The following is a 50,361-nucleotide window of genomic DNA, read 5'->3' as shown; positions in this document are numbered from 1 at the left end:
TGCTCACTGCACCCGGCAACAATTATTTTTGTTTAAATTTTCTGCTTTTACCTCTTGACACACTTTAGCAGGTTTGCTCAGTGCAGCAAGGTGGGCGGCAACCTGAACCAGCTTGCAAGGCACTTCAATTCCGGCGGTGCAGACACCGAGCAAATCCGGGCGAAAATCCTTGACAAACTTGCAGACCTGACTGCATCCGAAAAGGCAAAGTTCTACGAGCAGTACAAGGAAACCAAAGAAGAACTGCTCAAGCTGAAAACCGCAAAGCAGAATGTTGCGTCCTTTTTCCGGGAGGAAGATCAGGCGCAGCAGGAGAGATAAAGGAGTGTGCGTATGATCAATCTGAAAATCGACCCTGAGTTCCAGTCTCAGATTCCCCCTCTGACCGATGATGAATTTAAGCAGCTTGAAGAAAATATCTTGAAAGAAGGCAAGCTGATTTCTCCTTTGATTGTCTGGAACAACACCCTTGTTGATGGTCACAACCGTTATGCCATCCTCCAGAAGCATCCTGAGATTTATTTTTCCACCATGCCGCTCCGATTTGAGAACCGCGAAGAAGCCGTTGCGTGGATCTGCAAGAATCAGCTGGGGCGGCGCAATTTAACCCCGGAGCAAAAGAAGTTTCTGATGGGCAAACAGTATTCCTCTGAAAAGCGCACCGAAGCATTTCGCGGCAATCAGCATACCGCAAAGAAATCTGGCAGTGTTCAATCTGAACACAACCAGAAGCCCATGAAAACCTGTGAGCGCATTGCACAGGAAAATCACAGCAGCGCAAGTTCAGTCCGCCGTGCAGAATACTATGCCCACGGCGTTGACGTTGCGGATAAACTGTCTCCCGGTTTCCGTGATCGGTTCTTCCGCGAGGAACTGCACATTCCCGATTATCTTCTCGAAAATCTCGGCAAGGCCAAGCCCGAAGAACAGGCTGAAATTTTTGAGGAAATCAAAAATTATGTGCCGAAGCCGAAGAAGGTCAAGCCTAACAAAGTAACGGTGAAGCAGGCAGAGAAAGCCGCCAGCAACACCATTGATGAAAACTATGATGTTCCCCAAAAGTTTCTCGAACTGTACTACCGGCTCCACAATGCTGAATCTCTCATGCGAAAGAGTTGGGAGGTTACGTTCGACTTGAACCCGAAACTTCTTACGTATCCGGAACAGGTCAAAGTTCTTCGCTTTGCCTTGAAACCTCATCTTGAATTTTTGAAAACGCTGGACGAAGTTCTTGCAGAATCCAGCGGTGAATCCTCTAAAACGGCATAACGACAGGCACTTGTAAGCCATCAACGAGCCACCAGCCGCAAGAGCAGGGCGGAAAACTTCCGCGCCCTTGCGCCTGATAAAAATTGGAACTTTGATTTTCTCGCCCGACTTTGCCACGGTGGGATGATCAAGGGAGCGTGCGTTTGAACAAAAAGAAAAAGTCTACAAACACTTCCCCTTATCCCGATGAAGTCATTGACCGTCTGGCACGGGCATTCTACCCGGCCATCCTTGCCTGCTGGAACAGCGAGGAAGGCCAAAGAGAATTTGCCGCATGGCAGGCAGAGCAGGCTCATCACACCACCAGCAAAGAAAAACAGAGCGTTCCCGACGGGGAACGCCCTGCTGTACATATCGCTATCGCATGTGGTCTTTGGCAGGGTGCGTCCTATTCAGGGGCGCACCCTGTTTTTGAGCAAATCAATTTCTACATTCTTAGATAATCCATTTTAGTTATAGCAGTCTAAATTGTTACTTTTCAAAAGAACTTCTATCCATCTTTTTCATAAATGAACTGCATGCCCCTTTCCAACCATATTCATATCCAGCTTTGAAAACCTCGCGATTATATGCATCCCAGCCTCCGTAATTTTTGATTTGCTTCAATTGTGCGGCTCCACCGCCGATTCGTTTTCCGTTTTTTCCATATACTATCAAATTCTTTTGTGCCATAAAAAAGCTCCTTTCTGAGAGATATATTACGAACATCTTCATTTTACAGCATGTTGTAAAAATTTGCGAGGAATGAGTTTTGCAAAAAAATTACTCGGCCAACAAATCATAGTATTCTTGCAGGAATTCAGAGTATATCTCGCATACAGCATTCACACCGTCAGAAAGTGAATAAAAGAGATACGATTTCAACAGCAGCGTATAGAGCTTTTCTTCAAATAAAAACTTTGAAACATACGCTTTGGATAAACCCGTTTCACGAAAATACCCACGATTGATTTTTTCTCGAAGAAAAATGTATTGCTTTTTCAACCGAAATTGTGGAAAAGAATCCAGTGAGAATGTTGGTGAACAGGCACTAACGTCCGATAGATATTCTGAAACAATAGATGCAGCTTGCTTTCGTGCATAACAAACATGACTGAGATAGATTTCTCGAAAATAGACTTTCAGATCCATCAAGCACATGGAATTGCAACTTCGACCACCGTATGAAGAAAAAACATCAATAAATTTTTGTGTGTTTAAAAGCTTTCTTCCATAATTGTTGACGTGTTTTCCTTCTGTAATGATTGATTCAATAGTTTGAAGTTCTGTAGGTTGTATGAGTCGCTTGGACGAAATGTATTTTGATGGAATTTCGCCAAAAAAATCCGGTCGATTTTTCATTTCTTCCACCAGAAGCTGCTTGATATGGATTTCTTCTTCAAAACGGCTGCGATGCGTTAAAAAATCGCTAAAGCCACCAGAAACAAGCTCTGCCGTCAACTTAATTGGATTAATTTTCCATTTTTGATGTTGTTGTTCCAATTTCTTATCCATGACTTTATCTAAATCATCTGCTTTTATGCATAGCTGAGAAATAATGGCAAGTGCTTTTTCTTTTTTATTAACTACAATATGATATACTAGGAACTGTAATAATGCATTCGCAACATAATCAATATAGCTCCTTAATCGTTCAAATCCTGCTAACCCTACTCCCATAATCAACAATTTATCATCTTCCTCTTGATAGCATCGTAAAATACTCGAATTAATTCTCATAAGATTCAAAAGAAGAGAACGGCTGTCTTCAGTCAATCGAATCTGAAATCGTGTATCGAGAACCCATTGGTCCAGACTTAAAAGGTTCTCACGAATTTCTCGAAGTTCGCTATCGCCCGAAAAAACATTATTTAACGACGGACAAGCAAATTCTAAAAAAGATCTATCTGCATCGATTTTTGTCATATTGGATATAATTTGTCTTCCTGCCACCGGCGAAGTCCGGAGATGATGCATTAGTTTTAATTGTTGATCTACTGGCATATAATCAAATGGTAAGTTTTTATAAACCGATTTATTATCATGAAGTTTATTTAGCAATATAACCAATTGCTTTTTCAAGTTAGACAAATCATCCGCTTCTACATTAGGCTCGTAGCGTTTTATATATTGATATACAAGTTTATCCATAGTGCCTGATCAACTCCTTCGATTTGCATATACAATCATCGGTCAATCTATGATTTCGGATTTTATCTTCCACGGACACCTGCATGGAACTTGTCGGGGCAAAGCCCCTCCATCTGCTAACGCAGACCGTTCCGTCGCTTAAAAGCCCCACTGGGGCTTTCATTGCTTCGCAAACGCTAATTTTCCGAAGAAAACAAATAATCCGAACCCATCTCCTATCGGAAACAAGTTCGGATTATTTTTGTTTGGTCCGAGTGGCGAGAATCGAACTCACGGCCTCTTGAACCCCATTCAAGCGCGCTACCAAAACTGCGCTACACCCGGATATCTGCAAGCGGTTATCGCTCACAGCTCAATTAGTATACTTGATTCAGGGTGTTTTGTCAAGCTTTTTCTGCCAAGTTTTTTCAAATAAATTTTCAAAAATCCGGCTCGTTTTCCTGCAGCGGCTGATCCCTTGCGGGAAACATTTCAAATTCAACAGTGGCAAGTGCAATTGCAAACACACTCTCGGCACCGGCTGCCAGCAGCGCCTGTGTGCAGGCTGCTGCCGTGGCACCGGTGGTGATCACATCGTCTACCAAAAGCACCTTTCTGCCCTCCACAAGTTCCGTGTCCGTCACCCGGAAGGCACCCGCCACATTGGCAAGGCGCTGCTCAAAGGGCAGGCCCGCCTGATGCCGCTTTGCACGAGTGCGGCCCAGTGCTTTCGGGTACAGCGGTATCCCCAGTGCGCGGGCCAGCGGCACCGCCATGAGCTGCGGCACATTGTAGCCGCGCGCTCTGCCGGATGCCGGTACGGGAACGATGCAGTCGTACCCAAGGGACATGCCTTCCACAAGCTCCGGCACCGGTTCTGCACCGGCCATATGCATCTCGCTGCCAAAGGCCAGCTTTGCCAGCCAGAGGCCCAGCTCCACCGCCGCCCACGGTGCAGCATGGTATTTTGTATGCAGGATGCCGCGCCGCACACAGCCCTCATACCGGAACGGTGCTGCTGCACCGGTCAGTTCCCCTAAATAATGCTGAGAAGCGTCCAGCCGCATTCCCGGCTTTCTGCGCAGCTCTTCCAGCTCCGCGGCACAATCCGGGCAGACAGGCACACTGCCCAGCACCCGATCACAAAACGGGCAGCGGCGTGGGTACACCAACTGCCTTGCCCCGCGCAGAATGCGGCGCGGGACGCTGTAATAATCCATCAGTCCTTTTTGACGGCCACGATCACGCGCACGCGCTTGCCCGCAGCACAGCCAAAGTTATCGTACCAGCCGGTCAGGTAGTAGCCCTCCGAGTTGACCTCGGTCAGCTTGGTGGCATAGTACTGACCCTTGTACCACAGATACACCTGTGCGTCGTCCGCCATCTCAAAGCGGGTGCCGTTGCTCATGACCGACGCTGCACCCACCTGATCGATCTTCATGGGCATGAGCTGGACCATCGTCCGCACGCTGCCGGTCGTCTCTCTGCGGGCTGCAACACCACCTACCAGCACCGGATATTTGACGTTGGTGGTGAAAGCTACCTGCGAACCATTGACATAGCACACATAGGTAGCGCCGCCGCCAATATAGCGGAAGATGGACGCATACGGTTCGCCTACAAGGCTGCCCACCTGCCGCAGACCAAGGCTGAGCAGGCTATCCGTGTTGGCTGTGATCTTCTGCCACAGAGTGGAGAGGATGTCGCCGTTGATCACACCCCACAGCACTTCGCTGGTGGTGGGCACCAGAACATCCTTCAGGTCGTCCACGATCTTATCCTGCGTATCCGTGCTGTCGCTCTTGCCGGTGGAAATGATCTTGGCCAGCGTCTGCAGTTCCGAGTAGTTGACTGCCACATTCTTGATATCATCCAGCACGCCGTAGGTCCACAGGTCGCCGGTGACATCATTCAGGATCAGGCGGTCGATCTCGCCCTTCTCATTCAGCGTATAGTAGCGGACGTTCAGAAGATTCAGGTCTGTCCCCGCTAGGCGGCTGGGACGAACCGTCCCAGCCACACCCTCCGCAGTTGTATCCAGAATCTGTACATCGTCGGCAAGGGCATAGCTGCCCAGTGCCGTTGCATCTGCATTGACCTTGCCGGTAACGACCTTGTTCTCGATGCCGCTCACGGACTCGCCTTCCGGTGTTACGCGGATCTCTACCAGCCAGCCCTTGGGGTAGTTCAGGCTTTTGTCCACATTCACAGTGCGCTGAACACCATCGGTGCACATGACAGCCACACGCTGCAGCACATCCGCGCCGTTATCTTCCACAAGGCTGCGGGCTGCGCCCTGCACCACGCCGTAGAACACCTCGTCGGCCTCTGCGCCGGTAATAACATCCGCCGCCTCATTGTTCATGCCCAGCAGCAGAGTGACCACTTCGCCCACGCCGCCGCCGTTCAGGCTGGACACCTTGGAAGCCACCGCTGTGCTGCCCAGCTGATAGCTGGTGCCTGCCACGGTAACCGCCGTGGGTGCGCTGGCGCTGGGCGAAACGGCAGTGATGCGGCCTGCTGCTTTGCGGGTGTAGATCCATACAGTCTGCAGACTTTCGCTGTAATAATACACATCGTAACGGTTCAGTTCTGCAGAAGCCGAGACCTTATCGTTGCGGTAGATGCTCACCGGCGTAAAAGGCAGCTGGGTGCCTTCCGCTGCCACAAAGGGTCCCTTCAGGCTCTTGAGCATTACCGTGGAGGTGTCCACCTGACCGTTCGAAACCGTAAAGCCCAGGCTGGTACCATAGGCGCTGCCAGAGGCGGTGTTTGCCGTGAGGGTGTTATACAGCAGCAAAGCGCAGTCCTCATAGTTCATGGCCTCGCTCTGGCTGCGGTTCAGCTGGTTACGCAGGCCCAGTTCCTGCGCCTTGTTCAGCTGTGCCGTCGGGAACACGCCGTTGAGGTCGGTCATTTTATAGCCCAGCAGCTTGAGCGCTGCGGTGCAGGCTTCTTCCAGCGTGACCGTATTATCCGGGCGGAATGTACCATCAGTATAGCCGTTCATCCAGCCCTGCTGCACCGCAATGCGCACATAGGGTGCCCACTGAGAGCTGCCGGGCACATCCTTATACAGTGTGCCCAGATTGCCCTGCTGGCTGGCGCTTTCGCGGTAGGCCGAAAAGGAGACCAGCATCTTGGCAAATGCACCGCGGGTGACGGCAGCATCCAGACTGCCGGTCTGGCTGGTATCCATAGCGCCCAGCGTGATGGCCGTCTGAATGGCCGAGTTGTTCAGGCTGGCCGCCGATGCCGGAAGCACCAGCACGGATACAGCCAGGCATGCTGCAAGCAGACATGCGAAAAGACGTTTTTTCATAGGTATATTCCCCTTCCTTGGTGTTTGGCAGTCCGGCGCAACGCCGGCTGAGAAGAGTTCAGTCATAGCGCAATGCTTCAATGGGGTTGAGCCGCGCTGCGCGCTTTGCGGGCAGGTAGCCGAACAGCACGCCAATCCCCACCGAGATGCCAAAGGCCACTGCGATGGAATTGAAGGACGGGCTGACCGTGACCGTTGTGCCGCTGGTGAACATGGGCAGCACCTTGTTTGCTCCCATGGATACGATGTAGCCCAGTGCAATGCCCAGTGCGCCGCCGAGGGCCGAGGTGGTGGCTGCTTCCACCACAAACTGCGACAGAATGGTGCGTTCCTTGGCACCCAGTGCCTTGCGAATGCCGATCTCGCGGGTGCGCTCAGTCACCGACACCAGCATGATGTTCATGATGCCAATGCCGCCCACCAGCAGCGAAATGCTGGCAATGCCGGTCAGGATCACAATGACCATGTTGATCATGTTGTTCATTTCCTCCAGCCACTCGCTGGCGCTGTAGACATAGTAGCCGTTATCCGAGCCAAGCAGGCGCTGCAGTTCGCTTTCCACCGCAGACTTTGCTTCGTTGGCGCGGCCCTCATCCTCCATGACCGCGGCATAGTTGTTCACCGTGCTCTGGCTGGAAAGGCGCATGGCCGTGGTATAGGGCAGGTAAACGCAGTCGTCATCGCTGCCCTGCTGCATGTCCGGATCGCTGACTTTGGCCGCCAGCACGCCCACGATGCGGAACTTGTTGGCACCGATCTTGAGCGTCTGGCCAAGGCCGTTGCCGCCAAAGGCCACACGGTTGAGGTAATCGCCGATGACACACACATGCTTGTTATCCTTCATATCCATGTACTGCAGGCCGCGTCCCTGCGCGATCTGGTAATTTTTCATGGCGGAATAGTTCTCGTCCACGCCGCTGATGTTGGACCAGCGGTAGCTGGTAGTGCCGATCTTCAGCGTGCCGCTGCCGCTGAAATCGATCTGCGGCGAAATGGACTGGATCAGCTCCGGGTACTCCGTGGGCAGCTTGTACATTTCCTCCACCGAAACGGTGCGGGAGCCGTTGCCCCACACCTGCACCGAAAGGGTGTTGGTACCCAGTGCCGAAAAGCTGTCGCGCATGCTTTTGGTCATGCCGTTGCCCAAGCCCACGATGACGATGACTGCCATAACGCCGATGATGATGCCCAGCATGGTAAGGAAGGTGCGCAGTTTGTTGCTCCACACGTTCTGGATGGCCTGACGGAAGGTTTCAATAATCATGCTTTCTCCTCCTCATCCGGCGTTTCCGGCAGCAGCGTGGGCTGCACCACGGCTTCCGGTGCATGGGCATCGCCATCGTAGACCACCCGCCCGTCCTCCAGACGGATGATGCGGTCTGCCTGCACCGCAATGGAATTATCGTGGGTGATGAGCACCACGGTGTGGCCCTCATCGTGCATCTGCTGCAGCATTCCCAGCACTTCGCGGCCGGTGTGGCTGTCCAGTGCGCCGGTAGGCTCGTCGGCCAGAATGACCGCCGGGTTCCGCACCAGCGCCCGAGCGATGGAAACACGTTGCTGCTGGCCGCCGGAAAGCTGGTTGGGGCGGTTCCTGAGCTTATCGCCCAGACCCACCTGCTCCAGCACCTCTTTGGCCCGGGCGTGGCGCTCGGCGCGGCCGATGCCCGCATACACCAGCGGCACCTCCACGTTCTCCATCAGGTTGAGCCTTGGCAAAAGGTTGTACTGCTGGAAGATGAAACCCAGCATCTCGTTGCGGACGGATGCCAGCTCATTGCGGCTCATCCGGCCAACGTCTTTTCCGTTCAGGCGGTAGGTTCCGTGGGTGGGCACATCCAGACATCCGATGATGTTCATGCAGGTGGATTTGCCGGAGCCGGACTGGCCCACGATGGCCACGAACTCGCCTTTTTCGATTTTCATGGTGATGTGGTCTGCAGCCTTTACCGTGGTGTCACCCATCTGGTAATACTTGCACACCTCATCAAACTCGATCAGAGCGCTCATGCATTCCTCCTGTGTCAGCCCAGATAGACCACGCCGTCTGCCTGAGACGGATTCACGGCATCCTCTGCGGAGCTCTGCTTTTCCTCGGCTTCCACAGGCTCTTCCGCCGGTACGGTCCCGTTTTCCGGTTCTTCTTCATCGACCATGCCGTTCGCAGCATCGGCACCTTCCTCGCCCTCGGTGCCCTCTGCATCCGCCTCGTAATAGCCGCCGTCGTCATAGTACGTATCGGTACTTGCTGCGGCAGAGTCGTAAGCCACCGTGTCATTGCCGGTCAGCCCGCTGACGATCTGGGTGTAGTTGTCATCGCTGACGCCGGTCTTGACCGGCACATACACATAGCCGTCCGGCGCGATCATGCCCGGGTCTGCGTTGACTGCGCTGGGGGAGTCCTGCGTGACCAGCACATAGCCGCCGCGCACGATGGCAGCGTTGGGCACGGTAAGGGTATTCTTTGCCTGTGCCACCACGATCTCAGCATTGGCGTTCATGCCCGGGCGCAGGCCATCGGTCTCATCAATGCGCACCTTGACCGGGTAGGTGGTGGTGCCGCCGTTGGAGGTACCCTTCATGGAAACACGGGTCACAACGCCGGTATAGGTCTTGTCTGGCACGGCATCCGCCGTGACCTGCACACTCTGACCCACCGACAGGCTGCTGACCTGCAGCTCGTCCACGTTCAGGGTCATCTCCAGATAGCTCAGGTCAAAGATCGTGCACAGGTCCGAGCCGGCGGACAGCGCGTCCCCGGCCTTGGCATTCTTTTCAATAATAGTGCCGCTGATGGGCGAGGTGATGGTGTAGTTGTTCATGGCCTCCTGCAGATTGTCCATGTTCAGCTCGGCGCTGCGCAGGCTCTCGGCGGCAGACTGGATGGCCTCGGTCAGGTCCTCGCCGCTGATCTGCAGCACGATATCGTCCTTGTTCACGGCTCCGCCTTCCGGCACATTGATGGCCGTCACGGTACCGGCGGCAAGGGCAGTCAGGGTGCGCTCCGCCTGATACTCAAAGCACTTGGCGGCAATGCAGTTCACGCCATTGATGGTTGCCGTTGCTGCCTGCGCAGTGGTCAGGCCGCCTGCATTGCGCACAGCAATGGTCACGGTGCGGGTGAGCAGGTTGCCGGTGCTCAGGGCATCGGTGCCGGTCACAGCGGTCACGGTGCCGGTCAGCATTTCAAAGGTGCCGTCCAGCGTCACCTCTGCGCTCTGGCCCACCGAGAAGGTGGCGGCATCTGCTGCCGGGAACTCCAGCCGCAGCACCATTTTGGAGCTGTCACGGATGACCGCCACTTCCTGACCGCTGGTCACTTCATCGCCCTTGGCCACCTTGAGGGCACTCACAACACCTGCCACCTCGGCGCGGACATACTGGCGGTCTGCCGTCTTGTCGTAGCTGCGCTGTGCCTGCTGCAGAGCAATGGACGCCTGCTCCGCCTTGGTGGTGGCATCGGAGGAGTCCACCGTGTACAGCACGGTGCCTTCCTCCACGATGTCCCCTTCCTCAAAGCTGCTGGTCAACACCTTGCCCGCTACCAGCGACTTAACATTATACGTATTGGCAGGGTTCAGAGTGCCGGTTCCGCTGAGGGTGTTGGACACATCCCGCTTGGACGGCGAGACCTGCACATAGTTGATGTCCTTATTGGCATTCTGTGCCTTGTCCGGGCGCAGGATGAACCATCCGCCCAGCACGGCCACGCACACCACCGGCACCATCCATTTCCAGTTCTTGCGGAAAAAGGCTGCTGCTTTGCCGCCCTTCGCTGCGGGCTTTGCCTCACCCGCAGCCGTCTGCTGTACCGCAGCATCCTGCTTCTTTTTAAAGATCATGCTTGCTGTTTCCTCCTGTATCTTTCAGGGCATGCCCTGGTTTCGGTATCGGGCGCAGGCTTTGCAAAAGCGCGCGATAAAGAGTTTATTGTTAGTTTATCGCATTTTCGTCTATTACACAAGCGTCTAAATTTTGTTTTGACGCATTTGTGTCAAAGTTTTACCCAACTTTCACACCGTGCCCTCTTTTGCCTTCCAGACAAAACAAAAGAGACAGTGCCCCGCTCTTGCAGGGTACTGCCTCTTTTTTGAAGCACGATCTTTATTCAGCTGTAGTTTCCACTACCACATACACCCCGGCAGGGACGCATGCAGCCCATGCGCCGTCCTTGTCCAGCCAGCCGAATTGCTCGCACACATGGTCCGGGCACTGACTGTCCAAGAACGCGATGGCACCATCCTTTACCTGCAGATGCACGACATAATTGCCCACATCATACAGGTAATCGTGGTCTGTATCCAGCGGCAGAGTCTCGGTGATGCCATCGCCAAAATCGACGGTGGCCTGCAGGCCGCTGCCCTTGCTGCTGTGTGCTGCGCGCACGCCGAAATACAGCGCTGCTGCCAGCACAAGGATCACTGCAGCAAAGATCAGGTTCTTCATCCATGGCTTCAGGCCTTTGGAGCCGGAAGCGTTTTCAGGTGCTTTGCGGGTACTCATGCAGCGTAGTCGCTGGCAGCCTTACCTGCAATGCGGCCAAACACGGTGAAGTCTGCAACAGCGTTGCCGCCCAGACGGTTTGCACCGTGCACACCGCCAGTGACCTCACCTGCTGCAAACAGGCCAGGGATCACAGTGCCGTCCTCCTTGAGGACTTCGGTGTTGGTGTTGATGGTCAGGCCGCCCATGGTGTGATGCACACCAGCAGTGACCTTGATTGCATAGTACGGAGCAGTATCCAGCGGGTTTGCAAAGCTGGTGCGGCCAAAGTCGGGGTCATTCTTGGCCTCAACATAGCCGTTCCAAGTCTTCATGGTCTCGGCAAAAGCAGCCTCATCAACGCCCATTGCCTTGCCCAGCTCCTCGTAGGTCTCGCCGGTCACGGTGTAGCCCTTCTTGATGTAGCCCTGAATGACGCTGGAAGCATCGACCATAGCCTGATCGACCACCAGCCAGCTGTAGCTGCCGGTCTGAGCGATCTCAGCAGCAGAGACCACGTCACGGGTGCCCACTTCGTCGATGAAGCGCTTGCCCTCGGCGTTGATCAGCACAGCGCCGTCGCCGCGCAGACCCTCGGTGATCAGGGCAGCGGTGTTGGCCTCAACGGTGGGGTGGATCTGGATCTGGTCCATATCCACGGTGCCAGCGCCGATCGCGGTGGCCATCTCAATGCCCTGGCCCTGAGCGCCGGCAGCGTTGGTGGTCATGAAGCCCTTCAGCTCAGGCTTGTACTCGACAACCATGTCCAGATTTGCGCCGAAGCCGCCGGTGGTCAGCACCACAGCCTTGGCGTTCACAGTGACGGTCTCGCCGGTAGAACCGGTGGCCTTGATGCCCACAGCAGCGCCGCTCGCATCGGTCAGGATCTCGTTGGCGGTGGTGTTCAGCAGAATCTGAACGCCAGCCTTCTCACAGTTCTCCTCCAGCAGGGGGATCATGTAGGAACCGACAGAAACGGTCTTGCCCTCTGCGTCCACAGGGCGATGGATGCGCTTGACGGATGCACCGCCAAAGCTGGAAACGCTGTGCAGGGTGATGCCGTGCTCGTCCAGCCAGTCGATGGCATCAGCAGAGTTGGAGCACAGGGTCTCCACCAGAGCAGGGTCGTTGATGCCCTTGCCGCCGATCATGGTGTCCAGCTCCATCAGCTCAACAGAGTCGAAGTAGCCGGTGGGGTTCTTCTGGTACTCTGCCCACTGCTCAGAGACGGTCTTTGCCAGAGCGGTGATGGTCTCGTTGTCAGCGTACTTTTCAGCAGCGGTCTTCAGGGTCTTTTCGACACCGGCAGACTCGCCGAACTCGTTCTCATCCTGATACACGGTCTTGCCAGCGTTCATGCCGCCGGTAGCGCGCACAGAGTTGCCGCCCACCATGGCCTGGCTCTCCACGATCACAACGCTCTTGCCCTCGGCAGCAGCGGTGATGGCAGCGGTCATGCCTGCGCCGCCTGCACCCACGATGACAACGTCAGCGTCAACGGTGGAATCCTCGGCCTTGGTCGCGTCGGCCTTGACCTCGATCTTATAGTCGTCGGCGTTCAGGCCGGCGGCAGTCAGGGCAGCGGCTGCTGCCTCCTTGATGGCGTTGGAGGTGATGGTCGCGGTGGACACGCCGTCCACGGCGATGCTGCCGGTCTCAGCGATCTGAGCGGGCAGCTGCTCCAGTGCCAGCGTACCGATGCCGGGGGTCTCATCCTTGCCCTCAGCGGTGCAGCCGGTGATCTTGCCGTCTTCCAGCGTCAGGGTAACGGTAACGTCGCCGCCCATGCCCTTGGCAGTGCCGGTGAAATCGCCGGACACGCCGCCTGCGGTGGAAGCGGACTTGCTGCCGCAGCCGTAGCCCAGCAGACTGACACCCACAACAACCGCCATGGCCAGCGCAGCCACGCTCTTGCGGATCTGATTCTTTTTCATTGTTTCTTCCTTCTCATATTCGGGTTGCTTGTGTTCGGACATCTATCAGCAAAAAAGGGGGAGCTGCTCATTCGGAAAGCAGCTTCCCCTCGCTGAAACTTAGGAAAAACTTAGGCGTTAGCCTGAGCTGCAGCAACAGCGCATGCAACGGTAGCACCAACCATCGGGTTGTTGCCCATGCCGATCAGGCCCATCATCTCAACGTGTGCAGGCACAGAAGAAGAACCTGCAAACTGAGCATCGCCGTGCACACGACCCAGAGAGTCGGTCAGGCCGTAGCTTGCGGGGCCTGCGGCCACGTTATCGGGATGCAGGGTACGGCCCGTGCCGCCGCCGGAAGCGACGGAGAAGTACTTCTTGCCGTTCTCGATGGCCCACTTCTTGTAGGTGCCGGCAACCAGATGCTGGAAGCGGACGGGGTTGGTGGAGTTGCCGGTGATGGAGCACTGAACGTCCTCCTTCTTCATGATGGCAACGCCTTCCATAACGTCGTTTGCACCGTAGCACTTGACAGCTGCGCGCTCGCCCTCAGAGAAGGGGATCTCCTTGACGACGGTCAGGGTCTGAGTGGGGATGTCGTACTCAGTCTGAACATAGGTGAAGCCGTTGATACGGGAAATGATGTAAGCTGCATCCTTGCCCAGGCCGTTCAGGATGACGCGCAGGGGGGTCTTGCGGACCTTGTTTGCAGTGCGGGCGATGCCGATAGCACCCTCAGCAGCAGCAAAGGACTCGTGGCCTGCCAGGAAAGCGAAGCAGGTGGTGTCCTCGCTCAGCAGACGAGCGCCCAGATTGCCGTGGCCCAGACCGACCTGACGCTGCTCAGCGACAGAGCCGGGGATGGTGAAGGCTTCCAGACCTTCGCCGATGGCAGCAGCGCACTCGGCAGCATCGGTCAGGCCGCGCTTGACGGCGATAGCGGTGCCCAGGGTGTATGCCCAGACAGCGTTATCAAAGCAGATGGGCTGAACGCCGCGCACGATCTTGTCGCAGTCGATGCCCTTTGCGAGGAGCATCTCGTTGCAAGCGTCCAGAGACTCCAGGCCGTTAGCCTTCAGGCATGCCTCGATTTTCGGCATGCGGCGATCCATAGATTCAAAAGTTGCCATGAGTTGTTCCTCCTCTCTTATTCCTCACGCGGGTCGATGTATTTCACAGCGCCCTGCTCCTTGCTGAAGCGGCCGTAAGTACCCACGTTCTTCTCATAAGCCTCGTTGGGGGTCTTGCCGTGACGGATATCCTCCATCATCTTGCCCAGCTTGACGAACTGATAGCCGATGACCTCATCGTTGGCATCCACAGCCAGCTTGTTGATATAGCCCTCGGTCAGCTCCAGATAACGGACACCCTTCTCCTTGGTGGAGAAGATGGTACCGGTCATGGAGCGCAGGCCCTTGCCCAGGTCGTCCAGACCTGCGCCGATGGGCAGACCGTCCTCAGAGAAAGCGGTCTGGCTGCGGCCGTAGACGATCTGCAGGAACAGCTCACGCATAGCGACGTTGATGGCATCGCACACCAGGTCGGTGTTCAGAGCTTCCAGAATGGTCTTGCCGGGCAGGATCTCGCCTGCCATAGCAGCAGAGTGGGTCATACCGGAGCAGCCGATGGTCTCCACCAGAGCCTCCTCGATGACACCGTTCTTGATGTTCAGGGACAGCTTGCAGGTACCCTGCTGAGGTGCGCACCAGCCCACACCGTGGGTGTAGCCGCTGATGTCCTTGATCTCATAGGCCTTGACCCATGCGCCCTCTTCGGGGATGGGAGCCGGACCATGCTTAGGACCTTTGGTGATCGGGCACATATTCTGTACTTGCTGCGAATAGGTCATAATCATACTCTCCTTTTGACAAATGTTGCTTTGCAGCACAAAGCCGCCGCCGCGCCCTGCCGGCACAGCCGCTGCCCTTTGCTGCTTGCATCTGACCGGGCGCGCCGCTCTCTTTCAGCGCCTTAACCGGTACTACCACGCATGATTTTATTATAGAGAAAGCTGACGGATTTTGCAATACATTTCCGGTAAAAAACATCAAAACTATTTGCAGTTGTCTGCTGCTAACTGTCAATTCGGATGCTTTTGTCATTTCATTCGTCAAGTTTTTGTCAACTATGTCAAGAGGACAAATTTCACGCTCCTGTGTCCTGCCTGCGCGGTGTCTGCCCGGCAGGCTTCAGTACCCACATGGCCGCAAAGCCCGCCGCTGCGCCGCCCACGGCAAGCCAGTGCCGCCCGGCTTCCAACCCCCAGAGATTTGCTGCAAACGGAAAGGCCAGACTGCCCACGCTCTGCCCCAGTGCCAGAAAACCGTAGTTCACCCCTGCGTGCGGCAGGCCGAACAGATCGGTGGAAAGGGCGGGCAGCACCGCTGCAAGGCCGGAATAGCAGAAGGTAAGCCCCGCATAACAGGCGATCACCCACCAGCCCTGCGCAAACGCAAACCCTGCCGAAAGCCCCAGCGACACCGCAAACAGCAGCAGATCGGTGGGCCTGCGGCCAATTTTATCGCTGAGCATGGGCATCAGCAGGCGGCCCGCCGCACTGCCCACGCTGCCCAGCACCACGCTCCACAGAGCAGCGTTCTCGTCCAGCCCCCGCTCCACGCCCAGCTTCAGGATGATGGGGCTGAACAGAAGCACCGCCGGGGTGGAAAAACACACCGCGCCTGCGCACAGCCAGTACTGCTTTGTTTTCAGCATCTGCCACGGGGAAAGGTCGATCTCATTTTTGCCGCTCCCCTGCTGGTTTTGTCTGCTTTCCGGCGGGTCCTGCAGCAGCAGACTGCCCGCAAGGCAGACGGGCAGCGTGACGGCTCCCAGTGCCCAGAACGCGCCCCGGATGCCCTGCACGATCCCAAAGCCGCTGACCGCCGTGCGCACGAACACGGTGAGGAACGCACCGGAAAGGCCCACCGCCCCGCCGATCACGCCGGTGGCAAGGCCCTTGCGCCCGGCATACCACTTCTGTGCGCAGGACTGGATGGATGGGTACAGAAACGCCGTGCCCAGCCCCGCCGGGATGCTGAATGCCAGAAAAAAGCTGCCCGCACTGCCGCCCGGCAGCATGGCCGCTGCAAAAAATCCGCCGCACAGCAGTGCTGTTCCCCACAGAGCCGCACACCGCGGGCCTCGGCTGTCCTGCAGAAAGCCGCCGATGACGCACCCCACGCCGAACGCCGCAATGAGGATGCCGAAGGCATAGCCTGCCCCCTGCTCGCTCAGGCCATACTCGTCCATGACCGGCTGCTGGAATACGCCCCACGCCGCCGGGATGCCCGTGAGCACCTGAATGGCTGCGCCCGCCGCAAGGATGGTCCACGGATGTTTTGCTGTAAATTGCTGTTTCATCGTCTGTCCTCCGAATGGTTTTTCCTTTACAGTGTGCCCATTTCAATTGACAAAACGGCAGATTTCTTTATAATGAATAAGGTAAAAGTATTTACATTGATTTATATAGAGAGGAACCATCTTATGAAAACACAGGCATTGAAGGGCATGCGCGACCTGCTGCCCGCAGAGCAGACCCTGCGCGATTACATTCAGGGCAAAATTCTGGAGACCTACCGCGCGTCCGGCTTCGAGCGCATTTCCACCCCCATGCTGGAGGATATGGAAAACCTGGACAAGTCCGACGGCGGCGACAACCTGAACCTGATCTTCAAGGTGCTCAAGCGCGGTGATAAGCTCACCGCTGCCCTGAACACCGGCGACCCCAAGCAGCTGTCCGATATGGGCCTGCGCTATGACCTGACCCTGCCGCTGAGCCGCTACTATGCCGCCAACAAGGATAAGCTGCCCAGCCCCTTCAAGGTGATCCAGACCGACCGCGTCTTCCGCGCCGAGCGCCCGCAGAAGGGCCGTCTGCGCGAGTTCGTACAGTGCGATATCGACATTCTGGGCGATTCTTCCCCCAATGCCGAGGTGGAACTGATCGACGTGACCACCCGTGCCCTGCTGAACATCGGCTTCACCGGCTTCACCGTCAACATCAATGACCGCCGCATCCTGCGCGGGATGCTGGAGAGCATGGGTTTTTCCGCTGATACGCTGGATTCCGTCTGCATCACCTTTGATAAGATGGACAAGATCGGCGCCGATGGTGTGAAGGCTGAGCTGACCGAAAAGCAGCTGCCGGAAAATGCCATCAACGCACTGGCCGACTTCATTGCCGCAGGCGAAGTCACGCTGGATGCCGTGGCTGCCCGCTGCGCAGACCCCGCCATTGCCGATGACCTCAAGTATGTCCTTGCTACCGCCAACGCCATGGCTGCAGGCCGCTATCAGGTAGCCTACTGCCCCAGTCTGGTGCGCGGTCAGGGCTACTACACTGGCATGGTGTTTGAGATCACCTGCCCGCAGTTCAGCGGTGCCGTGGCCGGCGGCGGCCGCTACGACAACATGGTGGGCAAGTTCCTGGGCACTCAGGTGCCCGCCGTGGGCTTCTCCATCGGCTTCGAGCGGGTGTGTGGCATCCTGCTGGAGCAGGGCTACCAGATCCCCGGCGCAAAGCAGAAGATCGCCCTGCTGTACGGCAAGGATGCCGACTTCACCGCCGTTCTTGCCAAGGCTGCAGACCTGCGCAACAGCTACAATGTCACCGTTCTGCAGCAGGCCAAGAAGCTGGGCAAACAGTTGGGCCAGCTGGAAGCTTCCGGTTTTTCCGGTGCCGCCTTTATGGATAAGGATGAGATCAAAATTTTTGCGCAGCAGTAAATAATTGCACACAAAGCCCCTTTACTTTTGACATGCTACCCCTAGAGTAGACAGAGTAAAAACAAAACTCTGAGTACTCTTGGGGTATTTTCATGTCAAAAAAAAACACCTCAGAAAATCGAGCGATTTTCTGAGGTGTTCTTTCTGGTTTAAAAGCCGGTAGGCGGCACATAGTAACTGGGGATCGAGGCTGTTTTCTGCACATTTGCCTGCTGGCGCAGCGCTGAACGGGTCACCTCTGCCCAAGAATACTGGGTCATATACTCGCCGCGATAGGAATTGGTGGCCGAGCGGCTGCCCCGCAGGAAATTGTAATAATCATAATCCACCTTGCTGGTGTCCAGCGCCAGTGTGCTGCGGCCGCGGATGAGCAGGCCGGTAACACCTGCATCCTCCAGCGTATGGCTCAGGTCAAAGATCAGATTGCGGAGATGGCTGTGCAGCGATGCGGTGTCGGGCTTATCCTCCCACAGCACGGCCAGCATTTCGCCGTTGGTGCAGGTGGCACCATTGCGATCCACCAGATAGGCCAGCAGCTCCTTGCTCTTGCTGCGCTTGAAGGCCAAAGCGCGCCCGCCCACGAAGATCTCAAAATTGCCAAAGCACTGGATCTTGATGCCGACAGGGGCATTCTCCGGCGGGTAGCGCAGATGCTCCAGCACATTGCGCACATCTGCCTCGTTTGCAGGCTTGAGTAAAAAGCCGCTCACGAAGATCTGCAGCGCTTCCAGCGCATACTCCGGGTGCTCTGTTACCACAATGATGTTGCAGCGCGGCTGCAGCTTCTGGATCATGCGCGTCAAAGCAAGCCCGTTCATGCCGGGCATTTCCAGATTGAGGAAAGCCGCGTCCATCGGCCCCTGACGCATCCAGCTCAGTGCATCCTCGGTCGTCATGGCGCTGATATAGTCACAGTCGGGTGCAACGCGGCACAGGATGCGGATCAGCGAGTTGATTGCAAGCTGTCCATCATCGACGACCAGTATCTTCATTCGTACACCCCCGCAAGTTTACCATACATGTTCCCTGTTTCAGTTTAACACTTTGTCCTTTGATTCGCAAGTTTTTTTGCACAAAAAGCCAGAAGCTCCACACTTCTTTACAAAAGGACGTTCCTTTCCCATCCGTTTCCTCACGAAGCAGCTGGCTGAAAGAGGCGTCTTTCCCATTTTCATTTCCGGCAGTCAAAGCAACTATACAAGATACTCTGTGCCATCCAGTCCGGTCAGTTTTTGTGCTGTCGTTTGTCCCACACAGGTGCAGAGCCGCTCATACGCCTGCCGCATCCGGGTCGGGCGCGAGGTGCAGTTGTGTGCATCGGAAGAGACCGCGTCCACCAACCCCGCCTTGATCCAGTGCTCCAGCCGCATCCGCTGCCAGAAGCCGCTGTCCAGCACAGCCGAACAGTTGATCTGGCAGCGCAGCCGGTACTGCTCATGCAGGCGGGCCAGCAGGCCGTGCTGCGCAAGGCAGGGATACCGCTCAATGTGGGCCACCAGAATGCGGTAACCCGCACCCGTGATCTCCTGCAGAGCCGTTTCCAGCTCCTTTGCCGTTATGTTCGGCACAAATTCCAGCAGCACCCAGCCGGTATCTCCCAAGGTCAGCATCTGGCGCTGGACTGCCGCATATCCCGTCGCAGGGGTATACAGCAACTCAGAGCCGTGCTCCAGCTTCAGGTCGTAGCCTTTTTGTGTGCAGTATGCGCGGGCCAGCGCCAGATGCCGGTCATAGACTTCCTGCGGGAAGTGTTCCATGCCCGGCGTACTGTGCGAGGTAGCAAACAGGTGCCGCACACCGTCTGCTGCCGCTGCATCCAGCATGGCATACATTTCTTCTCTGGTCTGCGCACCATCGTCCACGCCGTAGACGAAGTGCGCATGATAATCCGTAAAGCCGCTCATTTCTTTTCCGCTTCGTGGCTCCGTTTATAATACTTTCTGTAATAACCGTACTTTCCATACTTTGAGTAGGATTTGTAGTACTTGCGGCCCATATAGTTGTCGTAGTCCACCTGATTGAGCACGGTGCCCAGAATGGGGCAGCCGGTCTGCTCGATCTGCTGCTTCACGTCCAGCAGCTCCTGACGGCTCACATCGTTGTAGTTCACTGCGATCAGGGTGCCGTCACATGCCTTGGCGATCTCCGCCGCATCGATGACCACGCCCACCGGGGGTGCGTCCACAATGACGTAATCTGCCATTCTGGCCAGCATATCCAGCAGTTCGGCAAAATGGCTGTTGGTCAGCAGCGCCAGCGGGTTGGGCACATCGCGGCCCACCGGCACCATGATCGCGTTGGGGATGTCGGTCTGGTAGATGACCTCATCCATGCCCACCATGCCGGCCAGAAAATGGGAGAGGCCCTTGCCGTCGCTGCGGCCATCCTCATATTTCAGGCCGTAGTCACTGTTGACCATGCTGCGGCGCAGGTCCGCGTCCACCAGCGCCACCTTGATGCCGCGCTGTGCCAGCGTGCGCATCAGGTTCATGGACAGATAGCTCTTGCCCTCTGCAGCATGGCAGCTGGTGATCATGATCTTTTTGACACTCGCACCTGCAAAGGAGAGGTTGGTGCTCAGGGTATTAAAGGCTTCATTTCCCGCATAATCCAGAGCCGGAAATTTTGTGATCTTCAGCTGTTTCATGCTTTCCTCCCAGAGCTGCCACCCACACGGCGGCGGACATCATTGGCAAACCGCTTGGTGCGGCGCTTGAACTCGCTTTTCTCTTTCGGCTGTTCGCCAGCATCGGCCAGCGGGATCGATGCCAGCACGACCATGCCGGTATACTTGCGGATATCATCGGCAGACTTGTAGGTATCGTCCAGCATGGTCCGCAGCACCACCACGGCGCTGGCCAGCACAAAGCCCACTACAAAGCCCAGCAGGATGTTCTTGGCCTTGTTGGGGCTGAACGGGTTCTCCGGCACACGCGCAGAAGACATCAGGGTGGGCTCGTCCGTCTTCATCTTTTCCGAGATGTACTTTGCGCCCACATCCGCATACTCGTTTGCGATCGCTGCTGCTTCTTCCGGATCCGGGTTCGTGACCGTGATATCCAGCATACGGGTGTCGCTGGTGTTGGTGACAGACAGCATACTGGCCATATCGGTGTAGGTGTAATCCAGATCCAGGTTGCTGATGACCTTTTCGTGGACTTCCCACATTTCAAAAACCTTGATGTAATCGCTGGTCAGCTCACTGCCGACCTGCAGATCGGAGAAGTTCAGCACCGAATCATTGCGGCTGACCACATAAATGGTGGCCGTTGCCTTGTACATCGGCGTTACCAGAAAAAACGTATAAAGCGCCATCAGTACGGCACCCACCACAGCCGTGGCTGCAATGAGCGTCCAATGGGCCAGCAGACCCATGAACAGTTCCAGAAGATCAATGGTATCTTCTCCCTGCTCCGGCTGTGCCGCCAAAGCTGTGCGCTCCTTCACAAAAGTATCTTGCTGCACGATTTCACTCCTTACCTATAATACTGCATAATATTGCCGCCCATGCGGCCCGGGCATTGTGCCCTTTCCTCTATTTTTCTGAATCCTATACGCCAAAAATGCGGCGTTCCCTTTTTCATCAGGGAGCACCGCAGAACATTTCTAGTTCTTAGCCCTCAATGGTCTTCACGGCCACCAGAACGAAGTTGGAGCCATAGAGCTTGACCTGACGGCCCTTCAGGTTCACCACGATCTTGCCATCCACGACCTTACCGGGCACAGTATAGTAGGTATAGGTCACAGTGCCGTCTGCCTTCGTCTTGGGCACAGCCACCAGAACGGTAACTTGCTCGTTGTCCTCGTAAGCAGCCTCAATGACCTTGGACTCAATGGTCAGCTTAACATTTGCAGCGTCGAGCAGGTTAGAGGTCTGCATCTCAAAGGCCTGCGTTACAGTAACATCTATAGTCGTCTTCTTTTCTTTCGAAGCGCCCGCAGCCTTCTGCAGGTCTGCATCAGAAGTGATGTCCTGCAGGACTTCCTCGACCTGAGCGGTATCCTCCTTGGCAGTGACCTTCACATCGCTGACAATGCCCAGAACACCGGTGACGGTAGCAGAACCGCTGGCCTTGACCTCATCTGCCACAGTCTTGCTGGGCGTTGCTGCCAGAACAGACACACCCATGCCCACGACCATAGCAGCGGTCAAAACAGCGCTGATAACTTTCTTCATAATGAAGATCTCCTTTCACTTCAAGCCGCACTCTCCAAGATGCTGCTTTCTATCGCAAATGCTTTTCAACATTTACATCATTCTTCAACAGGCTCCCAGAACAGCGTCAGAACCGCTTTCTGGATGGAAGCTTCGGTCGGATAGAACTCGGTGAATCCGTCCTCTGCCACCTTATGCTCGCCCTCCAGTGCAATGGCAGGCTCCACAGTATCGTCCTTTGCGGCCCACACCTCATTGACCAGCTGACCCTTTGCAAGGTCGGTGACCAGATAAGGCTGCAGCGCATCGTACACCTGTGCGGTGAACTGCTGATCCTGCTGCACCCTGCTTTCCAGCTGTGCGGAAAGCTGTGCAAGATACTCCTCCTGCCGCACCATGCGGGCTTCGTTGGTGCCTTCGCCAATATCCATGCGCCTGCGCACAAAAATCTCAGCCTGATTGCCCTGCAGCGTCAGGGTAGCTCCCTTGGTCATGGCCGGGTCTGCTGCGGAGAAATCATCCTCCAGCGTCACGGTCACACCGCCTGCAAGGTCGTTCAGCACCGAGATGCCGTCCAGACTCATGGCAAGGTAAAAATCAATGTTTTCCCCCTGCAGCAGGCGGGACACCGCATCACGGGCATAGCCGCAGCTTTCCTCCTTGCCATCGCCAAAGCCATGTGCAAGGCTGATCTGCATCTGAGTGGTGCCCACCGGATTGCCCAGCATGCCCAGCACCGTAACCTCTGCCATGGTGTCGCGGTCGATCTTGAGCTGACGGACCGTCTTGTCTTTGCTGTCTATCACAATGAGCCGCTGAAAATCCGCCTGACCGCCCTGATAGGAGCCTTCTGCTTCCACCTCGCTGTCATGGTCGATGCCCATAACAAGGATGGTGGTCAGGTCTGTGCGCCTGCGGTAGGTCACGCCGTCCACTTCCATGGTCTCGGCGGTCTCCTGCGGCAGCTCCGTCCGGGTCTCCGGCTTTTGGCTGCGCTTTTCCAGCCAGCTTCCGCCCACAAAAAACAGTACAGCTGCCAGCACCAGCACAGCCAGCGCAGCAGCGGCACCACGATATTGTTTTTGTCTGTTCAAGCGGGTAAGCTTCCCTCTTTTCTTCGGAATATAGTTTTCTGCGGGAAGGTCTTTCCATTGCCACAGAAAGATATTCCTTGGCCTATTATATCGTCACAGGTGTGCAACTGTCAATGTATTTTCGTTATTTTCCGGCAGGAAATTTCGCATTTTCAGCCTTTAGGGAGCCACAGATAAACACAAACCCCGGCCATGCAGAGTTCATCCGCACAGCCGGGGCCAATTGGTATTTTATTTGATATCCAGTTCAGGCGGCACATCGATCTGGTCCGAGACATACTTGCCGTTCTTTTTGCGCTGCCGCACGCACTCCGTCAGCAGATATTCGATCTGCCCGTTCACCGAGCGGAAGTCATCTTCGGCCCAGGCGGCAAGGGCATCGTAGAGCTTCGCGTTCAGGCGCAGGGGCACCTGCTTTTTTGGTTCTGCCATCAGTACAGGCTGCCGCTGTTCACGATGGGCTGGGCATCACGGTTGCCGCACAGCACCACCAGCAGGTTGGAGACCATTGCCGCCTTGCGCTCGTCGTCCAGCTCCACCACCTTATTCTCATTCAGGCGTTCAAGGGCCATTTCCACCATGCCCACAGCACCGTCCACGATCATCTTGCGGGCATCGATGATGGCACTTGCCTGCTGGCGCTGCAGCATCACGGCTGCGATCTCCGGCGCATAGGCCAGATAGGTGATGCGGGCTTCCACTACCTCGATGCCGGCCTCGGCTACATTCTTCTGGATCTCGTCCCGGATGCGGGCGGCTACCACCTCCGAGGAGCCGCGCAGACTGCCCTCATCGGCTACGCCGTCGCCGGTGGTATCCACATTGGGAGCCACATCATAGGGGTAAATGCGCACCACATTGCGCAGAGCGCTGTCGCACTGCAGGGAGAGGTACTCCTTGTAGTTGTCCACATTGAATACGGCCTTTGCGGTATCGGTCACGCGCCAGATGACCGCAATGCCGATCTCCACCGGGTTGCCCAGACAATCGTTGATCTTCTGGCGGGAGTTGTTGAGGGTCATCATTTTGAGCGAGATCTTCTTGCTGGTCGATTCTGCGGTCTGGGAACTGCTGTTACCTGCCTTAAGCAGGGCCGCCATGCCGGTTTCGCCGCTGTTCACATCGCCGCTCTGGCTCAGTTTGGTGCCAGCTGCCGGGTTCACCGCGGTGCAGAAGGGGTTCACCCAGTAAAACCCCTGTCCCTTCAGGGTGCCGATGTAATCGCCGAACAGGGTGAGCACCAGTGCTTCCTGGGGCTTTAACACCTTCAGGCCGCAGAACAGGAAGATGCCCGCCACCCAGTATGCGATAGACAGGATCGTGAGCAGGATGCCCGGAAACAGGCTTTCGTCCAGCAGAATGATGCTGTAGAAAAACAGCAGGACGGTAACAGCATAGCCCAGCAGGGTGAGCAGCAGCATGACCATGCCGTTCTTTTTGGTCTGCAGAATTTTCTCTTCCATAACAGTTCCCTCCTTCACAGGGTGCGGAAGCGTTTCTTTGTGATATCAAAATCATATCACTTTATATCATTCTTGTCAAGTCCTCCGCAGGCAAAAAAAAGAGCCGCCGCACAAACACTGTGCAGCAGCTCCTTTTTGTTTCTCTTTTTTATTTCAATCCCCCTTATGAGGTATCCAAATGACACAAAATACAATTACACTGATCGTTCTGGCTGTCCTTGTTGTTTTTTCCCTGCCGGCTTTGTACCGAAAAAAGAAAAGCGGTGATCTGACCCTGTGGGGTAAGGGACGCAACATTCTGGGGCAGCTGCCCTCGGAAGAAGCTGCTTGTGCAGCGGTGTCTTCCTCTTCCCGCAACGGATCCCAGAAGGACATTCTGCAGTTCGTTTCCTCTCTGATGAAGCTGGTGCGCAAAAATCACTGGTACATCGTCATGCCCGGCCAGCTTTCGGACGGCAAGACCAAAACCAATCTTTCGCTCGTACTCATCACGCAGCATCGTGTCATCGGCCTGAAATGTTATGGTTATGGCGGTGCCCTTACCAATAACGGAAAAGCTGCCGACTGGACACAGAAGCTGGATAAGACGACCAAGGCGATCCACTCTCCCCTGCCGGATCAGACCGCGCAGCAGGCAGCTCTTGCGTCTCTTCTGCCCCAGCTGAATGCATCTCAGGTCGAGGTCTTTTCCGTTTTTACCACACCGGGCGTGCAGCTGATCAACTGCAGCGGCCTGAACTGCTTCACTTCCGTTTCCCTGCTGGAAAAGCTGCAAAGCTCTTCCGCGGACTGCGCCGGCCCTCTTCAGCCGAAGGAGCTGGGCACTGCACTGGAAGCCATGAAGCCGGACCCGCCCGCCAAAAACAGACAATAACAACCTCCCATATGTGCGGTTGCCGTACAAGCAAAAACACCCTCACGGCTTTTCCATTTCAGCTGTAAGGGTGTTTTTGTTTTGCTTTTTATTATAACCCGTTCACGATATTTTCCGGCCGCTGTCCGCTTTGCACCGCCCGGATCGCCGCGGCGATCATGCGGCAGGCTGAGCAGCGGATTTTCCGTTGTGACCGGTTCCGGCGCAATGGTGTCCAGTCCGGCTCCGGCGATCTTGCCGCTGCACAGGGCTTTGGCAAGGGCGGCGCTGGCCACAAGGTCGCCGCGGGCAGTGTTGACGATGAAAATGCACCGTCCTTCATGCCCGCCAGAAAACCTGCGTCCACCATGTTCACGGTCTGAGGTGTGACCGCCAGATGCAGGCTGAGGATATCGCTGCATTTCTGTATCGTTTCAAGAGCTGCATATTCCGCATGGTTTCGTTGACCACCAGATCTTCCAGCCACTGTTTCCGCACGGCCTTTTTATCGCAGGTCTTTTTCTTCTTGGCAGCAGCACACTTGTAGTAGGTATACATTTTCCCGGTGTGGCTGACACCGCTTTCTCCGAACATCAGCGCTCCGCACTTACCGCAGTACAGCTTGGTGGTGAGCAGATAGCTTTCCTCTGCCTTATGACGGGCAGGGGCCTTTTTATTTTTCGCCAGCTTTTCCTGCACCTTGTTGAACAGGTTCGCGTTTGCGGAGCGCAGTGCAGCAGTGAAAGCCCCAGTGGGGCTTTTAAACGACAGAACGGTCTTGCGTAGCAAAATGGAGGGGCCTTACCCCGACAAGTTCACCTGACACAAGTGCCGGGATCGTATTGGGCTGTACCACATCCCGCAAACGCAATTCGCCGATGTACCGGCGATTACTCAGCATCCGCTAAATCGTATTGTAGGACATCTCCCCGCCCATTGAATTTTTGATGTTGTGTACCTTTAACCAATCCCGCAGGTCAGTCATCAAAGATGCCACGTTCGCTGTCCTTGATCATCTGCTGGAACTGCGGGCGATTATCCGTTTTTTTAACCGAATACAATTCTTTGTTCCAATAAAAGCCGCCATCATTCTCAGATCGTCCAGTTCTGGCTTGCCGACTGCAGATCCACCATGTGGGTGTACAGTCCCTTCCGGGCGTACAGCTCTGCCGGGCTGCCCTGCTCGGCCACGATGCCGCCCGACAGCACCACCACCTGATCCGCACCGGCTACGGTGCGCATCCTGTGGGCGATGATGAGGACGGTTTTGTTTTTTATGAGCCGGGATAGAGCCTCCTGAATGGCAGTTTCGTTCTCCACATCCAAGCTGGCGGTGGCTTCGTCCAGCAGAATGATGGGCGCATCCTTCAGGAAGGCGCGGGCGATGGAAATGCGCTGACGCTCGCCGCCGGAAAGAGCGCAGCCATTCTCGCCGATGTTGGTGTTCCACTTGTCCGGCAGCTTTTCGTCAAATTCCTCGTAGTTTGCCAGCTTTGCCGCCGCCAGAACCTCTTCGTCCGTTGCACCTTTGCGGCCCAGACGGATGTTTTCGAGAATCGTGTTGTCAAACAGGGTCACATCCTGAAAGACGATGGAATACAGGCTCATGAGCTTTTCCGGGTCGATTTGGGAAACCTCCATGCCGCCCACGGTGATGCTGCCCTTCTGGTAATCCCAGAACCGTGCCGCCAGCCGGGAAACGGTAGTTTTGCCGCCGCCGGAGGGGCCCACCAGTGCCGTGACCTCGCCCTGCTTTGCGGTAAAAGAAACGTCCCGCAGAACCGTCTCGCCGGAGTTATAGGCAAAGCCCACATGGTCGAACACGATATCGCAGCCCTGATTGGTCAGCTGTTCGCTGCCGGTCTGCAGGGGAGCGTCCAGAATCTCATTCATGCGTCCTACATTGGTGCGCATGGCAATGACCGCCGCCAGATTCTGCAAAGCCCCCTGCATGGGGTCGTACATCCGGGATGCCGCCATCAGGAACAGAAACAGGGTCAGTACGTCGATGCTGCCCTGCACCAGAAGCACCGAACCGGTGAGCGCCACCGACGCAATACCCAGCTTGAGCACCATGCCGGCGGAGGACACAAACAGCGCTGTTGTCAGTTCTGCCACGATGGACTGCTTTTCCACTGCCCGAATTTTTCCGGAAAGGCCGGACAGATAACGTTGCTCCGCATTGCTGACTTTCAGGTCGCGGAGGGTCTCGATGTACTCCTGAATGCCGTCCGCACAGGCCATTTTCGCCGCCATGGTCTTGGCCTGCACCTTGTCCTGCACCCAGTAGCTGCCCACCACGATGGCAACAGATACCGGGATGACCCACAGCGCCGCCAGTGCCATCCGTCCGTCAAAGGCGAACAGGCTCAGGGCAATGAGCACGGTAGAGATGAGGGAACCGAACAGACCGGGGATGAAGTGGGAGCAGTCCTTTTCCAACACCTCGCAGTCTGCCATGATGGTGCTGGTCAGGTCGGCAAGGTCGCGCTTGCCGAAAAAGGACAGGGGCAGCTTGCGCAGCCGCTCCGCAAGGGTCAGGCGACGGGTGCCGCTCTCTTTATAGGTGGTAAAATAGGTGCCGTTATACTGGAACCATGTGGTCAGCAAAATCAGCACAAAGCAGGCAACGCATCCCACCAGATAAAAGGTGCTTCTCCCGCTCGTAGAGCCTTCCAGCAGGTCTTTTACCAGAAGATACAGCAGCCCGGTGGGCAGCATGAACGCCATGTTCTGGAACGCACAGGCCAAAACGCCCTTTACCAGCCCCTTTGCGCCCTCCGGGGAGCTGGCCGTTGCGTGTTGAATTTTTTCGATCATTCCTTACCCCTCCTTTGCGACCTTCCACTGCACTGATGCCTGATAATCCTGCCACATCCGGGCAAACAGGCCATTCTGCGCACACAGCTCGTCCTTTGTGCCGGATTCTGCGATCTGCCCATCCCGCACCACATAGATGCAGTCGGCGTTGGCGACGGTGGACAGGCGGTGTGCAATCATCAGCACCGTTTTGCCCTTGGCAAGCTGGGCAAAAGCGGCCTGTACTTTTGCTTCATTGTCCGGGTCGGCAAAGGCGGTGGCCTCGTCCAGGATCAGGATGGGCGCATTTTTCAGCATGGCACGGGCAATGGTGATGCGTTGCTGCTCGCCGCCGGAAAGATACACGCCCTTGGTGCCGATGACCGTATGGATGCCCTCCGGGAACTTCTCCACGATATCCATGCACTGTGCAGCTTTCAGTGCTGCCAGCACCTCGGCTTCGGTGGCCTGCGGCCTACCCAGACGGACGTTGTCCAGAATGCTGCCCTTGAGCAGGCGGCTGTTCTGGAGCACAAAGGAAATGGTGTCCATCAACTCTTCCTTGGGGATGTCCCGCACATCCGCTCCGCCCACCCGGACGCTGCCGCTCTGCACATCAAAGAACCGGCAGACAAGGTTTGCCAGCGTGGATTTTCCGCCGCCGGATGGACCTACAAAAGCCACGGTCTGTCCCGGCTGAATCTCCAGCGAAACGCCCTTTATGACCTCGTTTTTTCCGTCGTAGCTGAAATGCACATCCTGCAGCGTGACAGAGGAATCCTTCGGGTGCTGCGGAACAGCCTGCACCTGCATGGGCGCCGCCTCCAGCACCGAGTCGATGCGTGCCAGCACATCCGCTACCACCATCTTGCTCTCGCTCATGTACATCATGCGGGTCAAAGTCAGGGAGATCACCGGCGTAATGATGATATAGAACAGCAGGTTCAGCAGAAACTCCGGGGTGACGCCGTGGGTCGTGAACAGCAGCCCGCCCGCGATCAAAAAGGCGAACACGCCGTTGACGGCGGCGGTGTAGAACATCATGGGCAGGCGCAGGTCTTTGGTGTAGGAGATGACCCACTTTTCATACTCATCAATGGTGGCCTTGAACTTTTTGAAGGAAAATACCGACTGCCCGAAGGTCTTGACCACCGGGATACCCCGGACGTACTCCACGGCCTCATTGGACATCGCCTCCAAGGCGTTGCCGTACTGCCGCATTTTTTCAGCCATCCGCTTGCCGGTCATGGTCGTCATAATGAGGAAAGCCAGCACCACCGGCGCAAGGCTCAGCAGCCCCAGCCGCCAGTCAAATGCCAGCAGCAGCACCAACAGCCCCACCGGGGTGGCGATGGCGTTGTACTGGTCGGGCAGCTGGTGTGCCAAATAGGTCTCGGCGGCTCCGGTGCTCTCGTGGATGATCTTGCGCAGCTTGCCGCTGCCGAAGGTCTCGGCAAAGCCCAGCGGCAGCACCGCCAGATGCTCCGACACCGCCAGCCGCAGATTGGTCGCCACCCGGAACGCCGACAGATGGGAGCACATCAGCGCTGCAATGTAAATGAGGTAGGACAGCACCGCAAACAACACTGCCATCCAGCCGTAATGGGGGATGTTCACCGCCTGCGCATAGTCCGGCGCAGCGTTCAGCACATCCCGCAGGATCTTCCAGATGTACACAAAAGGCACCAGCGCCACCAGCGCACTGACCGCAGACAGTACCCACGAGACGTAGGTGAAATATCGGTAGTTCCCGGCATAGCTCATCAACCGGGAAAGATCGGACTGTTTTTTCACGAAAAGACCTCCTTCAAATAGTTTTTATGCAAAAATGTGCCGTGGCGTTTTTGCTCCACAGCACATTCTGCGTATTAACCTGCTAGATTTTCAGTACAGAACAGCTCAATGCAGTTGTCGATCATCGTCTGGTCACAGTCGGTGGAAATGCCGGAGGCCAGCCAGTAAGCATATTCGCCTGCATCGTACTGGCTCAGAGCTTCTGCATCCGAACCATAGCGGAACTCAATATGGTAAGTTTCCGCACTGGTGTCCGGCGCAAGGAAGAAGTAGGTGAACTCGCCGGAATCGGCATCATCGCTTTCAAACTCATACAGCCCACGCACAGGCTCCATGCCAATATAGTGATAGGCATGGGAGAACAGCACATTGCCGTCCTTATCGGTGCCGGAAATGGTAGAAGTTTCACCATCGAAGGTCAAGGTCGCAAGGCTATTGGTAAAGCCGCAGAAATAGGCTCCGCCGCCGTTGGCATACGCTTTGACTGCATCTTCGCCGTAAACATCACCTGTCACCATAGAGGACAGCTTCTCAAAAGCAGCTTCGGCATTGTCCTCGCCCACGAGAGCGGTACAATCATCCAGCCATGTCTGCTTATATTCGTCCGCCAGAATCACCGGCCACAGTTCCTGATAGCTGCCTGTTAGGTCGTTCAGCAGCTGTGCAGCGGCAGCTTCGTTTTCATCCACAGCAGAAGAGGCGGTCTCTTCTACGGAAGAAACAGTGCTTTCTGCGGCAGAACTTGCAGAAACGGGAACAGAGCTCGCCGTGCCGCTGCTGCAGCCAACCAGAAGAGAAGCAGACAGAGCTAGCACAGCAGCTGCACTCAGAATTCTTTTCATCAAACGCATTATCAATTTCCTCCACAAAATCAGAATATCGGCGTTAGCTTCAACTAATCACGATACTGATTTTACTGGAACCGGACTTTCTGTGCAAGAACCAAATCGACAGAATCTATCCAATCGGACGCATCTTCCGATACTCCGTAGGCGTCATGCCGGCTGCTTCCCGAAATGCAGAAGAAAACTTATTCGGATTTTCGTACCCGACCCGATGGGCGATTTCAGCAACCGTGCAATCGGTTTCGAGTAGTAGCTTCTGTGCCAGCTGCAGCCGGTACTCTTTCTGATACGCATAGACCGAGCTTCCGTAAATGCCTTTGAAACAGCTTTTTAATGCCGTAGGCGAAAGGCCGACCTCCTGTGCAAGCTGTTCGATTGTACGGCGAACTGTCAGTTCCTGCGTGAGAAGAGCCGCAGCCTGCTTCACACACTCCACCTGATGCTGATTGAAATACTCTGTCTGCTGCACATCTTCCCTGTTTTTCAGCCGGGTCAGAATATGCAGCAACTCCAGCACTTTCAGCCGAAGATAGCCGGTGTCCGGCACAGAATGCGCTGTGTAAAGCTCTGAAAAAATATGGGCAATGGTCGGTTCTGACCGCAGGATACAGCAGCGGTTTTCCGTGCAGATGTGCCGCCGTATGACATCAAGGTCTACGCTGTACCATTCCATTTGTTTCCGCATTTCCGGCGAGATTGCATCCAGATCCAGCAGAATGGTAATGCCGTGATAGTGCCGCAATGGGAAGCAGGAGGAGGATTTCTTGCGCGCTGCTGCACACACCGCAAAATCCCCTGCTGCCAGATAGCAGCAGCTATTTTCCCCAAAACTGCACTCGTAACGCCCCACGCGGCAGTGGTTGATCTCGATCACATTCCGCGCTGGTGCGGGAGCCTCGTCAAAGGAAACAAGATGCATATCGTTGTAGTACAGTTCTGCCCCCGAAAACAGTGGACAGATGGTCATACTCCCGCTCCCCGTTCCGTTGGAGAACACGACGGTGCGGGGCATCGCCGTAGAAGCAGTTTGCTCCGGGGAAAGATCAAAAAGTGATTTATACATAGCCATTCTCTTTTCCTGAAGATTCGCTTTTTCTTACTGATTCGCAGACGTGAACTGTCAAATTCCATTTCTCTGCAAAAATGTTTCCATCAAATCAAGATACCGTTCCGCCTGAACGATGAAGCCCACATGACCGCCCGGAACATTGTGAATCTCCGCATCCAGTTTCCGGAACAGATCTGCGAACCGTTTCTGATCTTCAATCGCTGTCATCCTGCGAGGTGCGCAGAGTGCTTTTTCTCATACACCGCAGCCGCGATGCACCAGCGGATGAACTGCTTTGATTCTTCTTTCTTCATTTTCTTCGCTTCCTGTTCGTAATCATAATAGCCAAAAGCGTTCCATCTCCGACACAAGCAGTGCCGGATGATTGATGATCTCGCCATGGCCGAAACCGGGGAAACAGCGGACGATCAGGCTCGGATATGCCGTCCGCAGCCGCTGGATGGCCTTTTTCATGTGCCCTTCTTTTTCTCCGTACCAACAGGCGACCTTTGCATCGGGCTGTACCAAAAAGTCCGTTCGATAGAGATAAAGTCCTGCCTCCCAAGTGGCCCGGACGGATTCCAAACTGATATGATCCGGGATACGGCGGAGCATAGTCTGCATTCCCTGCTCCGTCTGCCCCATAAAGCGCAGTGCCCATGCAGGCATGTACTTTTCGTGTGCCGTTCGATATTGCTTTTGCGGCATGACCTTCAAAATCAGTCGATTCAGCACTCCGAAATCCAGATACTCCGGCCCGCTGAGGATCATCCGATCGATCTGAACGGTTGGGGAAGCCTTCAGAAAAACAGCCGGTCCGCAGCCCAGCGACTCTGCAAAAAGCAGATCCAACTGTCCGTCAAGCTCTTTTTCAATATAAGCGGCCAACTTGTCCGCCTGATCCCGGGCAGTCGTGTAGGTCGTTTCACCGGTTCCATCAAAGCCATCGAAGCTGACGGCATACACGCAGAATTTCCTTTCCAGCAGCGGGATCAAGTCCTCAAACTGCTGCCAGCACATAAGATTTCCGTGCAGCAGCATCATGGTCTTTCCCTCTATATTGCCGAATCGTTTGATTTCCATACCAATCTGCCCCCCCCCGCTATTATCTGACCTTCATGCAAAAATCGCAGCGGTCATTTCCGCGCCCCAGCGTCATGCTTCTCTCCCAGATCAGCTTCGGATGCAACCCGGCGTAGCTGATGTCATCGCTGTCGCAAAAGCAGCGGCACAGCTCCGGACAGCCGTAGTCCGCACAGGTGTCGTGATAGGGGCACTTCATCATATCCACACGCCAGATGCCGTTACCGGTCTGCAGTTCTTTTGGGACAAAGCCCGCCGCCGGGCCGAAAACGCTCCGGGTGGATTTGACAAAAACGCCGGGAACAAGGCGGTAAAGCCCCGGTATGTGCAGCAGGGCGGCAAGCTGTTTGTGGCTCGTTCTCGCCAAGTGCTCCACATAGCCGTGAACGGTTTGCAGTGCTTCTTCTTTCGGCATGACCCGCTGCAAGGTCTCGTAGGCCGAAATGCCCGGCAATATCTGCCGCTTGAGATGGTATTGCTTTTCCTTGCTTGCATCTGCATTTTCAGCCAGCAGCGCATTCAGGCGCATATCAAAAGCGGCGTTCAGCTGCTTTGCCTGCGCAGGAAAACGTTGTGCCGCAGTCTCCCGGAAATCACGGGAAAGGTAAGTTTCCTTTCTCTTCATCGTCCGTTACCCTTTCTTTTTGTACCCGCAGTCGCAGTAGGGTCCGCCGGAAGCAAGGGTATACTGCCGCACAAAATTTGTCACACCGCCTGCTTCGCTCATGGTGTAGTCCAGATGGCACAAAGCAGGGGTCAGGTCATACAGCCCCAGCTCCTTCATCAGCACACAGATGCCGCACTTGGTAAAGCGTCCTTCGTAGCCGCTGCCGTCAGGGTATTCGTAAAATTCCATGTTCCACGAGTAGGGGTTGCGGTCGGCGGCTTTCAGAGCAGCGGTGGCCTTCATGGCGGCAATATCCTTTGGGGTAAACTTGCTTTTTCCGCTCTTGCGGCAGAACCACTGCATGGGCTTTGTCATCATGGACTTTGCGTAGTAATCCGTCAGCCTGTCCACCTCCGGACGTTGCGGCATGGAGAGGATGAACGCGCCGAGCATTGCGCAGTTGACGATGTTCATCTTGAAGCGGTCCGCTTTTTCAAACTCCGGCAGCCTGCGGATGATCTGCCGGTATTGCGGCTTTGCCTTTTTCGTGATGGCTTTTGCGGTGGCTGCATCATAGCCCAGCACAGCGGTCAGCTGCTTTTGAAAGGAGCCTGAAAACAGCACCCACATTCCAAAGGGCATTCCGGCATATTTCATTGTCTGTCTCCAAATCCGATCTTCACGATCTGCATTTTCATCCCGTTGTCCCCGATCTTGGCGAGAAATCGGAAAAAGCCGCTGACGGAAGGGTCTTTCAGGTCGTTGTAGCCCATCATATAGCCCCTGCTGGATACTTGCAAACGGCTGTCCCATGGGGAAAGCTCGCTTTTCGCATCCGAAACCGCGAAATATGCTCCCACATCCTTGATTTTCGCCGTCCTGAGCCACGTTTTGGCGATCATCTTTACCGCCGTGCGGTTGGCGGCATCGAACACCAGCACCCCGCCGGGAAAAGCATCTGCCATCCCCTGCACCAGCGCCTTGACCTGCTCCGTCAGGAAGTAATAGAACACCCCGGAGGCAAAGAACACCGCCCCGCCGGAGGCATCGATCTTGTCAAACCATGCGGGGTCTTTTAGGTCGCAGGGGATGTTTTGCTCCCGCTCCCCGGCGGGCAGCAGCTGCTGCCGCAAGGCGATCACATCCGGGAAGTCCAGATTGTAGCTCTTGCATCTGCCGTTGTCGCAGGCTCTGCCGGTGTTATCCAGCCCGCAGCCCAGATTGACTACCGCCGCACAGGGGTGCGTTTTCAGGTATGCCTGCACCTCAAAGGCAAGGTCATTCTGCCGCATGGCGACCTCCAGTGCACCGAACCGCTGCATCAGGCTGCGGGAGTTTTCCTCTGCCTGCGAAAAATCGTAGTCGATCTGGTCGAGCAGCTGAACCGCTGTTTCGTCCCGATAAAGGTTTGGGTACAGTTCGGTACACAACTTCCGGGAATACAGTGGGAGGATCAGCGTCTCCTGCACGGTGTTTTTCTCGATTTTGTATTTCATATCGGGTCCTCTCACTTTCTGATAAACGGCAGCTTCGGCATACCGTCCTGCTCAGCGATAAATGCCAGCATTTCAGCAAAGCCCTTCGGATCACGAATCTGATATTGCATGTGATCGTATCCCTCAAATACGGGGTAATTGCCACAGGGATAGGCTTCTATCACCGCTTGACGGTATTTGAAATGATCTTCTATGCTGCCAAACTCGAAATAGAGATGCTTTTGCAGTTCTTCGGAAAGTGCTGGAAAGGGTTTATCCTCCAGGCTGTCCAGAATCTGTCGCCGCAAATTTGTGTAGGTCAGATTTTTCCCTGCGGCTATAAAATACGGCTTTATGGAATTATCGTCACACCACAGTATCTTTTTCAATGTGCCGCCCTTTGACCAGTACAGGCTCTTGATGGCCAGATACAGAAACGGTGTCATCATGCGGCGCGTACCTTTTCCGATTTGTGCAAACTGCCCGCCGTCAAAGAAAACATGTCCGATGGGCAGCTTCGTGCCTGTCAAAAACGCCATGGCAAGGTCAGCACCGATCGAAGAAGCCACAACCAGTTCAAGGCGTTCCACCCCCTGCGATTTCAGGTATTCTTCCACCTGACGAACCTCGTCCGCCTTGCTGACATATTTCTGCCCTTTGCAGTACACGGTGGAGGTAGGTAAAATGCAGAAATACCGATCCTGTAAATAGTTTGCAACCGGTTCGCTGCTCTCCCCCGTCACACCCATAGCATGAAAGAACAGCACCGCAGGATGATTCCTGTTGCCATAAGTTTGAAACATCATTGATATCGCCTCAGCTTTCCATAAGAAGCATCATAATTCTCGCAAGTACCGCCGCTATGGCTGCCATACCTACCGTACCGAACAGCCACTTTTTCTGCTTGTCTTTTGCAGTAATGTAGGGCTTCAGATCCTCCGTTCCGGGGATCGTCCATGCGTTCGTGTGCCCCACCCAATAGCTGTCAACCAACAGGCGGTCCATGAGATTCATAACGGACAAGATGACGAGTAACTGCCAGAAACCCTGAACAAAGCCCTTTGCACCGTTTATCCCATAGACACAGACCAGCACATAGCCGGGAATGCAGACTGCTTTGAACAGCAGGCTGTTGCGTCGGATGCGTTCCGGGCTTGTAAGCCCCAGTTTTACGCACCGCTGCTGCACCGCTGGGCTGTAAAGATGCACCATCCCAACAGCCCCTTACGGATGCCCGCAGCGCAGATCAGAACCAGCAGAACTCCCAACCCAAGACCTTCCAGAATCACCTGTAAGAGCATTCCCTGTTCCTCCTGTATCCGTTTTCATCCCGGTATTCTGGATGCTCCTTTAAGTACGGATCCTTGTCGCCGCAGATGGTATAGTCGCATCGGCAGCCGTCCACGCAGGTGGTCGTCCGCACGAGCTTGGCATGGAGCAGTTCCATGGACGCATAGTCCACATTGCACAGGGCGGGCATAATGTCCGCAAATCCGAACCGCTTGGCAAATTCCGCCGCCGGACACGCCGTAAATTCATAATAGATGGGCTTGTTCTTTTCGTAAGGAGCCACCGTCATTTCATAATCGTGCCACTTGTCACAGCCCGCTTTTGCCCGAAGGAACGCTATGTGCATCAGTTTCTTCCAGAACGGCTTGTTGATGTCAACGAATCGCAGCTTCCAGAAGGACGGCAGGATCAGATTTTCTTCTATCTCTTCCATTTCGCGGAATGTGACCACATCCCGGCACACATCGTAAAAGCACATGATGGCGATGCAGTCGTAGGTGCCGCCTACGCCGTTGTGAAAATTCTTTTTACCGCCGAGGTCGGTGCGCCACTTAGAAAGAAGCTCTGCGTATCTCAGCTGCACCTGCTCCCAGACCGCCTCGCGCTCCACCTCCGGATAGTGCAGAGTGATTTTCGCCAGAATTTCCTTTTTGCAGGGTTTGGAATATAGCACATGGCAGCTACGGTCAATTTGTAATTCACTGTCCTTCATCTTCCCACGCCTTTCAGAAAACCGCTCTTTGCATTTTCTTCGGTGTCGTCCGATTCGTCGTAGGCATCATAGGGTGCCGATGGGTCGTGTACTCGTTTTTTGAATGGTGAACAGCTCTTGTCTTTGTGGGCAAACGCAAAGGCAAAATTGTCCGTCCATCCCGTGTGACCGGTGATGAAATATGGATGCAGCCCACGTGCGCGCAGTTTCCGCTCCAGCTCCGCCAGTGACTGCACAGCCAGCTCATTGTCCTCCGCCAGTGAGGAAATGAAGCTGTAGCCGCCGTCCGCGCCAAACCACAGCGTGTCGCCGGTAAAAAGGTACTTATCGTCAATGAGGTAGACCATATGTCCCCATGTATGACCGGGAACCAGAAAACACTCGATCCTGACGCCGTCAATGTCAAGTACCTGCCCATCGTGCAGCAGCACTTTTTCATTGTTGATCGTCGCCTGCGGCAGCTTGTAAAGGTGGTAAATGACCCTGCGGCGTGCTTCTCCGATCAGATACCGGTTCTCGATCTCACCGATGTACAGATTCGCATTTCGGAACAGCCCCGGACTGTCTGCTTCCACCGTACCCACATGGTCGGTGTCCTGATGGGTGATAAGGATATGATGTATCGACTTCGGATCAATCCCAAGCCAGCCCATTTTTTCGGCAAGGCGGTCGTAGTTATATCCCGCATCGACCATAATGGTCGTATCGCCTTTGCGGTAGAAGAAGATGTTCGCCACCCATTCGCGCACGCAGGCAACATTCTTGTCGATCCAGCCGGTGTTCAATGGCTTGAAGATCTCCTTGCCCCGGTACATCCAGCTCATTGCTTTTCTTTGAAATTCCGTTGCCTTTTTCGACATGATCGCACCTCATTTCTGTGCTGTGATGCACAGCCAGCCCTTTTTATTTTTGTGGTTCTGGATCTTACAAAATCCTGCTTGCTCCAGATACGTTTTACCGTTCACAATGCAATGCTTTTTACCAGATGCGCCCACTGCTCCGGGTGACAGGCCAGCAATTCCTCGTGCTGCAAGTTCTGCTCATGGAGAACAGGATGTGCAAAATGCTGCTGATACCGGGCACGGTATTTTTTGCCCATCTTCAGGGCGTAAAAGATATGGATCTCGGTACCGGGCACATGGATCTTATCCGGCAGCGGAGTGATAAGATCGGAGTAGAACTGGTTTTTGCAGCTCTGCATGGTCACATAAGGGCGGGCATCGCCAAACATTTTCAGAAAAGCCTTGACATAATCCCCCGACTCTTTAGCACACTTGTCCAGACGCTTTTGGAGAAATTTCGCCTTAATCTTTCCATCCCGCACCACAGGGTAGATCAATGGCAGCAGAAAATCCGTCTGCAAGCTTGCCGTCAGCGGCGACGCCTGATCCAAATCAGAGCTGCCCAGAATGCCACAGTCCATGTGGATGTTCTGCCGTGCCGCCAGCAGCCCCACAAATGAGCCGCCCAGAGAGCAGCCGTAGGCCGCCCGGATGCGACCGCCGCAGTGGGTCTTGAGGTAGGCCTCGATCTTTTCGGTCTCCTCCAGCATGGTGGGAAATTCGGTCTGTTCAGTCTCATCAAAGCCATCGTAGCTGACGCACAGCACCCGGAAGCTGTCAGCCAGAAGCGGGATCACCGCCCCGAAATTGCTTTTCCAATGGCAACAGGTGCCCGGCAGCAGCAACAGCACCGGGGCATCCTCTGCACCAAAATGGTAGATCTTCATCCTGATACGCTCCTTCTCTATTTATTTTCCACCTGTAAATAGAAGAGATATATTTCTTCGTATAGGGCAGAGTTGTGAGTTAGGTAAAGCTAACTTTCAGTCTTATAAAAAGCCGCTTCTCAGCGGTCCTTCTGCCAAAATAATACGCCCTGCCGTCTCCTCTGTCAAGGAGTTTAGTCATTTTCGGAGATTTTGAAAAAGATTTCGCTTCCGTCCCCCAACCATCACCCCAGTGCCACGTCCAGCACCATCATCACGCTGAAGCCCACCGCGAAAAACACCGTGCCGACGTTGGAGTGCTGTCCCTGCGACATTTCCGGAATCAGTTCCTCCACCACCACATACAGCATGGCTCCGGCGGCAAAGCTGAGCAGATATGAAGAAAAACAGAGCGTTCCCGTTGGGGAACTCCCTGCTGTACATATCGCTGTTGTCTGTGGTCTTAATCGCAAGTTTTACAAACAGCGCAATTCTCAACGACCGATTTACGATATGCAATTCACGGTTGTTATCAACGAATCAAATCGTGAATTGCGATGGCAGGGTGCGTCCTATTCAGGGGCGCACCCTGTTTTTGTTGCTATTTTTACCATCACATAAATTTGCGCTGCCGTTGCCATAGCAACCGACAAAGGAAAGTGAATTTGATAAACTGCTCTACAGTTGGTTATCACTAACTAACTTCCACAACCAAAGAACCATTGATTTATCAAAGGAGTTTTCCATGAAAAAAATTTCTCGTCGTTCGTTTATCACTGCCATGGCTGCTGTAAGTGCAGCCGGTGTTCTGGCCGCCTGCGGTTCTTCTTCCAGCAGCACGGCTTCTTCTGTGGCTTCTTCCGCTGTATCCAGCGAAGCAACTTCCTCTGCCGCATCTATGGATGAGACCGGTACCCATACCGTCGTAGACCACGGCGGCAACGAAGTAGAAGTGCCTAATAAGGTCACCCGTGTCGTCATCGACCAGATTCCAATCCTGTCCACCTACATGGCTTATTTTGAGGGCAGTGCTCCCTACATCGTGGGTTACTGCGGCTCTTTCAAGTCGGTCATTTCTGACACTGTATTGAAGAATATCGCCCCGGAGCTTCTGGAGTCCAGCGATACGGTCTATGCTCAGAGCGACCTGAACATCGAGGAGATCATGAAGCTGAACCCTGATGTTATCCTGTACAATGCTGGCAACTCCTCCCATGCCGAAATCCTGAAGGCCAGCGGAATCCCCTCCATCGGTTTCGCTACCGTGGGCGCATCTACGGAAGCTGATCCCATTGAACGTTACGAAGAGTGGCTGAAGCTGCTGGAGCAGATCTTCAACGAACCGGGCAAGACCGACGCCTTTGTTGCTGCCGGTGATGAGATCGTGACCGATGTGGAAGCCCGTATTGCGGAAATTCCTCAAACGGATCGCCCCAGTGCGCTGATTCTGTGGAAGTATGCAGACGGTGTGCCGCAGGTATCCGGCCAGGGCACCTTTGGCACCTACTGGATGAAGCGTCTGGGCGTAACAGACAAGGCACTGGAAGCCACTGGCTTTGCACAGGCCAGCATGGAGCAGATTTATAGCTGGGATCCCGATATTCTTTTCTTGGATGGTCCCGGCCTGCAGCCCCTGCGCACCGAGGACGTGCTGAGCGGGAATGTGGACGGTGCTGACTTCTCCACCCTGACTGCCGTGAAGAGCGGCCGGGTCTACAACACTACGTTGGGTATCCTCGTGGTGCGCACATCGTCGAGCTGGGTGAGCAGAGCCACAATACGGGTGTTCTGCTGGATGGCACGATGGAAGAATTTTTTTATGATGAAAATGGCAATCAAATCAGCATCTGCCGTTTTTGTCCCGGAGAAGTATTTGGTGCAGAACTGGCCTGTACTGGCTGGACGGCAAGTCCGGTCTGTCTGCGTGCCAGTTCGGACTGTACCGTAATGCAGCTGGATTTCAGCGCATTGATGTCACAGAAGACGCTGACCTGTCCCTGCCGGATGCAAGTCACAGCAAATCTTATGCAGGATATGGCGCAGCAGCTTCTCTTTTTTAACACCAAAGTGCGTATTTTAGCACAAAAACGGCTTCGAGATCGTCTGAAGATTTATCTTCAAACCTTGACACCCGATGAAAAAGGCTGTTACAGTCTGCCCTACACCCGGACAGAACTGGCAGATTTCCTCTGTGTGGACCGCAGTGCTCTTTCCCGTGAGCTGTGCCGGATGCGCGATGAGAGGATTCTTGATTTTTCCGGTGCAAAGATTCACCTGTTGAACCCAACGTTTTTGTATGGTTGGAACTGACAGTACTTCTAAATCTATGAAAAAAATTGTCTGCCGAATATTTTTGTTCGACAGACAATTACTTTTTAATCTTTTAGTGTACGACTACCGGACACATTCTTCAAATATTCCTTCGGGTCGCCGTTCAGAATCAAATCCGCATAGCCCAGTGGGTCATTGTAGATAAGGTAGTCCAGTTCCGTCTGCTGCGCCATGGTCACATCCAGTGCATCCTCGACCCCGGTACAGTCAATGGAAATTTTTCTCCCATAGAATACAAAAAATCCGAACCCTTCTCCTATTGGAAAAAAGTTCGGATTTTGTTGTTGTGGTGCACCTCCAGGGACTCGAACCCTGGGCCCACTGATTAAGAGAAACCAACGTGCAACAATCGTCAATTTTCAGAATTGCGTAAATTCGTCATTTTTATCGTTTCACCGTAAATTTGTATTTTGCATCTGCTGCATTCTTTGCACCTGTCATTCCATCTTGCATCCGTTATCCAGCCGTTCCGGTGTGCAAAAATGTGCAGAGCCAAAATCAGCCTCTTAAAACAGGGATCGGATTTTTATGCAAAGCCGGGAAACCGGTCAGGTTCGAGCCCAAAACAGCAGCTGAAATCTTGCCTGTTTAGACCAAGTATCAAATGTACATTCACAACTATGATTCATGGCAGAGATTTGGACAATCGAACAGACACTACTTTATATAGAAAGAAGTTCCCTATGAACAAACTGCTTTCCTGCCGCTACACCATGGACACCAACCGGGTGGAAGCCCGGTTCGAGGATGGCATCACTCTTGCCATCGACTGCATCGCCGTGGAGGACGATTACGGCAACACCCCGGCACAGCGGGCAGAACTTGACTGGCTGCTCTACCATAAGCCTTTGGAGTATGCACAGATGGTGCTGGGTGGGGAGATTGAGCACTACCTGTCACTTGGCTGTGACCATGGAAGAATGGAAGATTGATTGACAAGGTTACATAACAGTTAACACAGCTTGCATTTGCCCTGCAATTTTTCAGAATGGAACGCCCCAAGGGCACCCGGTCTATATCCGGCAGATTTTTCATAAAGAATCTGCCGGGTATTTTTGTTTGTCATAAAGGAAGTCTTGCTTTTTATTGTAAAATTGGATACAATATAAAAAAGACATTTGCACGGAGGACTCTATGGAATATATCGGCATCCAGAAGAAAAACGGCGGTGTAGTGGAAGCCCTGCAGCAGGCCATTTTATCTGGGCAGATCCCGGCGGGCACTGAAATGACCCAGAACGAACTGGCAGAGAGTCTCGGTGTCTCTCGGATGCCGGTGCGGGAGGCCTTGATGATCCTTGAATATCAGGGTCTTATCATCCGCCTGCCCAACAATCGGATAAAAGCGGCAGATTTGACCGAAGAGACACTGCGCCAAATTTTGGCATTGGGGGCTCAGTTGGAACGGCAGGCTATGCGTGCGCTGCCGCAGGATGCGATGTTGGCAGGCGGCGAGATGCTGCAGCACCGTACTCTGCGGACCGTCCTGTCCTATCCGCTGCACCGCAAGCTGCTGGAGAGCATCCAGGAGACCTACATTGCCTTTGCCGTGAGCGCACGTCCTACGCCGGTGAACGACCGGCTTGCCCGCCTGCTGATGCTGGACCGTCAGGGCTCCCCTGATGTGCTGGAGGCATGGAACGCCTATGAAGAAGAACTGCTGCATCTGATTTTAACGATAAGGAGTCAATATGCTGGGACTGAAACCCATTAAGCTGCTGCCTGCCCGCGAGCGGGTAGCTTCCGCTTTGCGGAAAGCCATTATCTCAAAAAGCATCCCGGAGGGCGCAGAACTCACGCTGGAAAACACCGCACAGGAACTCGGCGTGTCGGTCACGCCGGTGCGGGAGGCCTTTCAGATTCTTGCCCGTGACGGTCTGCTGGAAGTCAAGCAGAACAAGTGCGCCATTGTGCTGGGCGTAACGGAAAAAACGATTCGGGAGCACTACCAGCTGCGCGCTGCCTTGGAAGGCACCGCCTGTATGCTCTGCTGCCAGAACAACGCTGACCTGTCCAAGATCAAAAACTGCGTGGATACTGCTGAGGAGGCTCTTTCTCTTCAGCAGGCCGGAAATTATACTGACTACAACCAGTCCTTCCATTTTGAGATCTGGGAAGCTTCCGGCAATGAAAAAATGCGCAATCTTCTCTCGGAGCTGTGGAACGGCCTGTCCATTGGCGTGGAGATGAGCGAGTTGGACTATGCCCTCAACTCCCAGAGCGAGCATAAAAAGATCTATGCAGCGCTGGAAGCACGGGATGCGATGGCCGCACGGGCTGAAATGGAAAAGCACATCCTGCGCAGCATGGACGATGCGCTGACCTATTATTTATAAGATCAAGGAGGACAAGACAGTGTATACCTGTGCGAACTGTACGGTTCTGGCCTGCGCCAACAACGAGCCGGAAAAGATGCCCAAAAACTGCCCTATGCGGAATGCTTCGGTGATGGAGGCCGCCCGCGCCGGCTATGATTTGCCTGAGAATCACGATTTCTACGTCAACTGTTCGGCCATTGAGGGGCTTGGCTACTGTCAATGGCCCCGCCTGAAGGAGACGGTGGAGTTCTGCAAGCGGATGGGCTACCACAAGCTGGGTCTTGCATTCTGCAAAGGTCTGCGGAAGGAAGCCCGCATCGTGGCCGACCTGCTCCGTGCGCAGGGGTTTGAGGTGGTGTCGGTCATCTGCAAGACCGGCGGCATCTCCAAAGAAGAAGTGGGCATCCCGGAAGAGGTCAAGATCCACCCCGGCGAATTTGAGGCCATGTGCAACCCCATCGCACAGGCAAAGCTTCTGAACGAACAGCACACCGATTTCAACATTGAGGTCGGACTTTGTGTGGGACACGACTCGATGTTTTATAAGTATTCGGACGCCATGGTCACAACGCTGGTGGCCAAGGATCGTGTTCTGGCGCATAATCCCTGTGGTGCCATTTACTGTGCCGAGGGGTATTTCAAAAAGCGGCTGGAATAAAAGAAGGAAAAAACGTGCGATCTCCAAAGCAGATGGAGATCGCACGTTTTTTGCAGAAGGCGGCGGAGGGAGATTTTCTTGTATCCTACTGTTTGTCTGGCGTGCACAAAAATTGGTACATAATCCGTGCAATGCGACAAAACTCGAAAAAAGGGATTGACAAATCTCTGTTTCGGGTGTATTCTCGTGTCGTCAAGTGGATACATTATCACAGATTAAATATAAAGATTTAAAAAAGACGCTGCCGAGATTCCCGGAATTCTAAGGTTCCGGGCAGATTCTTCCAGAACGAAAAAGGGCTGTGAGGGCACAGCACGGCGGCAAAGACTCTGCACAACGAGGTGCAGCTGGGGCGTTCCGAAAGTCAGGGCTGTTTTGCTCTGATAAAAATGGATACATTATATTTCATTAAAGGAGGATTCCCCGGTATGTCAGCAGCAACTATCACCCTACTCTTTCTTCTCTTCGCGGTCGTCATGTTCGTGTTTGAGAAGATCCCCCTCGGCGTAACGTCCATGATCGTCTGTATCGGTCTGGTCGTCACCGGCGTGCTGGACATCAAGACTGCTTTTGCAGGCTTCATCGACAGCAACGTCATCCTGTTCGTCGCCATGTTCATTGTCGGCGGTGCACTGTTTGAAACAGGCATGGCCAACAAGATCGGTGGCATTGTTACCCACTTTGCCAAATCTGAGCGCAGCCTCATCGTGGCCATCATGGTCATCGTTGGCCTGATGAGCGGCTTCCTTTCCAACACCGGCACCGCCGCCGTCCTGATCCCCGTGGTCATCGGCATTGCGGCAAAGTCCGGCTATGCCCGCTCCAAGCTGCTGATGCCGCTGGTATTTGCAGCGGCCATGGGCGGCAACCTTTCCCTCATCGGCGCACCGGGCAACCTCATCGCCCAGAGCGCTCTGGGTGAGATCGGGATGTCCTTCGGCTTCTTCGAGTACGCCATCGTGGGCCTGCCCATCCTCGCCGTCGGCATCCTCTTCTACGCCACCCTTGGCATGAAGCTGCTGCCCAACCATCCCGTCTCCGATGATGACTCCTTCAGCGGCGAGCAGGACTTCAGCAATGTTCCCAAGTGGAAACAGGTGCTCTCCCTTGTCATCCTCGTGCTCACCCTGCTGGGCATGATTTTTGAAAAGCAGATCGGCATCAAGCTCAACATCATCGGCTGTATCGGTGCGCTGGCTCTGATTCTCACCGGTGTCATCTCCGAGAAAGATGCCCTGAAGTCCATCGACCTCAAGACCATCTTCCTCTTCGGTGGTACGCTGTCTCTGGCCTCTGCACTGGATAAGACCGGGGCAGGCGCAGAGATTGCGAACATCGTCATTGGTGCTCTGGGCGAGAATCCCTCTCCCTACGTCCTGACTCTGGTGGTCTTTCTGCTCTGCTGCGTCATGACCAACTTCATGTCCAACACTGCTACTACCGCCCTGATGGTTCCCATCTGCCTGAGCATCGCACAGGGCATGGGTGCCGACCCCCGCGCAGTCCTGATGGCTTGTGTCATCGGCGGCTCCTGCGCTTACGCAACGCCCATCGGTATGCCCGCCAACACCATGGTGGTTTCCGCCGGCGGTTACACCTTCAAGGATTATGCCAAGGCTGGCCTGCCCCTCATCCTCATCGCAACGGTTGTCAGCATGGTGATCCTTCCCATCGCATTTCCGTTCTTCCCGCAGTAATACGGGCAGAGCGTTGAATAAGTGAAGCAAACACACAAATGTACCAAAGCCAAATCATTCAAGGAGGAAATGGAATGAACAAACAGGAACAGGTGCAGCAGATGACGACCTATATGGCAAACTTTGTGAGCCATATCGCCAAGGTGCTGCCGGACGACATCATCAAAAAGCTGGATGAGCTGGGCGCACAGGAGGATGCTCCTCTGTCCAAGGTCATCTACGAGACCATGAAGCGCAACCAGAAGCTGGCCAAGGAGCTGAACCGCCCCAGCTGCCAAGACACCGGTGTGCTGCAGTTCTGGGTAAAGTGCGGCGTGGACTTCCCCCTCATCGGTGAGGTGGAGGGTCTGCTGAAGGAGGCTGTGGTCAAGTCTACCTTTGAAGCACCTCTGCGCCACAACAGTGTTGAGACCTTCGATGAGTTCAACACCGGTTTGAACGTGGGCAAGGGCACTCCCACCGTGTGGTGGGATATCATCCCGAACAGCGACAAGTGTGAAATCTACGCTTATATGGCAGGCGGCGGCTGCACCCTGCCGGGCAAGGCCATGGTTCTGATGCCCGGTGCAGGTTACGAAGGTGTGACCAAGTTCGTCATGGATGTCATGACCAGCTACGGCATCAATGCCTGCCCTCCGCTGCTGGTGGGCGTGGGCGTTGCCACCTCTGTTGAGACCGCCGCTCTGCTGTCCAAGAAGGCTCTGATGCGTCCTCTGGGCAGCCACAACGAGAACGAGCGCGCAGCCTATATGGAGAAGTTGCTGGAGGACGGCATCAACTCCATCGGCCTTGGTCCTCAGGGCATGGGCGGCAAGTACTCCGTCATGGGCGTGCACATTGAGAACACTGCTCGCCATCCTTCTGCCATTGGCGTTGCCGTCAACGTGGGCTGCTGGAGCCATCGCCGCGGCCACATCATTTTTGATAAAGATCTGAACTACACCATTGATACTCATTCGGGGGTGACTTTGTAATGCTGACCATTAAAGACGGAAAGAAGATCCTTACTACTCCGGTCTCCGCAGAAGACCTGAAGGACATCCATATCGGTGATGTCGTTTACCTGAACGGCGACCTGACCACCTGCCGTGACGTGGCGCACCGCCGCCTCGTGGAAGAGGGCCGCCCGCTGCCTGTGGACGTCAAGGACGCTGCCATTTTCCACGCCGGCCCCATCATTCGCCCTCTGGAGGACGACAAGTTCGAGATGGTGTCTGTGGGCCCCACCACCTCCATGCGTATGGAGAAGTTCGAGTATGAGTTCGTGCAGAAGTCCGGTGTCCGCGTCATCGTGGGCAAGGGCGGCATGGGCCCCAACACCGAGCGCGCCTGCAAGGAGTTCGGTGCCATCCACTGTGTTTTCCCTGCCGGTAACGCCGTTGTGGCTGCCACCGAAGTGGAGGAGATCGTCGAGGCCCAGTGGCGTGACCTCGGTATGCCGGAAACTCTGTGGCACTGCCACGTTAACGAGTTTGGCCCCCTGATCGTTTCCATCGACGCTGAGGGTCGCAACCTGTTCGAAGAGAACAAGGTCATCTTCAATCAGCGCAAGGATAAGGCCGTCGAGGAAATTTGCAAGCACGTTGGCTTCATCAAATAAGATCCAACTGCGAAGCCAGCGTTGCCTATACCCTGCGGAGAGCAACCATCCATCAAAAGCTTCTTCTCCTAAAATGAACTCACTATCACGTTAATTCTAACAACCATATTTGCTTTCACAGATCCAACAGACTTCTTATCATTTACTCCTATCTTCATTACCCTGTTTATTCTGCTTCTCCGCAAAACACCCCGGATGCTGTCTGCCATATCAGCATCCTGGGTGTTGCTATTTGCGGTCAAATATGTGCACGAAAAAAATGCAGACAAAGAAGATCTTGACCGTTCTTTTTGTTCTACACACCTTTGCCACTGCTTTGCATCTGCAAGGTGGAAGTAATCCACAGGAGGACAACCCAAATGAGCCCATTGGAGATCACACTGGTCATCCTGCTTGTAACGATCATCGCCTTTGTATCCGGTAAAGTCCCGTTCTCGGTCATTTCTACCGGCATCATTCTGGCGCTGATCCTCACCGGCATCAAGACCCCTGCCGAGGCCTTTGGCGGCTTCATCAACACGAACGTGGTCATGTTTGTAGCCATGTTCGTCATCGGTGCAGGGCTGACCAAAACGCCCCTGATTGACAAAGCCCAGAGTCTGGTCATCCGCTACAAGGACAATATGCGGATGCTGATCTTTCTTTCCTGCGTGGCAGGTGCGTTTCTGGGCGCCATCACCAGTGCCACCGCAACTGCCGCTATCATGATCCCTCTGCTGGTAGGCATTGCGAACGACATTGGCGTGAGCCGCAGCAAGCTGCTGTATCCTTCTATGGCCTGTGCCAACATTGCCACCCAGATGACCTTTCTCGGTCAGGGTGCTTCCAACATGGCATGGAACGATGTCATGATGCAGGCCGGCGCACCGATGCCGCTGCACATCTGGGATTTCACCATTGCGCGCATCCCGATGCTGACCATTGCCATCCTGTACATGACCTTTGTTGGCTATAAGCTGATGCCGGATATTCCCAACGAGCAGTTTTCAGATGCAGCCCATACGGCTTCTGAGAGCGAAAAACTCAGCCCCTTCAAGCGCAAACTGGCTGTCCTGATCGTTCTGGTCTCCATTGCAATGATGCTGCTGGAAAATGTCATTGGTGTCAAGATGTATCTCACTTCCTGCATCGGCGCTGCCGCTCTGGTGCTGACGGGTGTGCTGACCGAGAAGGAAGCTCTCAACTCCATCCACCAGCCGACCATTTTCCTGTTTGCCGGTGTGCTGGCTCTGTCGGACGCCATCCAGACCACCGGTGCAGGCGATGTGGTGGCAGACTGGATGATCCGCCTGCTGGGCGATACCACCAATCCGTACATCATTATGCTGGTGTTCTTCCTTGTTCCCTTCATTCTGACACAGGTCATGTCCAATCTGGCTACCCTGACCATCTTCATCCCACTGGTCACTTCCGCCTGTATCCGCATGGGCGTAGACCCCCGTGCTGCCGTGGTCGGCGTGATCACAGCCAGCTGTGTGTCCATCATGACCCCCATGGCAGCTCCCTGCCAGATCATGATCATCGAGCCGGGCGGATACACCTTGAAGGATTATCTCAAGTGTGGTACCCCGCTGGCGCTCATCCTCATTGTCGTGTCCGTATTTTTCCTGCCGACACTTTATCCTTTTGCCTGATTCTATTTTCCCACCGCAGTAGTATGCGCAAACTGCATATCGTAAATATGCCGTTCTGTTCGGCGCTATTTTTGAAAACCGTAATAAAAGCAGCAGAAGTTTTTGAGCATCTCATAATTCTGTCAAGAGGGCTGGCACCGTCCGGCCCTCTCTCTTTTTGCCAAAGTTTTCCTTGTGTTTTCTTGCAAGCTGCCGAAATCAGCGTGTTCTCAAAAGTTCGCGTTTGCGAAGCGCAGCGGAGCAATGAAAGCCCCAGTGGGGCTTTTAAGCGACAGAACGGTCTTGCGTAGCAAGATGGAGGGGCCTTGTCCCGACAAGTTCACGTTGACATGGCTCGATTTTTGTGGTAACCTATTCCAACAATTTAATATAACATATTTACTTAGAGTTCCAGCTCGGCTCCCGAAGGGGCCGGAGCAAGTTTTTAACTTTCTTATCGCTACATAGCAAACCCGAACCAAGGCCATCCCAGAAGGGATGGTCAGGTTCAGGTTGTTGTGTGGCGATTTTTTATTGCCAAATTCAGCACCGTACCTTGAAAATCGAAAGACCGTCTGCATGGGATACCCGGCGATGACCCCGCAAAGGAGAGCCGGAAAACGCCGCCGGAAGGGGGGCAGGAAAGCCATGCGGGGAGAACGGCTAAACGTTGATTCCTCAGTTACCAGAAAACAATGTGGTCAAATTGACCACATTGTTTTTCTGTAACGCCAGTGAAAGGAGGGTCATTTCCATGTATATGACAAACGAAGAATGGGAGCAGAACAATCAGGATTATTTGAAAGAATCGTATGAGGAAACGGGTTTTACCGCCGGAGGATCTGACGGAAAAAGAGTACAACCAGCTCAAGGCTGACTTTTCCGGGCTGGACAGCCTGATCGAGCAACTTTCGGCTTATATCCAGTCCACAGGTAAGAAGTATGCCGACCATGCTGCCACCTTGCGCATCTGGGCAAAACGGCAGAAAGCAGAACAAAAATCGAAACCGGGCATCCCGGACTACACCTTCAAGGAAGGAGAAAGCCTATAAAGACGATCGAGAAAATTTTAGAACAGTCCGTTTCCAGTATTCCCGAAAATGTCGAAGATTATTATGGCATGGATGGATTGCTGTACTGCGGAAAATGTCATACGCCAAGGGAAGCGTTCTTCGCAAAAGGCATTGCCCTGATGGGCAAGAACAAGCACCCAATCGAATGCAGCTGCCAGCGCACCGAGAGGGTAAAGCAGGAAGCCCTTATCAGCCAGCAAAAGCACCTTGACCGTGTACGGCGGCTGAAAACAGAGGGATTTTCTGACCCGGCAATGCTGGACTGGAAGTTTGAAAACGACAATGGCCGCAGCCCACAGATGCACCACACACCGCTATGTAG

At 54.6% G+C, this 50,361-nt stretch carries 50 protein-coding genes, 1 tRNA gene and 6 pseudogenes; 19 read left to right on the top strand and 38 right to left on the bottom strand.

The features are described 5' to 3' along the window. Window positions 1–75: 75 nt before the first annotated feature. From mobC to GKG34_RS13450, 3 genes and pseudogenes are all read left to right on the top strand, one after another. Window positions 76–195, top strand: a pseudogene (mobC, locus tag GKG34_RS13460) (plasmid mobilization relaxosome protein MobC); the annotation flags it as partial. Window positions 196–333: 138 nt separating this feature from the next. Continuing rightward, the gene (locus GKG34_RS13455; protein ID WP_005940914.1) at window positions 334–1,269 is read left to right on the top strand and encodes a hypothetical protein; all 936 of its coding nucleotides are present in this window, start codon (window positions 334–336) and stop codon (window positions 1,267–1,269) included. A gap of 137 nt (window positions 1,270–1,406) precedes the next feature. Continuing rightward, window positions 1,407–1,712 (top strand): hypothetical protein, encoded by a 306-nt coding sequence (locus tag GKG34_RS13450; RefSeq protein ID WP_005940911.1) that lies wholly within the window; start codon window positions 1,407–1,409, stop codon window positions 1,710–1,712. A 28-nt stretch (window positions 1,713–1,740) separates the two neighbouring features. On the opposite strand, the gene GKG34_RS13445 is transcribed toward GKG34_RS13450, so the two are convergent. The 13 genes from GKG34_RS13445 to GKG34_RS13385 all read right to left on the bottom strand — a co-directional run bounded on the left by GKG34_RS13445 (window position 1,741) and on the right by GKG34_RS13385 (window position 16,458). Then, a complete protein-coding gene (locus tag GKG34_RS13445; RefSeq protein ID WP_044953554.1) occupies window positions 1,741–1,941 on the bottom strand; it encodes a hypothetical protein in 201 nt (66 codons plus the stop codon). Between the two features lie 90 nt (window positions 1,942–2,031). Continuing rightward, complete coding sequence (locus GKG34_RS13440; RefSeq protein ID WP_005940905.1) at window positions 2,032–3,399, bottom strand: hypothetical protein; 1,368 nt, start codon at window positions 3,397–3,399, stop codon at window positions 2,032–2,034. A 246-nt stretch (window positions 3,400–3,645) separates the two neighbouring features. Further along, window positions 3,646–3,723, bottom strand: a tRNA-Pro gene (locus GKG34_RS13435). Window positions 3,724–3,818: 95 nt separating this feature from the next. Beyond that, window positions 3,819–4,598: a phosphoribosyltransferase family protein gene (locus GKG34_RS13430; RefSeq protein ID WP_097781437.1), complete on the bottom strand. Its 780-nt coding sequence runs from the start codon at window positions 4,596–4,598 to the stop codon at window positions 3,819–3,821. Further along, a complete protein-coding gene (locus GKG34_RS13425; RefSeq protein ID WP_154256520.1) occupies window positions 4,598–6,700 on the bottom strand; it encodes an S-layer homology domain-containing protein in 2,103 nt (700 codons plus the stop codon). Before GKG34_RS13425 ends, GKG34_RS13430 begins: the two co-directional genes overlap by 1 nt. A gap of 58 nt (window positions 6,701–6,758) precedes the next feature. Then, entirely contained in the window at window positions 6,759–7,964 is a 1,206-nt protein-coding gene (locus tag GKG34_RS13420; protein WP_097774685.1) for an ABC transporter permease, read from the bottom strand. Next, a complete protein-coding gene (locus tag GKG34_RS13415) occupies window positions 7,961–8,710 on the bottom strand; it encodes an ABC transporter ATP-binding protein (protein WP_097774684.1) in 750 nt (249 codons plus the stop codon). Before GKG34_RS13415 ends, GKG34_RS13420 begins: the two co-directional genes overlap by 4 nt. Before the next feature lie 14 nt (window positions 8,711–8,724). Then, entirely contained in the window at window positions 8,725–10,542 is a 1,818-nt protein-coding gene (locus GKG34_RS13410) for an HlyD family efflux transporter periplasmic adaptor subunit (protein ID WP_154256518.1), read from the bottom strand. Between the two features lie 262 nt (window positions 10,543–10,804). Beyond that, window positions 10,805–11,203 carry a NusG domain II-containing protein gene (locus GKG34_RS13405; protein WP_005940526.1) on the bottom strand — a complete coding sequence of 133 codons (399 nt, stop codon included), beginning with the start codon at window positions 11,201–11,203 and terminating at the stop codon, window positions 10,805–10,807. Further along, complete coding sequence (locus tag GKG34_RS13400; protein WP_044953517.1) at window positions 11,200–13,116, bottom strand: flavocytochrome c; 1,917 nt, start codon at window positions 13,114–13,116, stop codon at window positions 11,200–11,202. Before GKG34_RS13400 ends, GKG34_RS13405 begins: the two co-directional genes overlap by 4 nt. Window positions 13,117–13,226: 110 nt before the next feature. Further along, window positions 13,227–14,225 carry a GGGtGRT protein gene (locus GKG34_RS13395; protein ID WP_005935035.1) on the bottom strand — a complete coding sequence of 333 codons (999 nt, stop codon included), beginning with the start codon at window positions 14,223–14,225 and terminating at the stop codon, window positions 13,227–13,229. Window positions 14,226–14,242: 17 nt separating this feature from the next. Further along, entirely contained in the window at window positions 14,243–14,944 is a 702-nt protein-coding gene (locus GKG34_RS13390) for a hypothetical protein (RefSeq protein ID WP_015537775.1), read from the bottom strand. Window positions 14,945–15,240: 296 nt separating this feature from the next. Next, entirely contained in the window at window positions 15,241–16,458 is a 1,218-nt protein-coding gene (locus tag GKG34_RS13385; protein ID WP_005940537.1) for an MFS transporter, read from the bottom strand. A 123-nt stretch (window positions 16,459–16,581) separates the two neighbouring features. On the opposite strand from GKG34_RS13385, the gene hisS reads away from it, so the two are divergent. After that, window positions 16,582–17,823 carry a histidine--tRNA ligase gene (hisS, locus tag GKG34_RS13380; RefSeq protein WP_044953521.1) on the top strand — a complete coding sequence of 414 codons (1,242 nt, stop codon included), beginning with the start codon at window positions 16,582–16,584 and terminating at the stop codon, window positions 17,821–17,823. Between the two features lie 149 nt (window positions 17,824–17,972). Here the strand turns inward: hisS and GKG34_RS13375 are convergent, their stop codons facing one another. From GKG34_RS13375 to GKG34_RS13340, 8 genes are all read right to left on the bottom strand, one after another. Further along, complete coding sequence (locus tag GKG34_RS13375) at window positions 17,973–18,815, bottom strand: response regulator (protein ID WP_154256516.1); 843 nt, start codon at window positions 18,813–18,815, stop codon at window positions 17,973–17,975. A 201-nt stretch (window positions 18,816–19,016) separates the two neighbouring features. Beyond that, on the bottom strand, window positions 19,017–19,727 hold the full coding sequence (locus GKG34_RS13370; protein WP_005940550.1) for a CpsB/CapC family capsule biosynthesis tyrosine phosphatase: 711 nt from the start codon (window positions 19,725–19,727) through the stop codon (window positions 19,017–19,019). Continuing rightward, the gene (locus GKG34_RS13365) at window positions 19,724–20,470 is read right to left on the bottom strand and encodes a CpsD/CapB family tyrosine-protein kinase (protein WP_005940552.1); all 747 of its coding nucleotides are present in this window, start codon (window positions 20,468–20,470) and stop codon (window positions 19,724–19,726) included. Before GKG34_RS13365 ends, GKG34_RS13370 begins: the two co-directional genes overlap by 4 nt. Then, the gene (locus GKG34_RS13360) at window positions 20,467–21,288 is read right to left on the bottom strand and encodes a Wzz/FepE/Etk N-terminal domain-containing protein (RefSeq protein ID WP_005940554.1); all 822 of its coding nucleotides are present in this window, start codon (window positions 21,286–21,288) and stop codon (window positions 20,467–20,469) included. Before GKG34_RS13360 ends, GKG34_RS13365 begins: the two co-directional genes overlap by 4 nt. A gap of 148 nt (window positions 21,289–21,436) precedes the next feature. Next, on the bottom strand, window positions 21,437–22,000 hold the full coding sequence (locus GKG34_RS13355) for a hypothetical protein (RefSeq protein WP_097774675.1): 564 nt from the start codon (window positions 21,998–22,000) through the stop codon (window positions 21,437–21,439). A gap of 77 nt (window positions 22,001–22,077) precedes the next feature. Continuing rightward, window positions 22,078–23,073, bottom strand: coding sequence for an LCP family protein (locus GKG34_RS13350; RefSeq protein WP_005940558.1), 996 nt, complete (start codon window positions 23,071–23,073; stop codon window positions 22,078–22,080). 231 nt (window positions 23,074–23,304) lie between these two features. Beyond that, the gene (locus tag GKG34_RS13345) at window positions 23,305–23,505 is read right to left on the bottom strand and encodes a PTS ascorbate transporter subunit IIC (protein ID WP_005940562.1); all 201 of its coding nucleotides are present in this window, start codon (window positions 23,503–23,505) and stop codon (window positions 23,305–23,307) included. Then, complete coding sequence (locus GKG34_RS13340; RefSeq protein ID WP_005940564.1) at window positions 23,505–24,536, bottom strand: SPFH domain-containing protein; 1,032 nt, start codon at window positions 24,534–24,536, stop codon at window positions 23,505–23,507. The genes GKG34_RS13345 and GKG34_RS13340 overlap by 1 nt, the downstream gene beginning before the upstream one ends. Before the next feature lie 178 nt (window positions 24,537–24,714). On the opposite strand from GKG34_RS13340, the gene GKG34_RS13335 reads away from it, so the two are divergent. Together GKG34_RS13335 and GKG34_RS15950 are read left to right on the top strand one after the other, a co-directional pair. Next, a complete protein-coding gene (locus GKG34_RS13335; protein WP_005940568.1) occupies window positions 24,715–25,410 on the top strand; it encodes an NERD domain-containing protein in 696 nt (231 codons plus the stop codon). A gap of 158 nt (window positions 25,411–25,568) precedes the next feature. Further along, window positions 25,569–25,772, top strand: coding sequence for a hypothetical protein (locus GKG34_RS15950; protein ID WP_044953524.1), 204 nt, complete (start codon window positions 25,569–25,571; stop codon window positions 25,770–25,772). 58 nt (window positions 25,773–25,830) lie between these two features. Here GKG34_RS15950 and GKG34_RS13320 read toward each other — a convergent pair. From GKG34_RS13320 to GKG34_RS16095, 16 genes and pseudogenes are all read right to left on the bottom strand, one after another. Next, window positions 25,831–26,100: pseudogene (locus GKG34_RS13320) on the bottom strand (recombinase zinc beta ribbon domain-containing protein); the annotation flags it as partial. A gap of 381 nt (window positions 26,101–26,481) precedes the next feature. After that, complete coding sequence (locus tag GKG34_RS13315) at window positions 26,482–28,209, bottom strand: ABC transporter ATP-binding protein (protein ID WP_154256514.1); 1,728 nt, start codon at window positions 28,207–28,209, stop codon at window positions 26,482–26,484. Between the two features lie 3 nt (window positions 28,210–28,212). Continuing rightward, window positions 28,213–29,982, bottom strand: coding sequence for an ABC transporter ATP-binding protein (locus GKG34_RS13310; RefSeq protein WP_173012851.1), 1,770 nt, complete (start codon window positions 29,980–29,982; stop codon window positions 28,213–28,215). A 74-nt stretch (window positions 29,983–30,056) separates the two neighbouring features. After that, window positions 30,057–30,833: a hypothetical protein gene (locus tag GKG34_RS13305; protein WP_243139274.1), complete on the bottom strand. Its 777-nt coding sequence runs from the start codon at window positions 30,831–30,833 to the stop codon at window positions 30,057–30,059. Between the two features lie 106 nt (window positions 30,834–30,939). After that, on the bottom strand, window positions 30,940–31,794 hold the full coding sequence (locus tag GKG34_RS13300) for an AraC family transcriptional regulator (RefSeq protein WP_223388001.1): 855 nt from the start codon (window positions 31,792–31,794) through the stop codon (window positions 30,940–30,942). Between the two features lie 417 nt (window positions 31,795–32,211). Further along, entirely contained in the window at window positions 32,212–32,958 is a 747-nt protein-coding gene (locus GKG34_RS13295) for an alpha/beta hydrolase (protein ID WP_005940637.1), read from the bottom strand. Between the two features lie 22 nt (window positions 32,959–32,980). Beyond that, complete coding sequence (locus GKG34_RS13290) at window positions 32,981–33,583, bottom strand: L-2-amino-thiazoline-4-carboxylic acid hydrolase (RefSeq protein WP_005940640.1); 603 nt, start codon at window positions 33,581–33,583, stop codon at window positions 32,981–32,983. Between the two features lie 6 nt (window positions 33,584–33,589). Continuing rightward, entirely contained in the window at window positions 33,590–34,222 is a 633-nt protein-coding gene (locus tag GKG34_RS13285) for an L-2-amino-thiazoline-4-carboxylic acid hydrolase (RefSeq protein ID WP_005940643.1), read from the bottom strand. Next, entirely contained in the window at window positions 34,219–35,061 is an 843-nt protein-coding gene (locus GKG34_RS13280; RefSeq protein WP_005940652.1) for a class I SAM-dependent methyltransferase, read from the bottom strand. The genes GKG34_RS13285 and GKG34_RS13280 overlap by 4 nt, the downstream gene beginning before the upstream one ends. Window positions 35,062–35,072: 11 nt before the next feature. Further along, window positions 35,073–35,846, bottom strand: coding sequence for a hypothetical protein (locus tag GKG34_RS13275; RefSeq protein WP_005940654.1), 774 nt, complete (start codon window positions 35,844–35,846; stop codon window positions 35,073–35,075). Between the two features lie 10 nt (window positions 35,847–35,856). Beyond that, window positions 35,857–36,252, bottom strand: a complete 396-nt coding sequence (locus GKG34_RS13270) for a hypothetical protein (RefSeq protein ID WP_005940657.1) — start codon at window positions 36,250–36,252, stop codon at window positions 35,857–35,859. Next, the gene (locus GKG34_RS16100) at window positions 36,210–36,341 is read right to left on the bottom strand and encodes a hypothetical protein (RefSeq protein ID WP_278244221.1); all 132 of its coding nucleotides are present in this window, start codon (window positions 36,339–36,341) and stop codon (window positions 36,210–36,212) included. The genes GKG34_RS13270 and GKG34_RS16100 overlap by 43 nt, the downstream gene beginning before the upstream one ends. Then, complete coding sequence (locus tag GKG34_RS13265; protein WP_005940660.1) at window positions 36,326–37,042, bottom strand: L-2-amino-thiazoline-4-carboxylic acid hydrolase; 717 nt, start codon at window positions 37,040–37,042, stop codon at window positions 36,326–36,328. Before GKG34_RS13265 ends, GKG34_RS16100 begins: the two co-directional genes overlap by 16 nt. Further along, window positions 37,039–37,902: an MBL fold metallo-hydrolase gene (locus tag GKG34_RS13260; RefSeq protein WP_005940663.1), complete on the bottom strand. Its 864-nt coding sequence runs from the start codon at window positions 37,900–37,902 to the stop codon at window positions 37,039–37,041. Before GKG34_RS13260 ends, GKG34_RS13265 begins: the two co-directional genes overlap by 4 nt. A 101-nt stretch (window positions 37,903–38,003) precedes the next feature. Further along, complete coding sequence (locus GKG34_RS13250; protein WP_005940666.1) at window positions 38,004–38,771, bottom strand: alpha/beta hydrolase; 768 nt, start codon at window positions 38,769–38,771, stop codon at window positions 38,004–38,006. A 224-nt stretch (window positions 38,772–38,995) separates the two neighbouring features. Next, entirely contained in the window at window positions 38,996–39,121 is a 126-nt protein-coding gene (locus GKG34_RS16095) for a hypothetical protein (RefSeq protein ID WP_005940669.1), read from the bottom strand. Between the two features lie 374 nt (window positions 39,122–39,495). Between GKG34_RS16095 and GKG34_RS15945 the strand changes: the two are divergent. From GKG34_RS15945 to GKG34_RS13235, 3 genes and pseudogenes are all read left to right on the top strand, one after another. Then, window positions 39,496–40,461, top strand: a pseudogene (locus tag GKG34_RS15945) (ABC transporter substrate-binding protein); the annotation flags it as partial. A gap of 38 nt (window positions 40,462–40,499) precedes the next feature. Then, window positions 40,500–40,661, top strand: a pseudogene (locus tag GKG34_RS15940) (Crp/Fnr family transcriptional regulator); the annotation flags it as partial. A gap of 36 nt (window positions 40,662–40,697) precedes the next feature. Continuing rightward, the gene (locus GKG34_RS13235) at window positions 40,698–41,060 is read left to right on the top strand and encodes a helix-turn-helix domain-containing protein (RefSeq protein WP_005940681.1); all 363 of its coding nucleotides are present in this window, start codon (window positions 40,698–40,700) and stop codon (window positions 41,058–41,060) included. Window positions 41,061–41,125: 65 nt separating this feature from the next. On the opposite strand, the pseudogene GKG34_RS13230 reads toward GKG34_RS13235, so the two are convergent. After that, window positions 41,126–41,308: pseudogene (locus tag GKG34_RS13230) on the bottom strand (DUF6061 family protein); the annotation flags it as partial. A 456-nt stretch (window positions 41,309–41,764) separates the two neighbouring features. On the opposite strand from GKG34_RS13230, the gene GKG34_RS13225 reads away from it, so the two are divergent. From GKG34_RS13225 to GKG34_RS13180, 10 genes and pseudogenes are all read left to right on the top strand, one after another. After that, window positions 41,765–42,013 carry a DUF6061 family protein gene (locus GKG34_RS13225; RefSeq protein WP_154256510.1) on the top strand — a complete coding sequence of 83 codons (249 nt, stop codon included), beginning with the start codon at window positions 41,765–41,767 and terminating at the stop codon, window positions 42,011–42,013. Window positions 42,014–42,215: 202 nt separating this feature from the next. Next, window positions 42,216–42,794, top strand: coding sequence for a GntR family transcriptional regulator (locus tag GKG34_RS13220; protein WP_005940688.1), 579 nt, complete (start codon window positions 42,216–42,218; stop codon window positions 42,792–42,794). Further along, on the top strand, window positions 42,772–43,416 hold the full coding sequence (locus GKG34_RS13215) for a GntR family transcriptional regulator (protein ID WP_005940691.1): 645 nt from the start codon (window positions 42,772–42,774) through the stop codon (window positions 43,414–43,416). The genes GKG34_RS13220 and GKG34_RS13215 overlap by 23 nt, the downstream gene beginning before the upstream one ends. Before the next feature lie 19 nt (window positions 43,417–43,435). After that, the gene (locus GKG34_RS13210; RefSeq protein ID WP_044953533.1) at window positions 43,436–44,056 is read left to right on the top strand and encodes a DUF1847 domain-containing protein; all 621 of its coding nucleotides are present in this window, start codon (window positions 43,436–43,438) and stop codon (window positions 44,054–44,056) included. Between the two features lie 428 nt (window positions 44,057–44,484). Next, window positions 44,485–45,753: an SLC13 family permease gene (locus GKG34_RS13205; RefSeq protein ID WP_044953526.1), complete on the top strand. Its 1,269-nt coding sequence runs from the start codon at window positions 44,485–44,487 to the stop codon at window positions 45,751–45,753. A 74-nt stretch (window positions 45,754–45,827) separates the two neighbouring features. After that, the gene (gene ttdA, locus GKG34_RS13200; protein ID WP_044953528.1) at window positions 45,828–46,727 is read left to right on the top strand and encodes a L(+)-tartrate dehydratase subunit alpha; all 900 of its coding nucleotides are present in this window, start codon (window positions 45,828–45,830) and stop codon (window positions 46,725–46,727) included. Then, window positions 46,727–47,353 (top strand): L(+)-tartrate dehydratase subunit beta, encoded by a 627-nt coding sequence (gene ttdB / locus GKG34_RS13195; RefSeq protein WP_005940583.1) that lies wholly within the window; start codon window positions 46,727–46,729, stop codon window positions 47,351–47,353. Before ttdA ends, ttdB begins: the two co-directional genes overlap by 1 nt. Window positions 47,354–47,712: 359 nt before the next feature. Beyond that, entirely contained in the window at window positions 47,713–48,987 is a 1,275-nt protein-coding gene (locus GKG34_RS13190) for an SLC13 family permease (protein ID WP_005940589.1), read from the top strand. Window positions 48,988–49,778: 791 nt separating this feature from the next. Then, window positions 49,779–50,018: a hypothetical protein gene (locus tag GKG34_RS13185; RefSeq protein WP_005940599.1), complete on the top strand. Its 240-nt coding sequence runs from the start codon at window positions 49,779–49,781 to the stop codon at window positions 50,016–50,018. Between the two features lie 68 nt (window positions 50,019–50,086). Beyond that, a pseudogene (locus GKG34_RS13180) lies at window positions 50,087–50,361 on the top strand (ATP-binding protein); the annotation flags it as partial.

It is taken from the genome of Faecalibacterium sp. BIOML-A4 (genome assembly GCF_009679665.1).
Classification (GTDB): Bacteria; Bacillota; Clostridia; order Oscillospirales; family Ruminococcaceae; genus Faecalibacterium; species Faecalibacterium taiwanense.
Note: the sequence above shows the minus strand (reverse complement) of the source record. Positions and strands in the feature narration are given on the sequence as shown.

Excerpts from the sequence above, each read along its gene's own strand:
- GKG34_RS13410 (WP_154256518.1), bottom strand. The coding sequence starts at position 10,542 with ATGATCTTTAAAAAGAAGCAGGATGCTGCGGTACAGCAGACGGCTGCG.
- GKG34_RS13285 (WP_005940643.1), bottom strand. The coding sequence starts at position 34,222 with ATGAAATATGCCGGAATGCCCTTTGGAATGTGGGTGCTGTTTTCAGGC.
- GKG34_RS16100 (WP_278244221.1), bottom strand. The coding sequence starts at position 36,341 with ATGCTCTTACAGGTGATTCTGGAAGGTCTTGGGTTGGGAGTTCTGCTG.
- ttdB (WP_005940583.1), top strand. The coding sequence starts at position 46,727 with ATGCTGACCATTAAAGACGGAAAGAAGATCCTTACTACTCCGGTCTCC.
- GKG34_RS13300 (WP_223388001.1), bottom strand. The coding sequence starts at position 31,794 with ATGACCATCTGTCCACTGTTTTCGGGGGCAGAACTGTACTACAACGAT.
- GKG34_RS13265 (WP_005940660.1), bottom strand. The coding sequence starts at position 37,042 with ATGAAGGACAGTGAATTACAAATTGACCGTAGCTGCCATGTGCTATAT.
- GKG34_RS16095 (WP_005940669.1), bottom strand. The coding sequence starts at position 39,121 with ATGCTGTATGTGGTGGTGGAGGAACTGATTCCGGAAATGTCGCAGGGA.
- GKG34_RS13400 (WP_044953517.1), bottom strand. The coding sequence starts at position 13,116 with ATGAAAAAGAATCAGATCCGCAAGAGCGTGGCTGCGCTGGCCATGGCG.
- GKG34_RS13430 (WP_097781437.1), bottom strand. The coding sequence starts at position 4,598 with ATGGATTATTACAGCGTCCCGCGCCGCATTCTGCGCGGGGCAAGGCAG.
- GKG34_RS13370 (WP_005940550.1), bottom strand. The coding sequence starts at position 19,727 with ATGAGCGGCTTTACGGATTATCATGCGCACTTCGTCTACGGCGTGGAC.
- GKG34_RS13275 (WP_005940654.1), bottom strand. The coding sequence starts at position 35,846 with ATGATGTTTCAAACTTATGGCAACAGGAATCATCCTGCGGTGCTGTTC.
- GKG34_RS13185 (WP_005940599.1), top strand. The coding sequence starts at position 49,779 with ATGAGGAAACGGGTTTTACCGCCGGAGGATCTGACGGAAAAAGAGTAC.
- GKG34_RS13305 (WP_243139274.1), bottom strand. The coding sequence starts at position 30,833 with ATGCGTTTGATGAAAAGAATTCTGAGTGCAGCTGCTGTGCTAGCTCTG.
- GKG34_RS13190 (WP_005940589.1), top strand. The coding sequence starts at position 47,713 with ATGAGCCCATTGGAGATCACACTGGTCATCCTGCTTGTAACGATCATC.
- ttdA (WP_044953528.1), top strand. The coding sequence starts at position 45,828 with ATGAACAAACAGGAACAGGTGCAGCAGATGACGACCTATATGGCAAAC.
- GKG34_RS13270 (WP_005940657.1), bottom strand. The coding sequence starts at position 36,252 with ATGGTGCATCTTTACAGCCCAGCGGTGCAGCAGCGGTGCGTAAAACTG.
- GKG34_RS13385 (WP_005940537.1), bottom strand. The coding sequence starts at position 16,458 with ATGAAACAGCAATTTACAGCAAAACATCCGTGGACCATCCTTGCGGCG.
- GKG34_RS13205 (WP_044953526.1), top strand. The coding sequence starts at position 44,485 with ATGTCAGCAGCAACTATCACCCTACTCTTTCTTCTCTTCGCGGTCGTC.
- GKG34_RS13260 (WP_005940663.1), bottom strand. The coding sequence starts at position 37,902 with ATGTCGAAAAAGGCAACGGAATTTCAAAGAAAAGCAATGAGCTGGATG.
- GKG34_RS13340 (WP_005940564.1), bottom strand. The coding sequence starts at position 24,536 with ATGGAAGAGAAAATTCTGCAGACCAAAAAGAACGGCATGGTCATGCTG.
- GKG34_RS13425 (WP_154256520.1), bottom strand. The coding sequence starts at position 6,700 with ATGAAAAAACGTCTTTTCGCATGTCTGCTTGCAGCATGCCTGGCTGTA.
- GKG34_RS13390 (WP_015537775.1), bottom strand. The coding sequence starts at position 14,944 with ATGACCTATTCGCAGCAAGTACAGAATATGTGCCCGATCACCAAAGGT.
- GKG34_RS13420 (WP_097774685.1), bottom strand. The coding sequence starts at position 7,964 with ATGATTATTGAAACCTTCCGTCAGGCCATCCAGAACGTGTGGAGCAAC.
- hisS (WP_044953521.1), top strand. The coding sequence starts at position 16,582 with ATGAAAACACAGGCATTGAAGGGCATGCGCGACCTGCTGCCCGCAGAG.
- GKG34_RS13415 (WP_097774684.1), bottom strand. The coding sequence starts at position 8,710 with ATGAGCGCTCTGATCGAGTTTGATGAGGTGTGCAAGTATTACCAGATG.
- GKG34_RS13250 (WP_005940666.1), bottom strand. The coding sequence starts at position 38,771 with ATGAAGATCTACCATTTTGGTGCAGAGGATGCCCCGGTGCTGTTGCTG.
- GKG34_RS13215 (WP_005940691.1), top strand. The coding sequence starts at position 42,772 with ATGCTGGGACTGAAACCCATTAAGCTGCTGCCTGCCCGCGAGCGGGTA.
- GKG34_RS13335 (WP_005940568.1), top strand. The coding sequence starts at position 24,715 with ATGACACAAAATACAATTACACTGATCGTTCTGGCTGTCCTTGTTGTT.
- GKG34_RS13280 (WP_005940652.1), bottom strand. The coding sequence starts at position 35,061 with ATGAAATACAAAATCGAGAAAAACACCGTGCAGGAGACGCTGATCCTC.
- GKG34_RS13375 (WP_154256516.1), bottom strand. The coding sequence starts at position 18,815 with ATGAAGATACTGGTCGTCGATGATGGACAGCTTGCAATCAACTCGCTG.
- GKG34_RS13365 (WP_005940552.1), bottom strand. The coding sequence starts at position 20,470 with ATGAAACAGCTGAAGATCACAAAATTTCCGGCTCTGGATTATGCGGGA.
- GKG34_RS13315 (WP_154256514.1), bottom strand. The coding sequence starts at position 28,209 with ATGATCGAAAAAATTCAACACGCAACGGCCAGCTCCCCGGAGGGCGCA.
- GKG34_RS13455 (WP_005940914.1), top strand. The coding sequence starts at position 334 with ATGATCAATCTGAAAATCGACCCTGAGTTCCAGTCTCAGATTCCCCCT.
- GKG34_RS13225 (WP_154256510.1), top strand. The coding sequence starts at position 41,765 with ATGAACAAACTGCTTTCCTGCCGCTACACCATGGACACCAACCGGGTG.
- GKG34_RS13290 (WP_005940640.1), bottom strand. The coding sequence starts at position 33,583 with ATGAAGAGAAAGGAAACTTACCTTTCCCGTGATTTCCGGGAGACTGCG.
- GKG34_RS13395 (WP_005935035.1), bottom strand. The coding sequence starts at position 14,225 with ATGGCAACTTTTGAATCTATGGATCGCCGCATGCCGAAAATCGAGGCA.
- GKG34_RS15950 (WP_044953524.1), top strand. The coding sequence starts at position 25,569 with ATGCGGCAGGCTGAGCAGCGGATTTTCCGTTGTGACCGGTTCCGGCGC.
- GKG34_RS13445 (WP_044953554.1), bottom strand. The coding sequence starts at position 1,941 with ATGGCACAAAAGAATTTGATAGTATATGGAAAAAACGGAAAACGAATC.
- GKG34_RS13220 (WP_005940688.1), top strand. The coding sequence starts at position 42,216 with ATGGAATATATCGGCATCCAGAAGAAAAACGGCGGTGTAGTGGAAGCC.
- GKG34_RS13295 (WP_005940637.1), bottom strand. The coding sequence starts at position 32,958 with ATGGAAATCAAACGATTCGGCAATATAGAGGGAAAGACCATGATGCTG.
- GKG34_RS13440 (WP_005940905.1), bottom strand. The coding sequence starts at position 3,399 with ATGGATAAACTTGTATATCAATATATAAAACGCTACGAGCCTAATGTA.
- GKG34_RS13405 (WP_005940526.1), bottom strand. The coding sequence starts at position 11,203 with ATGAGTACCCGCAAAGCACCTGAAAACGCTTCCGGCTCCAAAGGCCTG.
- GKG34_RS13345 (WP_005940562.1), bottom strand. The coding sequence starts at position 23,505 with ATGGCAGAACCAAAAAAGCAGGTGCCCCTGCGCCTGAACGCGAAGCTC.
- GKG34_RS13355 (WP_097774675.1), bottom strand. The coding sequence starts at position 22,000 with ATGAAGAAAGTTATCAGCGCTGTTTTGACCGCTGCTATGGTCGTGGGC.
- GKG34_RS13235 (WP_005940681.1), top strand. The coding sequence starts at position 40,698 with ATGCAGCTGGATTTCAGCGCATTGATGTCACAGAAGACGCTGACCTGT.